The 57,671-nt window shown below is 43.1% G+C and carries 47 protein-coding genes, 1 other RNA gene and 1 pseudogene (1 of these 49 running past the window's edge); 28 read left to right on the plus strand and 21 right to left on the minus strand.

Going from position 1 to position 57,671, the window contains the following annotated elements:
• Window positions 1-68: 68 nt before the first annotated feature.
• Window positions 69-1,433, plus strand: a pseudogene (locus tag NXS07_RS08315) (glycoside hydrolase family 18 protein); the annotation flags it as partial.
• A gap of 123 nt (window positions 1,434-1,556) precedes the next feature.
• Here the strand turns inward: NXS07_RS08315 and NXS07_RS08320 are convergent.
• The 9 genes from NXS07_RS08320 to NXS07_RS08360 all read right to left on the minus strand — a co-directional run bounded on the left by NXS07_RS08320 (window position 1,557) and on the right by NXS07_RS08360 (window position 11,461).
• A complete protein-coding gene (locus NXS07_RS08320) occupies window positions 1,557-2,924 on the minus strand; it encodes an MFS transporter (protein WP_038201168.1) in 1,368 nt (455 codons plus the stop codon).
• Between the two features lie 197 nt (window positions 2,925-3,121).
• On the minus strand, window positions 3,122-4,006 hold the full coding sequence (cyoE, locus tag NXS07_RS08325) for a heme o synthase (protein WP_038191972.1): 885 nt from the start codon (window positions 4,004-4,006) through the stop codon (window positions 3,122-3,124).
• A 13-nt stretch (window positions 4,007-4,019) separates the two neighbouring features.
• Window positions 4,020-4,352: a cytochrome o ubiquinol oxidase subunit IV gene (locus NXS07_RS08330; protein WP_012988151.1), complete on the minus strand. Its 333-nt coding sequence runs from the start codon at window positions 4,350-4,352 to the stop codon at window positions 4,020-4,022.
• Window positions 4,352-4,963 (minus strand): cytochrome o ubiquinol oxidase subunit III, encoded by a 612-nt coding sequence (locus NXS07_RS08335; protein WP_012988150.1) that lies wholly within the window; start codon window positions 4,961-4,963, stop codon window positions 4,352-4,354. The genes NXS07_RS08330 and NXS07_RS08335 overlap by 1 nt, the downstream gene beginning before the upstream one ends.
• Entirely contained in the window at window positions 4,963-6,945 is a 1,983-nt protein-coding gene (gene cyoB, locus NXS07_RS08340) for a cytochrome o ubiquinol oxidase subunit I (RefSeq protein WP_046336046.1), read from the minus strand. Before cyoB ends, NXS07_RS08335 begins: the two co-directional genes overlap by 1 nt.
• Before the next feature lie 4 nt (window positions 6,946-6,949).
• Window positions 6,950-7,915 (minus strand): cytochrome o ubiquinol oxidase subunit II, encoded by a 966-nt coding sequence (gene cyoA / locus NXS07_RS08345; protein ID WP_038201163.1) that lies wholly within the window; start codon window positions 7,913-7,915, stop codon window positions 6,950-6,952.
• Window positions 7,916-8,265: 350 nt separating this feature from the next.
• Window positions 8,266-9,033, minus strand: coding sequence for a nucleoside-specific channel-forming Tsx family protein (locus NXS07_RS08350; protein ID WP_258086538.1), 768 nt, complete (start codon window positions 9,031-9,033; stop codon window positions 8,266-8,268).
• Window positions 9,034-9,298: 265 nt separating this feature from the next.
• Window positions 9,299-10,801 carry a muropeptide MFS transporter AmpG gene (gene ampG, locus NXS07_RS08355; protein ID WP_238125124.1) on the minus strand — a complete coding sequence of 501 codons (1,503 nt, stop codon included), beginning with the start codon at window positions 10,799-10,801 and terminating at the stop codon, window positions 9,299-9,301.
• Between the two features lie 72 nt (window positions 10,802-10,873).
• The gene (locus NXS07_RS08360) at window positions 10,874-11,461 is read right to left on the minus strand and encodes a lipoprotein (RefSeq protein WP_258086539.1); all 588 of its coding nucleotides are present in this window, start codon (window positions 11,459-11,461) and stop codon (window positions 10,874-10,876) included.
• Window positions 11,462-11,703: 242 nt separating this feature from the next.
• Here NXS07_RS08360 and bolA point away from each other — a divergent pair, with 242 nt between their 5' ends.
• On the plus strand, window positions 11,704-12,027 hold the full coding sequence (bolA, locus tag NXS07_RS08365) for a transcriptional regulator BolA (protein ID WP_038191957.1): 324 nt from the start codon (window positions 11,704-11,706) through the stop codon (window positions 12,025-12,027).
• 154 nt (window positions 12,028-12,181) lie between these two features.
• Here bolA and NXS07_RS08370 read toward each other — a convergent pair whose 3' ends face one another.
• Window positions 12,182-12,361: a hypothetical protein gene (locus NXS07_RS08370; RefSeq protein ID WP_038187533.1), complete on the minus strand. Its 180-nt coding sequence runs from the start codon at window positions 12,359-12,361 to the stop codon at window positions 12,182-12,184.
• A gap of 50 nt (window positions 12,362-12,411) precedes the next feature.
• Here NXS07_RS08370 and tig point away from each other — a divergent pair, with 50 nt between their 5' ends.
• The 8 genes from tig (at window position 12,412) to NXS07_RS08410 (ending at window position 22,241) form a co-directional block, all read left to right on the plus strand.
• Window positions 12,412-13,716 carry a trigger factor gene (gene tig / locus NXS07_RS08375; protein ID WP_038201157.1) on the plus strand — a complete coding sequence of 435 codons (1,305 nt, stop codon included), beginning with the start codon at window positions 12,412-12,414 and terminating at the stop codon, window positions 13,714-13,716.
• A gap of 258 nt (window positions 13,717-13,974) precedes the next feature.
• Window positions 13,975-14,598 carry an ATP-dependent Clp endopeptidase proteolytic subunit ClpP gene (gene clpP, locus NXS07_RS08380; RefSeq protein ID WP_038187539.1) on the plus strand — a complete coding sequence of 208 codons (624 nt, stop codon included), beginning with the start codon at window positions 13,975-13,977 and terminating at the stop codon, window positions 14,596-14,598.
• Between the two features lie 143 nt (window positions 14,599-14,741).
• Entirely contained in the window at window positions 14,742-16,013 is a 1,272-nt protein-coding gene (gene clpX / locus NXS07_RS08385) for an ATP-dependent protease ATP-binding subunit ClpX (protein ID WP_258086540.1), read from the plus strand.
• Window positions 16,014-16,222: 209 nt separating this feature from the next.
• Window positions 16,223-18,577: an endopeptidase La gene (gene lon / locus NXS07_RS08390; protein WP_038191952.1), complete on the plus strand. Its 2,355-nt coding sequence runs from the start codon at window positions 16,223-16,225 to the stop codon at window positions 18,575-18,577.
• Window positions 18,578-18,818: 241 nt separating this feature from the next.
• The gene (hupB, locus tag NXS07_RS08395; protein WP_049778807.1) at window positions 18,819-19,094 is read left to right on the plus strand and encodes a nucleoid-associated protein HU-beta; all 276 of its coding nucleotides are present in this window, start codon (window positions 18,819-18,821) and stop codon (window positions 19,092-19,094) included.
• A 181-nt stretch (window positions 19,095-19,275) separates the two neighbouring features.
• Window positions 19,276-21,147: a peptidylprolyl isomerase gene (gene ppiD / locus NXS07_RS08400; RefSeq protein ID WP_038191950.1), complete on the plus strand. Its 1,872-nt coding sequence runs from the start codon at window positions 19,276-19,278 to the stop codon at window positions 21,145-21,147.
• Entirely contained in the window at window positions 21,140-21,688 is a 549-nt protein-coding gene (locus NXS07_RS08405; RefSeq protein ID WP_413743130.1) for a ComEA family DNA-binding protein, read from the plus strand. The genes ppiD and NXS07_RS08405 overlap by 8 nt, the downstream gene beginning before the upstream one ends.
• A 154-nt stretch (window positions 21,689-21,842) precedes the next feature.
• Complete coding sequence (locus NXS07_RS08410; protein WP_038201152.1) at window positions 21,843-22,241, plus strand: acyl-CoA thioesterase; 399 nt, start codon at window positions 21,843-21,845, stop codon at window positions 22,239-22,241.
• A gap of 58 nt (window positions 22,242-22,299) precedes the next feature.
• Here NXS07_RS08410 and queC read toward each other — a convergent pair whose 3' ends face one another.
• Both queC and NXS07_RS08420 read right to left on the minus strand, forming a co-directional pair.
• On the minus strand, window positions 22,300-22,998 hold the full coding sequence (queC, locus tag NXS07_RS08415) for a 7-cyano-7-deazaguanine synthase QueC (protein ID WP_038191946.1): 699 nt from the start codon (window positions 22,996-22,998) through the stop codon (window positions 22,300-22,302).
• Between the two features lie 32 nt (window positions 22,999-23,030).
• Window positions 23,031-24,083 carry a PLP-dependent cysteine synthase family protein gene (locus NXS07_RS08420; RefSeq protein ID WP_038191944.1) on the minus strand — a complete coding sequence of 351 codons (1,053 nt, stop codon included), beginning with the start codon at window positions 24,081-24,083 and terminating at the stop codon, window positions 23,031-23,033.
• 122 nt (window positions 24,084-24,205) lie between these two features.
• Between NXS07_RS08420 and NXS07_RS08425 the strand changes: the two genes are divergently transcribed.
• From NXS07_RS08425 to amtB, 5 genes are all read left to right on the plus strand, one after another.
• On the plus strand, window positions 24,206-24,667 hold the full coding sequence (locus tag NXS07_RS08425) for an Lrp/AsnC family transcriptional regulator (protein WP_038187558.1): 462 nt from the start codon (window positions 24,206-24,208) through the stop codon (window positions 24,665-24,667).
• A 67-nt stretch (window positions 24,668-24,734) separates the two neighbouring features.
• Entirely contained in the window at window positions 24,735-26,483 is a 1,749-nt protein-coding gene (locus tag NXS07_RS08430; protein WP_038201146.1) for a SmdA family multidrug ABC transporter permease/ATP-binding protein, read from the plus strand.
• Window positions 26,476-28,260: a SmdB family multidrug efflux ABC transporter permease/ATP-binding protein gene (locus NXS07_RS08435; protein WP_308686598.1), complete on the plus strand. Its 1,785-nt coding sequence runs from the start codon at window positions 26,476-26,478 to the stop codon at window positions 28,258-28,260. The genes NXS07_RS08430 and NXS07_RS08435 overlap by 8 nt, the downstream gene beginning before the upstream one ends.
• Window positions 28,261-28,427: 167 nt before the next feature.
• Window positions 28,428-28,766, plus strand: coding sequence for a P-II family nitrogen regulator (glnK, locus tag NXS07_RS08440; RefSeq protein WP_038191938.1), 339 nt, complete (start codon window positions 28,428-28,430; stop codon window positions 28,764-28,766).
• 15 nt (window positions 28,767-28,781) lie between these two features.
• A complete protein-coding gene (gene amtB, locus NXS07_RS08445) occupies window positions 28,782-30,074 on the plus strand; it encodes an ammonium transporter AmtB (RefSeq protein ID WP_258086541.1) in 1,293 nt (430 codons plus the stop codon).
• A gap of 57 nt (window positions 30,075-30,131) precedes the next feature.
• On the opposite strand, the gene tesB is transcribed toward amtB, so the two are convergent.
• Complete coding sequence (tesB, locus tag NXS07_RS08450) at window positions 30,132-30,992, minus strand: acyl-CoA thioesterase II (protein ID WP_038221975.1); 861 nt, start codon at window positions 30,990-30,992, stop codon at window positions 30,132-30,134.
• Between the two features lie 667 nt (window positions 30,993-31,659).
• On the opposite strand from tesB, the gene ffs reads away from it, so the two are divergent.
• Window positions 31,660-31,756: signal recognition particle sRNA small type (gene ffs / locus NXS07_RS08455), an RNA gene on the plus strand.
• Window positions 31,757-31,845: 89 nt separating this feature from the next.
• Here the strand turns inward: ffs and hha are convergent.
• The 4 genes from hha to NXS07_RS08475 all read right to left on the minus strand — a co-directional run bounded on the left by hha (window position 31,846) and on the right by NXS07_RS08475 (window position 37,431).
• Complete coding sequence (gene hha, locus NXS07_RS08460; RefSeq protein ID WP_010845060.1) at window positions 31,846-32,049, minus strand: hemolysin expression-modulating protein Hha; 204 nt, start codon at window positions 32,047-32,049, stop codon at window positions 31,846-31,848.
• 47 nt (window positions 32,050-32,096) lie between these two features.
• The gene (gene tomB / locus NXS07_RS08465) at window positions 32,097-32,465 is read right to left on the minus strand and encodes an Hha toxicity modulator TomB (RefSeq protein ID WP_038191932.1); all 369 of its coding nucleotides are present in this window, start codon (window positions 32,463-32,465) and stop codon (window positions 32,097-32,099) included.
• A 601-nt stretch (window positions 32,466-33,066) separates the two neighbouring features.
• Complete coding sequence (locus NXS07_RS08470; RefSeq protein WP_258086542.1) at window positions 33,067-36,216, minus strand: efflux RND transporter permease subunit; 3,150 nt, start codon at window positions 36,214-36,216, stop codon at window positions 33,067-33,069.
• 15 nt (window positions 36,217-36,231) lie between these two features.
• On the minus strand, window positions 36,232-37,431 hold the full coding sequence (locus NXS07_RS08475; protein ID WP_038191927.1) for an efflux RND transporter periplasmic adaptor subunit: 1,200 nt from the start codon (window positions 37,429-37,431) through the stop codon (window positions 36,232-36,234).
• A 153-nt stretch (window positions 37,432-37,584) separates the two neighbouring features.
• Here NXS07_RS08475 and acrR point away from each other — a divergent pair, with 153 nt between their 5' ends.
• Together acrR and mscK are read left to right on the plus strand one after the other, a co-directional pair.
• The gene (gene acrR / locus NXS07_RS08480) at window positions 37,585-38,235 is read left to right on the plus strand and encodes a multidrug efflux transporter transcriptional repressor AcrR (protein WP_038201174.1); all 651 of its coding nucleotides are present in this window, start codon (window positions 37,585-37,587) and stop codon (window positions 38,233-38,235) included.
• Window positions 38,236-38,386: 151 nt separating this feature from the next.
• Complete coding sequence (mscK, locus tag NXS07_RS08485) at window positions 38,387-41,845, plus strand: mechanosensitive channel MscK (protein WP_038223864.1); 3,459 nt, start codon at window positions 38,387-38,389, stop codon at window positions 41,843-41,845.
• Window positions 41,846-41,879: 34 nt separating this feature from the next.
• Here the strand turns inward: mscK and rsmS are convergent, their stop codons facing one another.
• Together rsmS and priC are read right to left on the minus strand one after the other, a co-directional pair.
• Window positions 41,880-42,044, minus strand: a complete 165-nt coding sequence (gene rsmS / locus NXS07_RS08490; protein WP_065814046.1) for a pleiotropic regulatory protein RsmS — start codon at window positions 42,042-42,044, stop codon at window positions 41,880-41,882.
• 21 nt (window positions 42,045-42,065) lie between these two features.
• Window positions 42,066-42,608 (minus strand): primosomal replication protein PriC, encoded by a 543-nt coding sequence (priC, locus tag NXS07_RS08495; RefSeq protein WP_038201172.1) that lies wholly within the window; start codon window positions 42,606-42,608, stop codon window positions 42,066-42,068.
• Between the two features lie 206 nt (window positions 42,609-42,814).
• Between priC and apt the strand changes: the two genes are divergently transcribed.
• From apt to NXS07_RS08540, 9 genes are all read left to right on the plus strand, one after another.
• Window positions 42,815-43,366 (plus strand): adenine phosphoribosyltransferase, encoded by a 552-nt coding sequence (gene apt / locus NXS07_RS08500; RefSeq protein ID WP_038201134.1) that lies wholly within the window; start codon window positions 42,815-42,817, stop codon window positions 43,364-43,366.
• A gap of 97 nt (window positions 43,367-43,463) precedes the next feature.
• Window positions 43,464-45,440: a DNA polymerase III subunit gamma/tau gene (gene dnaX, locus NXS07_RS08505; protein WP_258086543.1), complete on the plus strand. Its 1,977-nt coding sequence runs from the start codon at window positions 43,464-43,466 to the stop codon at window positions 45,438-45,440.
• Window positions 45,441-45,488: 48 nt separating this feature from the next.
• Window positions 45,489-45,818 carry a YbaB/EbfC family nucleoid-associated protein gene (locus NXS07_RS08510; RefSeq protein WP_012988113.1) on the plus strand — a complete coding sequence of 110 codons (330 nt, stop codon included), beginning with the start codon at window positions 45,489-45,491 and terminating at the stop codon, window positions 45,816-45,818.
• Window positions 45,818-46,426 carry a recombination mediator RecR gene (gene recR, locus NXS07_RS08515; protein WP_038201128.1) on the plus strand — a complete coding sequence of 203 codons (609 nt, stop codon included), beginning with the start codon at window positions 45,818-45,820 and terminating at the stop codon, window positions 46,424-46,426. Before NXS07_RS08510 ends, recR begins: the two co-directional genes overlap by 1 nt.
• A 205-nt stretch (window positions 46,427-46,631) precedes the next feature.
• Window positions 46,632-48,509, plus strand: a complete 1,878-nt coding sequence (htpG, locus tag NXS07_RS08520; protein WP_038187632.1) for a molecular chaperone HtpG — start codon at window positions 46,632-46,634, stop codon at window positions 48,507-48,509.
• A 170-nt stretch (window positions 48,510-48,679) separates the two neighbouring features.
• Window positions 48,680-49,324 (plus strand): adenylate kinase, encoded by a 645-nt coding sequence (adk, locus tag NXS07_RS08525; protein WP_038191917.1) that lies wholly within the window; start codon window positions 48,680-48,682, stop codon window positions 49,322-49,324.
• A gap of 168 nt (window positions 49,325-49,492) precedes the next feature.
• A complete protein-coding gene (gene hemH / locus NXS07_RS08530; RefSeq protein WP_258086544.1) occupies window positions 49,493-50,458 on the plus strand; it encodes a ferrochelatase in 966 nt (321 codons plus the stop codon).
• A gap of 216 nt (window positions 50,459-50,674) precedes the next feature.
• Window positions 50,675-51,781 carry an LPS O-antigen length regulator Wzz(fepE) gene (gene wzz(fepE), locus NXS07_RS08535; protein WP_258086545.1) on the plus strand — a complete coding sequence of 369 codons (1,107 nt, stop codon included), beginning with the start codon at window positions 50,675-50,677 and terminating at the stop codon, window positions 51,779-51,781.
• Window positions 51,782-51,894: 113 nt separating this feature from the next.
• Window positions 51,895-53,205 carry an inosine/guanosine kinase gene (locus NXS07_RS08540; protein ID WP_038191911.1) on the plus strand — a complete coding sequence of 437 codons (1,311 nt, stop codon included), beginning with the start codon at window positions 51,895-51,897 and terminating at the stop codon, window positions 53,203-53,205.
• 132 nt (window positions 53,206-53,337) lie between these two features.
• Here the strand turns inward: NXS07_RS08540 and ybaL are convergent, their stop codons facing one another.
• Window positions 53,338-54,987 carry a YbaL family putative K(+) efflux transporter gene (ybaL, locus tag NXS07_RS08545; RefSeq protein WP_258086546.1) on the minus strand — a complete coding sequence of 550 codons (1,650 nt, stop codon included), beginning with the start codon at window positions 54,985-54,987 and terminating at the stop codon, window positions 53,338-53,340.
• A 229-nt stretch (window positions 54,988-55,216) separates the two neighbouring features.
• A complete protein-coding gene (locus tag NXS07_RS08550; RefSeq protein WP_038216780.1) occupies window positions 55,217-56,446 on the minus strand; it encodes an MFS transporter in 1,230 nt (409 codons plus the stop codon).
• A 369-nt stretch (window positions 56,447-56,815) separates the two neighbouring features.
• On the opposite strand from NXS07_RS08550, the gene ushA reads away from it, so the two are divergent.
• A protein-coding gene (gene ushA / locus NXS07_RS08555; protein ID WP_038201113.1) for a bifunctional UDP-sugar hydrolase/5'-nucleotidase UshA crosses the window boundary here: on the plus strand, window positions 56,816-57,671 show its 5' portion. 803 nt of this gene lie beyond the right edge of the window; the window shows 856 of its 1,659 coding nt (coding positions 1-856); its start codon is at window positions 56,816-56,818; its stop codon lies off the right edge, out of view.

Genomic DNA, 57,671 nt, shown 5'->3' on the forward strand with positions numbered 1-57,671 from the left:
GATTAATTTTCATGAGCGCGATCATGATCTGATACAAATGAAAAATCAAGCATCTTCAATGACGACGGATATATAATAAATATAACGTTAAAAATAAACCTAAGGTCATAGGTTATTATACTGACTGGTCACAATATGATAGCCGCCTGCAAGGTAATCAAACCCCTTCAGCACGGGGAAGAGGTATTGATCTACAACACTTGCTTGATAACCCTTTCGCCTATGATAAATTGATTATCGGTTTCTGTGGGATAGTAGGTGATCAAGGTGAGAAAAAAGCGTTAATTTCTCGGGCAGCACCGAAGTTTGGTCGTTACAATAATGGCGAAGTCACATTTACCGATGAATGGGGCGATTGTCAATCTTATGTAAACTGTACTTTCCCTAGGTGGCAAGACGTTCAGATGCCCAGAGATTTCAATCAGGACAAATCTATGGGAGTGCTAGGTGGGTTGGCAAAAATACAGGATGCAGCAAGGGCGCAAGGCCATGAACTGGTAATGTCATTCAGCGTCGGTGGTTGGACCATGAGTAATGGTTTTTACAATATGGTCAGGGACAGCCAATTGAAATCCAAATTTATTTCCAGTTTGATCGATATCTTTAAACGCTTCCCCATGTTCACTGAAGTAGATATTGATTGGGAATATCCTGGAGCGAAAGGAAATGATAACCCGCACGACTCGGAGGATGGTAAATATTATATTGACCTAATCCGTGATTTATCTTCTGCATTTAAGAACGCAGGACGTTCTGATATTAAAATCAGCATCGCTTGCTCTGCCGTACCAGATATTATGGAAAAATCCAAAATACCTGAATTATTAAAGGTTGGATTATATGGCATCAATGTCATGACCTATGATTTCTTTGGTACTCCGTGGGCTGATAAGTTAAGGCACCATACTAATTTGCGCCGTTATCCGGGCAGTGAAAATAGTGTGGAAAAAGCGGTTGAGTATCTACTCAGTGTTGGTGTGCCATCTCAAGCTATCAATATTGGTTATGCTGGATATTCTCGTAATGGCAAAAATACTAATATTACCAGTTATTCACCATTATCGGGCAGCTATAGTCCTGGAACGGGTACGACTACTGGGACATTTGAGTCCGGCTCAACAGAATGGTATGACACGATATATAATTATCTGAATCTAGAATCTCGTCAAGATAGAAATGGTTTTACCCTTTATACAGATGAAGTTGCGGATGCAGACTATCTTTATAATCAAAACAGTAAATTGTTTATATCACTGGATACACCGCGTACAGTGAAAGCCAAAGCAAAATATGCATTGGAAAAAAATCTAGGGGGAGTATTCACTTGGACAGCAGATCAGGACAGAGGGCCATTGGTGAATGCAGCTCGTGAAGGTCTGGGGTGCCCATTGTTGATTAAGAAAATTGACATGGAGCCTTTCTATTATAAAGGCAAAACCAACAAATAAAGTGTTATGTTTAAAGTATGATATTGGGTAAATTACCCAATACAGACATAGTACGGTGCTAGGGGATTATATCCATGCACCGTACTGTTTTATTACAAACGGCGGTGGTTATTTATGAGACAGCACAAGTTGTTCTAATTGTTCTCGATTGGTCTGTTTTGTATCAACTTTGACATACGCACTGAGTTCTTCTAATGCGATGACAATATCTTTCACACCCGCCTGTGACAATATTTTCTTTTCTAAGATGTCAGGATTATTCAATTGCTCAGGTAAGACAATCCTGATGCTGCTGACATAAGGTGGTTGACGTAGTGTCAGGCTGATAATAAACCAGAGTGCGGTTAGCACAATACCTCCCATAAATACCAATGATGCGCCTTGCTGTTCATAGAGCATTCCACCGAGGAAACCTCCCAATGCGACACCGAGGAATTGACTGGTAGAGTAAACCCCCATCGCCGTACCTTTGTAACCAGCGGGCGCTTCTTTGCTGATGAGTGATGGTAAAATGGCTTCCATGATATTAAAAGCGAGAAAGAACACCTGAATACCTGCAAAAATTCCCCAAAGGTGTGAACCCACTGACCATAAAACTAATTCGGCGATGAATAACAGTCCGATGCAAAGTAAAAATACCTGTTTCATACGGCGTTTTTTCTCTGCGTAGATAATGAAGGGTAAAACAGCAATAAAAGAAATGAGTGTGGTAATTAAGTAAACTTTCCAGTGTTTCTGTGGTGGAAAGCCGGCTTTTTCCATGATTAGGGGGAGGGCAATAAAACTCGACATTAATAAAGTATGCAGGCTGAGAATGCCAAAATTGAGTTTTAGTAGCTGAGGATCAGAGAGCACACGTCGAAAACTGCCACGGGCAATTCCAGACTCGCGATTCAGTATGTGTTTATGCGCAGACGGTACAGCGAACAAGGTGATCAAGATACCACAACTGGCCAAGATCGTTATTGCTCCAAACAGACCATTTAACCCTATTTGGTGCGTGATGATAGGGCCGACAACAATAGCAAAGGCGAAGGTAATACCAAAGCTAATGCCAATGAATGCCATAGCTTTTGTACGATTCTGTTCGCGGGTAAGATCAGAAAGTAATGCCATGATTGCAGCAGATATTGCACCAGCACCCTGTAAGGCTCTGCCGATGATAATACCCCAAATAGAGTCGCTCAAAGCCGCAATAATACTGCCTAGTACAAAGATGAGCAGCCCACCGATGATTAGGGGTTTTCTACCGATTCTGTCTGAAAGCAACCCGAATGGGATTTGAAATATTGCCTGTGTTAAACCGTAGATGCCAATAGCAATCCCGATCAAGGTTTCGCTGGATCCCCGTAACTCCAAGCCGTAGGTTGTTAAAACAGGTAAAACCATGAACATACCTAACATGCGCAGAGAAAAAACGGAACCTAAGCCCCACGTTGCTCGAAGTTCAAGCGGAGTCATTTTATTATCGTTCATGGATACCTCAAAAAATTCGATATGACATTTCACTTAAATAGGAACATGTCATTGTAAAATGCTAATTATCTCATTAGTAATCAATAGTAATTAAATTATATGGATAAAAAATAACGTTTATAAATAAACAAGTTGTAAATGAATAAAGAGATAAGGGAAAGGAAAAGAGGGCAGGGGAAGACCCAGCCCTCTTGATATTACCGAACGTAAGTCAGCAGCGTTTCTGGAGATGCTGTTGAATCGACAGACATCATGACGCTCAAAGACATGATAGCGACAATAGAAAACATAAATAACTTACGGGCCCAGATACGATCATTAGCAGTTTTATAACCTGATAATGCCATACCCAGCCACCAGATACTCACTGCTGCTGCTACGATGAGGTATTTGTAACCTGCGTAACCGCTGATTGTCAGCATCAAGGTGGCAACCATAAAGGCCAAGATATACAGGGTGATGTGGTTTTTCGCCACAGAAATACCCTTAATTACTGGCAATACTGGAATGTTGGCGGCCTGATAATCTTTGAACCGAAAAATAGCAATGGCGTAAGAGTGGGGCATTTGCCATAAACTGAAGATTAGCAACAGTATCAATGCCCCTGTGTCAAACTGCCCTGTTACTGCACAATAACCAATAACTGGAGGTGCCGCACCTGACAAACTACCAACCAGCGTGCCATAAACAGATTTTCTTTTCATGTAGAGGCTATAAACCCCAACATAAATCACAAACCCGATGAGGGCTAACTGCATTGCTAAGGCATTGGCTGCTACATAGAGCAGCACTATGCCAGCAATACCTAGCACTGAGGCGTAAATCAGGCTGATTTTCGGATCGATAAGCCCTTTAACAAGGACCCTGTTTTTTGTTCTCTCCATGATTCGGTCGATATCGCGGTCGATATAGTTGTTAAATACACAACCAGATGCAACTACCAGCGATACCCCGAGCATCGTAGCAAAGAACAATGGGTAATCTATTACGCCCTTGGAAGCGAGTAGAAAACCTCCAACCACAGAAATTAGATTTCCGAAAATAATTCCTGGTTTGGTCACTTGCAGGTATTGCTTAATCATTCAAGTCAACTCTTTAATCAACCATCATATTGATGTTCAGGTTGTACATAATCCACAGAGAGCCGACAACAACGATAGCGATGACAAGCAATGTGAATATCAAAGCGACGAGGTTCCAACGTTCTTCAGACGATGTGTTCATGTGCAGGAAACAGACGAAATGTACAAAGATCTGAATCACGGCCATGCCGATAACTGTAAGCAGGATTGTGCTCTGGGAAGCACTGCCATCCATCACCATCCAGAATGGAATTACGGTCAGTATGACTGACAGGATAAAACCAATCATGTAGGTTTTGAAACTGCCGTGGTCGGCACCGGAATGAGAAGTATTTGGATGACTCATTACATAGCTCCCATCAGATAAACGACAGTAAATACACAAATCCATACTACGTCGAGGAAGTGCCAGAACAGGCTCAGGCAACTCAGACGAGTACGATTCACTTCAGTCAGACCACGGCGTGCAACCTGAACCATCATGATAATAATCCAGATCAAGCCACAAGTTACGTGGATACCGTGAGTGGCAACCAAAGCAAAGAAGGATGACAGAAATGCACTGCGATCAGGGCCAAAACCTTCTGAAATCAGTTTATGGAATTCATAGATTTCCATCGAAACGAAGCCGAGGCCGAACAAGAAAGTAATGAACAGCCACAGGTTAACTTGGCCCGTTTTACCTTTGTTCATGCTCAGCATGGCGAAACCATAGGTGATACTGCTGAACAGTAGCAGGAAGGTTTCGACCAGAACAAATGGCAATTCAAAAATATCTTTACCGGATGGGCCACCTGCCGTGCCGTTGGCCAGTACTGCATAAGTGGCGAACAGGCTTGCAAACAGAACCAAGTCACTCATCAGGTAGATCCAGAAGCCAAATATCTTCATGGAGCCTACGTCATGGTGCCCATGATGCTCATGGGCGGCTGTGTTGTTAAGGGTTTGAGTCGACATTATTTCACACCTGCCTTTCTCAGTTCTTCGTAATGCTGATTTTCAGTTTTTTCGACTTCAGCTACAGGAACGTAGTAATCAACATCTTCGTCAAAGCTTTTCACGATCCAAGTGATGATAGTACCGGCGAAACTTGCGATAGCCAGCCACCAGATATCCCAGATCATGGCAAAGCCGAAGACCAGGAGGAACGCACTGATAATGATGCCCGCGCTTGTGTTTTTAGGCATATGAATTTCTCCATATTTAGCCGGACGTTTATGAGCAGTGTCTTTCTCCTTCATATCCCACCATGCGTCGCGAGTCTGGATATGAGGAACTTCAGCAAAGTTATAGAACGGAGGCGGAGATGAAGTTGACCATTCCAAAGTACGGCCACCCCATGGGTCACCAGTCAGATCACGGTTTTGTTCACGGTCACGGATACTGACGTAGAACTGGATAACCTGACACAGAATACCAAGAGCGATTAAGACAACTCCACCCGCTGCAACAACCAGCATAGTGTGGAATGCAGGGTCGATATCTTGACTCAGACGACGGGTCATGCCCATGAAGCCCAACGCGTACAGTGGCATAAAGGCTACGAAGAAACCGGTGATCCAGAACCAGAATGCACGGATACCCCATTTTTCGTTCAGTGTGAAACCAAACGCTTTCGGGAACCAGTAAGCGGTACCTGCAAAGCAGCCAAATACCACACCACCAATAATAACGTTATGGAAGTGAGCAATCAGGAACAAACTGTTATGCAGAACGAAGTTCGCGCCAGGTACGGCCAGCAGAACACCTGTCATACCACCAATGGAGAAAGTGACGAGGAAGCCAACAGTCCACAGCATTGGGGTTTTAAATTCGATACGACCACGGTACATGGTGAACAGCCAGTTGAAGATCTTAACCCCAGTTGGGATAGAGATAATCATTGTGGCGATACCAAAGAAGGCGTTGACGTTCGCACCAGAGCCCATCGTAAAGAAGTGGTGTAGCCATACAACGAACGACAGAATGGTAATAACAATCGTCGCCCATACCAGCGAGGTATAACCAAACAGGCGTTTTTTCGCGAAGGTCGCTGTGACTTCAGAGAAGATACCAAAGACAGGCAGAACCAGAATGTAAACTTCTGGATGACCCCAAGCCCAGATCAGGTTGATGTACATCATCATATTGCCGCCCATATCATTGGTGAAGAAATGGGTGCCCATATAACGATCCAGAGTTAACAGTGCAACAGTGACTGTCAGGATTGGGAATGCTGCAATAATCAGTACGTTGGTACACAGTACGGTCCATGAGAAAACCGGCATTTTCATCATAGACATGCCTGGCGCACGCATACGCAGGATAGTCACGAAGAAGTTAACGCCTGTCAGCAATGTACCAATACCGGAGAGCTGGAGACTCCATATCCAATAATCAACACCAACCCCGGGGTTGTATAGTTTACCTGATAGAGGAGGGTAGGCCAACCAGCCTGTCTGTGCGAACTCACCGACACCGAGGGAGAGGTTGATCAGTACGACACCGACAACAAATAACCAGAAGCTCAGTGAGTTCAGGAATGGGAAAGCAACGTCACGCGCCCCGATTTGCAGGGGAACTACGATGTTCATCAGACCGACAACGAACGGCATTGCCATGAAGAAGATCATGATAACGCCGTGGGCGGTAAAGACTTGATCATAATGGTGCGGGGGCAGGAAGCCGGCTTCACCTGCGGAAGCCAGAGCTTGCTGTCCACGCATCATGATGGCGTCAGCGAAACCGCGAACCATCATGACCATGGCAACGACGATATACATGATACCGATTTTTTTATGGTCAACGCTGGTTAACCATTCGCTCCAGAGCCATTTCCATTTACGGAAATAAGTTAAGGTACCGACAACCGCCAGTCCCCCGAGAAGGATTGCAATCAGAGTCACTACAATAATGGGTTCATGTAGTGGGATTGCATCCAGTGTTAATTTTCCCCACATGCCTTTATTCCTCAACACCTGCATGAGCCGGCTGACTCATATTCATATTATGATCCGCAGCTTCACCATGTTCTGTTTTGCCGTGACTTGCTGTACCAAACATACCACCATGTTTCATGTCACCCATGAATTTGGTGATCGTTTCTTGGAACAGCTTTGGTTTCACTCTTGAGAAGTATTCAACAGGGTTATTTTGGCTTTTTTCAGCTAAGTCATTAAACGCCTGCACAGTATCCAGGGTTTTAGGTGATGCCTTAACTTTCTGCACCCACTGTTCAAAACTTTCACGATCAGGTGTCGCTGTTGCAGTAAATTTCATGCCAGAGAAGCCTTCGCCGCTATAGCTTGCTGAGAACCCTTTATATGTATCCGGTGTATTAGCAATCAAGTGCAGTTTTGTCTGCATGCCTGCCATCGCATAAATCTGACCGCCTAACTGTGGGATGAAAAAGGAGTTCATCACAGAGTCTGACGTGATTTTGAAGTTCACGGGAACATTGGTAGGGAATGCAATTTCGTTTACTGTCGCAATGCCTTGTTCTGGGTAGATAAATAGCCATTTCCAGTCAAGGGAAATAACTTCAATCGTTACCGGTTTTTCTTCATAGTCCAATGGCTTATATGGATCGAGTTCCTGAGTCGTTTTCCATGTAATGGTTGCCAAGACGATGATAATCAGAATAGGCACAGTCCAAACGACAAGCTCAATTTTATTTGAGTGTGCCCAGTTTGGACGGTAAGTAGCGGATTTATTGGCTTCCCGGTAACGTAGAGCAAAAATGATTGCCATTACGATAGCCGGAATAACAACGATCAGCATCAGGCCAAACGCTGTCAGTATCAGCGTTTTTTGCTCAACGCCGATCGCCCCTTTGGGATTCATCAATACCATATCACAACCACTTAGTATTAAAGTGGCTGCGAGTAATGACGACAACCCAATAGTTTTTTTGTATTTCATAAGTCTCATTGAGCGACCCCAGATAACAAAAGCTTTATTGTCGTTTCATCAGTGCGGGCATTCTACGGTAAGGTCACCGGAGTGTAAACAATTGTAATGGAAGCAAGATAACTTGTAGGCTTTTTATGTTAGAGGGATCACATGTGATGTAAGATTTAACAAAAAGTTAATTTTAGATGGTTACTTTAACCAAGAGTTCAAAATAAGTATTTATTTTAAAATAACTTTCTATTTTTAAAAAGAAAAAACTGATGAAAACCAAAGGAAATAAGACTAAAACAAGCGTTTTTTACAATATGATAACCGTTGTTTATCGGTACTGATGAGCAGCTTGTTGCTGCTCATCAGTTAAATTTATTTTAGAAGTTATATTTTACACTATAAACAATACCATCCTGCAAGAAATCTTCGCCTAATTTGTTATCCGCATAGCGATATTGAATCCCAGTAGTAAAGGAAGGATGTGGAGTCCACCATAATCCGACAGCACCATTGATACCCTCTCGGCCACCATTGCCGTAGCGCTGATTACGGTTCAACTCAATTTCATTCCAGTTCGTAATACTGAATTTTTCTTGCCAGAGTTGGAAATCGTACCCTGCAACCCAGCCTACGACATAACCGTTATTACCTGAGTAGAAAGTTTGGTCAACATAGTGAAGTGCGACAAAAGGTTTGAACCAAACACCAGCAAGCGTGGTGTTATAGCCCAATCCATAGAGAGTATTTACTTCATGGAAATTGCCACCGTTGGCTTTACCTGGTAGTGAATAGGTGCCATAAACATGACCATAAAGGTTGAAACCAGTATCACCGAGATAGAAACGACCTGTGGTTTTGAAGGTGTAGCGCTGGTTATCACCGGGTTGTGCAGTTTTGTTGTTAAATGGATTTTCTAAATCAAGGAAACCATATAGCTCGCCCCAACTGAACCCAGCTCCACCTTCTAGTTCCAAATAAGCAAAGTCATCTTTATGTGAGGTCTGCCCTGTTTTTTGAGTGGTGTGTTTGGTCCAGTCAAGGTAGTTCATGCTGACATTGGCAAAACCCCACTGATATTCCGCGCTGGCTGATGCAGAAACCAAGGCAGTAGCAACTGCGGTGAGTGTCAAAATATGTCTTTTCATAAATTCCCTTTATATGGTTTTAGGATAAATAAAGATGTCTTGAATGGTTCGAAACAAAATACATTCGGATAATAATATTTGTTAGTGTGAATATAAATGTTCCACTCTTGAAAAAGACGTTTTCCAAGTCACATAATGGCTGTTTTTTATTTTTATTGTGAAGTTTATCACTAAAATAAGGCAGCCAAAGGTTGAACCTTACCAACCTTTGGCTTTTTCAGAAAGCGCATCTAAGATGCTGTAGTAGGAGTTCAGGGGGAACACACTAAGCGAATTTGGTTTTCCTCAAAGCTAAATAATCCAGCGCTCCTCCCAATAGAAGTCCTGCAGTACCCATTGCGATACTGAATGAGAATACGGGTGAGATTGCTTTTTGAAGTTCATCAAGGACGATAAAATGAGCCATACTACTGATGATAATTATCAGGCAGCTACAAATTAACCAAATTATAAATATGAAAGCGGCGAGCAGCATGATAATGAAAGCAATCCGATAATAGCCCTTGAATAATGTACGGGAAATGAAACTATCGTTTTTTTCAGTATAAGCCAGTGTCTTGCGGCAGATAAACAAAAGCCACAGACCCGGTAATCCGATGACAATGGAGAATAGATAAAACATGGACCAGCCGTGAGATTCAGCGAACCATCCCGCAACCGGGCCGACATAAACCCGTCCAATTGCTGCTAATGCAGAAAGCAGGGCAAATTGTGTCGCTGAAAATGATTTATTGCATAAGGTCATTAACAGGGCGACAAACGCTGCTGTTCCCATGCCACCACAGATATTTTCCAGAAAAACAGCGCCCCCCATCACGTAGATGTCTTTGGGAGTGACGGCAAGTATCCAATAACCCAAATTTGAAACGGTTTGGAGAATGCCAAATATCATCAGGGCGCGAAACAGGCTCCATTTATGCATCAAATAGCCGCCATATAGAGCACCTACAATGGTAGCAGCCAAGCCGAGTGTTTTATTGATCATACCGACTTCAGCAGCAGTAAAGCCAACACCACGTATAAGGAACGTTGTACTGAGAGAGAGCGCAAACGCATCAGCAAGCTTATACAGTACAATTAATAGCAGAATAATCCAGGCATTGTTTCGGCTAAAGAAATCAGATAAGGGTTCGAATACTGCCTGATGTAATGTTTTTGGTGGCGCTGTATTAATCTTTGGTTCTTTGGCATTGAGTGTGGCATAAACACCAATGAGCATCATGCCTGCCATTATCAAATACATATTCTGCCAGCCAATATAAGTGGTCAGCCACAACGCCAAACCACCGGAAACCAACATGGCTATCCGATATCCTAGAACGGAAATTGCAGCACCTGAACCGCGTTCTTCCTGTGAAAGTAAGTCGGTTTTATAGGCATCAAAGATAATATCTTGGGAAGCGGAAAAAAATGCGACAGAGACGGCTAATGCTGCGAGCCACCATAAATGTTCAGATGGCTTGAGGAAAGCCATTGTGGCAATACTGACGATAAGCAGGAGCTGAGTCACCAGCATCCATCCCCGCCGCCGCCCTAAAAATGAGGGCGAATATCTGTCCATTGCCGGAGCCCAGAGGAATTTAAAGACATAGGCTTGACCAACCAAAGTGAAAAAACCGATGGTTTTGATATCCAGATTTTCAACTGTCATCCATGCCTGTAATGTTCCTCCCGTGAGTGCTAGGGGTAGACCAGAGGCAAAACCTAGTAAAAGAAGGATGTAATAATTACGTAATCTGGACAGCTTATTGAGATAATGATTAGTCATGAGCCTCTCAAGAAAACTTTCTGCACATTAACTAACTGGGCAGAATTTGGCAGAAAGTTTTTTCATCTCCTGTTAGTGAACGTTTTGTTTGATGAAGGTGCTGACTGACGAATCTTGGGCCATGTCTGCGATCACGTCAGATAAAACCGTGTTTACGGCATCTGCAATTTTCGCATTTGTTGCACTTAATGGCCCTTGAACATTGTAGCTAGTGCGATAGTTTTTGATCTGCTGGCTGTCATCTTGGGCATAAACAATAATGGAGACTTCTGCTTTTGTAGAAATATCGTGGCGTAGACTCCCTTCCTTAACATTGGCATAAAGCTGATTCACAACGACTTGCAAGTTGGCATTGGCAGGAGAACCAATCATATAGCCGCGAGCTACCATTTGCTTTTCCAGTGCTTCTTGGAGTAAAAACCGTAAATCACGGGAAGGTGTCAGGGTAACCAGTCTGGCATCGCGATTAACTTGGGCCAGTGCTTGAGATTGACGATGATCGACCCCACTAATACTGATTGTGATCGCTTTCATTGTCGGATCTACGGGTGGCAGGGTAATTTTTGGTTGAATTGCCAATGTATTGCCGGAGTTTGCACAGCCAGATAAGCCAGCTAAAAAGAAAAGTGCAAGCAATGAAGTAAATATTTTTTTTAGCATGTAGGTTTTCTCATTCAGGATACGGATACCCGATATATTAATACAGGTAGTATAAACAGTCGCAATCATAGCATTGCTATTGATAGCGGCATATCCCTAATGAATGCTTGAAACATAGGGAGAAATACCCCAAGTAAATTCTGTTAAAGATATTTGGCTGCCCTGATGTTATAACTCACGGGAAATAAACTAGAATCAATTATATGGTTGATAAATAACCTTTGGTGATGAAGGAGAATGGGATGGTTCGTCAGGAAATAGAAATAAAGTTACAGGCGGCATTTAAGCCTTCTCATCTGGAAGTGATCGATGAAAGTTATCGTCATAATGTGCCAGCAGGTTCTGAAAGCCATTTTAAAATAATTGTGATCAGTAATGAATTTGTCGATCAGCGAGTGCTTAGCCGCCATCGCTCAGTATATAGTGTCTTAGCTAAAGAGTTGGAAGAAGGCGTACATGCTTTAGCGCTTCATACTTATACAGAAAAAGAGTGGGCAGAATTGGGAGACACTGTTCTAGCTTCGCCTGCATGCCGGGGAGGAAGTACGACGACGTCAGGTTTGTGATTTTTCCGGGTTAGACTATATATCCTACTTAATTTTTTATTTTATTAATCTGATTTTAATTTTAGACTTCAGCCTTCGGGCTGTATTTTTGTATATATTCACACCGGATAGACGATATCGTGATGCAGTCATTGAGCCATGTTTATCACAGAAGTCAACGAATATTGCCTGCTTTTGTCTGCAATTCTCGACTCATACTGTCTGCGTCGCTATAATGCTGCGTCTGAATTTTTAGAATGGTTTCGGGACGCTTCTGATCACAGGGATTCTCGGTTTTTAAATACGACCGCCCCGGTTCTTGATGAGTGTTGTAATCAGCCAGTTTTTCAGGCATTACGACACTCTGAAGTTGACCGAGCACTATGATTTTTTTGAGGTAACAAGATGCAAGTTTCTGTTGAAACCACTCAAGGCCTTGGGCGTCGTGTATCAATCACCGTTCCTGCTGCCGACATTGAAAAAGCAATTAGCAGTGAATTGGTTAATGTAGCGAAAAAAGTCCGTATCGACGGTTTCCGTAAAGGCAAAGTGCCTATGAATATCGTCAAACAGCGTTATGGCGCTTCCGTTCTGCAGGATGTTCTTGGTGATCTGATGCAACGCAATTTCGTCAATGCGATCATTGAGAATAAAATTAATCCAGCAGGCGCGCCAAGCTATAAACCAGAGCAGTTTAAAGATGGTGAAGACTTCATTTATGCTGTTGAGTTTGAAGTTTATCCAGAGATTGAACTGAAAGGTCTGGAAGAGATCGAAGTTGAAAAACCGGTTGTTGAAGTTAAAGATGCAGACGTTGACGCGATGCTGGAAACTTTGCGTAAACAGCAGGCAGATTGGAAAGAAACTGATGAAGCAGCGGCTGCGGAAGATCGCGTAACTGTTGACTTCACTGGTTCTGTTGATGGCGAAGAGTTCGAAGGCGGCAAATCAACTGATTTCGTTCTGGCAATGGGCCAGGGCCGTATGATCCCTGGTTTTGAAGAGGGCGTCGTTGGCCACAAAGCGGGTGAAGAATTTACCCTCGATGTGACTTTCCCAGAAGATTATCATGCAGAAAACCTGAAAGGGAAAGCTGCGACGTTTGCTATCAACCTGAAGAAAGTTGAACAGCGTGAACTGCCAGAACTGACCGAAGAGTTTATCAAGCGTTTTGGTATTGCTGACGGCACTGTTGATGGTTTGCGTGCTGAAGTGCGCAAAAATATGGAACGTGAGCTGAAGAACGCGGTTCGTAGCCATATCAAGACTCAGGTTCTTGATGGTCTGGTTAATGCGAACGAAGTTGAAGTTCCAGCAGCGGTTATCGATGGCGAAATTGATGTGTTGCGCCGTCAGGCTGCTCAGCGTTTCGGCGGCAATGAAAAACAAGCTCTGGAACTGCCACGTGAACTGTTCGAAGAGCAGGCAAAACGCCGCGTTGTTGTTGGTTTGCTGTTAGGTGAAGTCATTAGCAGCAATGAGCTGAAAGTTGACGAAGATCGCGTTAATGTGTTGATCGAAGAGATGGCTTCTGCTTATGAAGATCCAAAAGAAGTGATCGAATACTACAGCAAAAATAAAGAAATGCTGAACAACGTCCGCAACATTGCTCTGGAAGAGCAGGCTGTTGAATTTGTTCTGAATAAAGCAAAAGTTTCTGAAAAAGAAGCCGACTTTAATGATCTTATGAACCAAAATCAACTGGCATAAGTTTCATTTATTGATTACCTGAGATAATAAAATTTCTCTCAGTAATGCAAACCCGCAGGCTATGCTTGCGGGTTTTTTTATTGTCCTTGAAAAAAACAGATTTAACCTCATATCCTTTCTTACTATTATGTAAGGGCTTACTACTTTTTAGGGGGAGAAAGCCCTCTGTTAGTTAACTTTGAATCATGGTCATCATCGCTTATCTCAAGTAGAATCAGTTATGAATGGCACCAGCGTGAGTTCTATTAGGAGACGGAAATGTCATACAGTGGCAAGCAAGATCAATATGCACCTAACATGTCTTTGGTGCCGATGGTGGTTGAACAAACTGCACGTGGAGAACGTGCATTCGATATTTATTCCCGTTTATTAAAAGATCGAATTATTTTTCTGACTGGGCCAGTTGAAGATCATATGGCGAACTTAATTGTCGCCCAAATGTTATTCCTGGAAGCAGAAAACCCAGAAAAAGATATTAACTTATATATCAACTCTCCGGGTGGGGTTATTACAGCGGGTATGTCTATTTATGACACGATGCAATTTATCAAGCCGGATGTGAGTACTATCTGTATGGGGCAAGCCTGTTCAATGGGTGCATTCCTGTTGACAGCGGGAGCAAAAGGTAAGCGTTTCTGTCTGCCAAATTCTAGGGTCATGATTCACCAGCCATTAGGTGGTTTCCAAGGGCAGGCGACAGATATTGAAATTCATGCGCAGGAGATACTCAAGGTTAAAGCTCGCATGAACGAGTTGATGGCGAAACATACTGGCAAACCACTTGAGAAGATCGTCGAAGATACAGAACGCGACCGTTTCTTATCAGCTGCAGAATCCGTAGAATACGGTTTGGTTGATAGTATATTTACCCAGCGCAACTAATTTATTGATAATTACTTTATTACTCCGGCGCTATAATTTTAAGGGCGTTTTTTTGTTGGCGCCTTACTCGGCGGAGTAATGACAGCGTATTTTCTGTTATGCCAGATAAACTGGGATAACAGCTCATAAAGTGAGGTTGACTGATGACAGATAAGCGCAAAGACGGTTCAGGAAAGCTGCTGTATTGCTCTTTCTGCGGGAAAAGCCAACATGAAGTTCGGAAATTAATAGCTGGCCCGTCAGTGTATATCTGCGACGAATGTGTCGATTTATGTAACGATATCATTCGCGAAGAAATTAAAGAACTAGTACCACACCGTGAGCGTAGCGCTTTGCCTACCCCTCATGAAATTCGTCAACATCTGGATGATTATGTTATCGGTCAGGAAACGGCGAAGAAAGTGTTAGCAGTCGCTGTTTATAACCATTACAAGAGACTGCGTAATGATGACACTAATAACGGTGTGGAATTAGGAAAGAGTAATATTCTGCTGATTGGCCCAACAGGTAGTGGTAAAACCCTACTTGCTGAGACACTCGCTCGTTATTTAGATGTGCCTTTTACTATGGCCGATGCTACGACACTGACTGAAGCGGGTTATGTCGGTGAAGATGTAGAAAATATTATCCAGAAACTGCTGCAAAAGTGTGACTACGATGTGCAGAAAGCGCAGCGTGGGATTGTGTATATTGATGAAATAGATAAGATTTCTCGCAAATCTGATAATCCGTCAATTACTCGTGATGTCTCGGGAGAGGGCGTTCAGCAGGCACTTTTGAAGCTGATTGAAGGTACAGTGGCAGCGGTTCCACCTCAAGGTGGCCGTAAACATCCACAGCAGGAATTTCTTCAGGTTGATACCTCTAAGATCTTGTTTATCTGTGGTGGTGCATTTGCAGGATTGGACAAAGTTATTAGCCAGCGTTTGAATGTCAGCTCGGGTATCGGTTTTAGTGCTACAGTTAAAGGCGAGTCGGAGAAAGTAACAGAAGGCGAATTGCTTGCTCAGGCTGAACCGGAAGATTTGATCAAATTTGGGTTAATTCCTGAATTCATTGGCCGTCTGCCAGTTGTGGCAACATTGACTGAACTGAGTGAAGAAGCACTGATTCAGATCCTGCAAGAGCCGAAAAACGCGTTGACCAAACAGTATCAGGCTCTGTTTAATCTGGAAGGTGCTGAACTTGAGTTCAGAAAAGAAGCATTGACAGCGATTGCGAAGAAGGCTATGGCACGTAAGACTGGTGCACGTGGTCTTCGTTCAATCGTAGAAGGTGTTTTGCTGGATACGATGTATGACCTGCCATCAATGGAACATGTAGAAAAAGTTGTCGTTGATGAAGCGGTTGTTGAAGAGAAATCAGCGCCATTATTGATATATAGCAAGCCGGATGCCCAAGTTTCTGGTGAGTGATGAAAATAGGGTAGGAAGTACCGATTATCAATATGTATTGAAAAAATAAAAATGAGGGATTCTCCCTCATTTTGCTTTTTGCAGGCATAGGCTATTGAATGTGAGATTCCTGTCCCCATATATTTTGTATTCTTTGAAGTGAAACTCGTGAAAACCGTGTTTCACGAGATTCCTAAAAACTGGCGAAAGCTAAACGAAGAGAGAGCTCTATGAACCCTGAGCGTTCCGAACGCATAGAAATCCCTGTATTGCCTTTGCGCGATGTAGTGGTTTACCCACATATGGTGATCCCTCTGTTTGTTGGGCGTGAGAAGTCGATTCATTGCCTGGAAGCAGCAATGGATCATGACAAACAGGTCATGTTGGTCGCGCAAAAAGAAGCATCCACTGATGAGCCGGGAGTCAATGATCTTTTCTCCGTAGGTACAGTGGCTTCTGTGTTACAGATGTTGAAACTGCCAGACGGCACAGTGAAAGTTCTCGTTGAGGGTTTGCAGCGTGCCCGTATTACAACATTGACGGATAATGGTGAGTACTTCTATGCGCAGGTTGAATATCTTGAATCCCCTGTCGTTGATGAACGTGAGCAGGAAGTTCTGGTAAGAACCGCCATTAATCAGTTTGAAGGTTATGTCAAACTAAACAAGAAGATCCCGCCGGAAGTATTGACATCATTACACAGCATTGAAGATTTAGCAAAACTGGCAGATACCATTGCTGCCCATATGCCTTTAAAAATTAACGATAAACAGACTGTTTTAGAAATGTCTGATGTTGTTGAGCGTATTGAATATCTGATCGCAATGATGGAATCAGAAATCGATCTGTTACAGGTAGAAAAACGTATCCGCAATCGCGTCAAAAAACAGATGGAAAAAAGCCAGCGCGAGTACTACCTGAACGAGCAAATGAAAGCGATTCAGAAAGAATTAGGTGAGATGGATGATGCACCTGATGAATATGAAACGTTGAGACGTAAGATCGAAGACGCTAAAATGCCGAAAGAGGCACGCGAAAAGGCCGAAGCCGAGCTGCAGAAATTAAAAATGATGTCTCCAATGTCAGCGGAAGCGACGGTGGTACGTAGCTACATTGACTGGATGGTACAAGTTCCTTGGGTTGCTCGCAGCAAGGTGAAAAAAGATTTGGTCAAGGCGCAGGAAGTGCTGGATATAGATCATTATGGTCTGGAACGCGTCAAAGAGCGTATCCTTGAGTATCTGGCAGTACAAAGCCGTGTCAGCAAAATCAAAGGGCCGATTCTGTGCTTGGTAGGGCCTCCTGGCGTAGGTAAAACCTCACTGGGCCGTTCTATTGCGCGTGCAACTGGCCGTAAATATGTTCGCATGGCGCTGGGTGGCGTACGTGATGAAGCAGAAATCCGTGGTCATCGCCGTACTTATATTGGTTCCATGCCGGGTAAACTGGTTCAGAAGATGTCCAAAATTGGGGTCAAAAATCCACTGTTCCTGTTGGATGAAATTGACAAAATGTCATCTGACATGCGCGGCGATCCGGCTTCTGCATTGCTGGAGGTTCTTGATCCTGAACAAAACGTGGCATTTAATGATCACTACCTTGAAGTGGATTACGATCTGTCTGATGTTATGTTTGTGGCAACGTCCAATTCGATGAACATTCCGGCGCCACTGCTTGATCGTATGGAGGTTATTCGTCTGTCGGGTTATACCGAAGACGAAAAACTGAACATCGCCAAGCGGCATCTACTGCCAAAGCAGATTGAGCGCAATGCTTTGAAAAAAGGTGAATTGGCCATTGATGACGGTGCGATTCTCGGTATTATCCGTTACTACACCCGTGAAGCTGGTGTACGTAATCTGGAACGTGAAATTTCCAAACTGTGCCGTAAAGCTGTTAAGGCATTGTTGATGGATAAGCAGCTTAAGCACATCGAAATCAATGCGGATAATCTAAAAAATTATCTGGGTGTTCAACGTGTGGATTATGGTCGTGCGGATACTGAGAACCGTGTTGGTCAGGTGACTGGCCTTGCATGGACCGAAGTGGGTGGTGAACTGTTAACGATTGAAACAGCCAGCGTGCCAGGTAAAGGAAAACTGACCTATACGGGTTCGTTGGGTGAAGTGATGCAAGAATCCATTCAGGCAGCCTTGACTGTGGTTCGGGCTCGTGCTGATAAACTGGGCATTAGCTCTGATTTCCATGAAAAACGTGATATTCACGTCCACGTACCTGAAGGTGCAACACCAAAAGATGGCCCAAGCGCGGGTATTGCAATGTGTACTGCGTTGGTTTCCTGCCTGACAGGTAATCCGGTTCGTGCCGATGTTGCTATGACAGGCGAAATCACTCTGCGTGGTTTAGTACTGCCTATTGGTGGTTTGAAAGAAAAACTGCTGGCAGCTCATCGTGGAGGGATCAAAACCGTCTTGATTCCAGATGAAAATAAACGAGATCTGGAAGAGATCCCTCAGAATATTATTCAAGATTTGGAGATCCATCCTGTTAAGCGCATAGAAGATGTTTTGTCTATTGCTTTACAGTCTCCTGCGTTTGGAGCAGAAGCAGTATCACTAAAGTAGTACGAAAATAGTGAGCTAACTCAAGAAGTTTGTATAAAATTTAGGTTGGCGAGTATATTAAGACTTGCCAGCCTTTTTTTGTCTTATTAAGTTAGTTTAATCCAAATATCCGATTAAATATTTTGCTGTTCCATGATTTTTTGCTAATACTGGAAGGGATTGATATAACGGCATGGCTGTCGCGTTATCCGTTAGAGATCGGTATTTGTTACGATAGTGAAACTAAATGGGGATGATAAGAGTGAACAAGTCACAACTGATCGACAAAATTGCTGCTGATGTAAATATTTCCAAAGCAGCTGCCGGGCGTGTAGTAGATGCATTCATTTCTTCGGTATCTGATGCATTGAAAGACGGTGATGATGTCGTTTTGGTAGGGTTCGGTACTTTTACTGTACGTGAGCGTGCTGCTCGTACAGGGCGTAACCCCCAGACAGGCAAAGAAATCAAAATCGCAGCAGCAAAAGTACCCGCTTTCCGCGCAGGAAAGGGACTGAAAGATGCTGTTAATGAGTAATGAATATGAAACATCCTCCCTCGCTTTGGCCATTACAGTTAAACTTAAACTGACGGGGCGGGGTTGATAGGTTAGAATATAAGCGCATCAACCAATTGGTTGATGCGCTTTTTTTCTCTTAGCGTTTGAATTAGCGTAATATGGTAGTTTCTTTTTCACTAAAGCGGAGTTTTACGTCTTTATGATGGACAACCTACGCACGGCGGCAAACGGTCCTGTGCTTAAAATTGTATTGGCTCTAATTATCCTGACCTTTGTTTTGACTGGTGTAACAGGCTACCTGTCAAGTGAAGGTGGTAATTATGCTGCCAAAGTGAATGGTCAAACCATTAGTCGTGCTCAATTAGAGCAAGCATTTCAGCAAGACAAAATTGCGTTGCAGGATAGGCTGGGAGATCAATTCTCAACTCTGTTAAGTGATGAGCAGAAAGTACAACAAATTCGACGCAATTCACTGGATCGCCTCATCACTGTTGTTCTATCAGATCAATATGCGCGTAAGCTGGGCTTGTCAGCAAGCGATGAACAGGTTAAGGAAGAGATCCGTAACCTACCTTTTTTCCAGACAGACGGTAAATTTGATAACAATAAATATCTGACCTTGCTTACCGGTGCAAACAGAAGCCCAGATAGCTTTGCTGAACAGGTTCGTCAAGATCTGATTAACCGTCAATTGATGTCGATATTGACGGGGTCAGAAATTGCTTTGCCGACAGAGATCAAACAGGAAACAGCGCTGGCCTTTCAAGAAAGAACGGTTCGTTTCGCTACACTTGAGCTGAAATCCATTGAAGCACAGCAAAAAGTGACAGATAAAGAGCTGAAAAACTATTATGACGTTAATAGCAAGAGTTTCACCGTGCCAGAAAAGGTGAAAGTCAGCTACATCAAGATGGATGCTGCGGATGAATTGAAAAGTGTCACCGTATCTGATGCTGATATTGAAAAATATTATAAAAACAATCTGCCACAGTATACACAGATCGAGCAAAAAAAATACAGCCTGGTTCAATTGGTGTCTGATGCTGAAGCTAAATCAGTTTTGGATGAATTAAAGAAAGGTGCTGATTTCAGCAAATTGGCGGCAGAAAAATCGACAGATAAATTTTCTGCTCAAAAGGGAGGAGATCTCGGTTGGATGGAAGAAAGCTCCCTACCTGATGAGATTAAGTCAGCTAATTTGATAGAAAAAGGGCAGCTTTCTGGCGTCATCAAGCTATCTGGTGGATATGCTATTTTCCGTTTAGATGATATTAAACCTCAGATAATAAAATCACTGGTCGATGTGCGTTCGGAAATAGAAAAAATCGTTAAACAGGAAAAAGCGGTTGATGCATTCTATGCATTGCAGAGAAAAGTAAGTGATGCCGCTACCAATGATAACGAATCTTTGGCTGCGGCAGAAAAGGCAGCTGGTTATAAGGCCGTGACGACTGACTGGTTTGATCGTGACCATATTCCTACTGAAATAAATTTCGATTCGGTGGTTCAGACTATTTTCTCTGGAAATCTAATCGATGATAAAGGGGCATCAGGAACTAACTCCGATGTTATTTCTGTGGATGGTGACAGAGCCTTTATTGTTCGTGTTGATGATATCAAGCCAGAAACTATCCAGCCTTACGAGCAGGCCAAAACTCAGATTGCCGAATTAGTAAAACGCCAGAAAGCTGAAAAGCAGTTGCAGCTTGAAAGTGAAAAACTGCTGGCTGTTTTGAAAGAAGGTAAAGGTGAGCAGGCATTGAAAGCAGCTGGGATTCAGTTTGGTGTCTCCACTGTGATCAAACATTTATCACAAACTAATCAGGCTACTAATGTAGCATTTACTCTGCCTCATCCTAAAGATGGCAAGTCTGAGTATGGTTTAGCCCAAGATGGGCTTGGCAACGCTGTGCTTATCCAATTGGATAAAGTTGTCCCTGGTTCTGTTTCAGAAGAACAGGTTAAACAATACATAGCGGAGTATCAGTATCAAATCGGTACTTTCATGCTGGAATCATTGATGATTAATTTGCGTGATGATGCCGAGATTAAGATGGGGCAGATTGAATAAAATTGCGAAGCTTCTCGCAACTATTTTTGCAAAACAACAATTGAAAAAGGCCACTTTCGTGGCCTTTCGCATATTTGAACCTTTCCTCTTGTCCAGAAATTCTGTTATGGCAAGCTTTCCTCCGTCAACAAAACACGGAGGAATTTATATGAAATATTTAAGGACACTATTTAATTCACTTGTTATGGTTTTTTGTATCAGTATTCCGTTATCTCATGCAATTGCAGCGGATGAATCACCTGATAAAGCTGTGAAACAATCTACCAATCAACACAAAGCTGTTATTGAAACAAGTGACGTGAAGGAGGGGAAAGAATTAGTCTCAGAAAAGGAAATACAGGGAAAAGGAAGCATCAATATCAATACGGCGAATGCTGAACAATTAGTGAAGGAACTCAATGGCGTTGGCGCCAAAAAGGCTCAGGCGATTATTGAATACCGTGAAAAATATGGCCAATTTACGGCAATTGAGCAGTTGCAGGAAGTTCAGGGCATTGGCCCTGCTTTAATAGAAAAAAATCGGGATAAATTAACCTATTGATCATCAAGCCCTCTTGGTGAATACCATGCTAATCGCATCAAGAGTCAAGAGGGCTGTGATATTGATCAAGAATAATTCATTAAATACTATTGTAATTAAAATGTTTTGCTATTGTTAATTATCTGGTCGGATGAGTTGAAAGGGGAAAATAGCAATGCGTACAATTATTAAGGTCAGGGGCTATCATATTGATCTTTTCCAGCATGTGAATAATGCTCGTTATTTGGAATTCATGGAAGAAGCTCGCTGGGATTTACTGACAGAAAGTGACACACTGACGTGGTTAAAAACTAATAATGTTGGTTTTGCCGTAGTTAATATTAACATCAATTACCGCCTGCCGGCAGTGTTCGGAGATGAGTTGGAAGTGAGGTCTAGCCTCAAGGAATTACGTAATAAAAGTGGTGTATTTTTTCAGGAGATTATACGCAGAAGTGATAATAAAGTACTCACCGATGCTTTGACCACATTTGCCTGTATTGATTTGAAGACTCAGAAGGCATTAACTTTAGAGGGGGATATACAGGAAAGATTAGAAGCATTTAAAGTTTAAAATAGTGAGAGGCTTGGCAGCCTCTCAATGATAGCGATTATTGCGTAAAATTAATTGGTTAGCTCAGATGCGTTTTGGATTTCATATCTTCCATAGTGGATTGAGTATTATTTAAATAAAGGTTTAATCCATTAGCCCGAAGGTGGCAGGCTGCACACTCACTACAGCCATCGCCTTGGATACCGTTATAACATGTGAGAGTCTGGGTACGGACGAAGTTCAATTTTTGATAATAATCAGCCAATGCCCAAGTTTCCGCTTTGTTCAACCACATCAAGGGAGTCTCAAAACGGATATCACGGGCGATGCCAAGGCAAACTGCTTTATTCAGGGCTTTGACAAATTCATCGCGACAGTCTGGGTAGCCAGAAAAATCGGTTTCACAAACACCGGTGATAACGGCTTCAGCCTCAACTTGGTAGGCATAAATTGCCGCTAGAGTTAAAAACAAAATGTTGCGGCCAGGAACAAATGTATTTGGGAGGCCACTTTTTTCACTTTCACTGAAATCCGGCACGGGAATGTTGTCTCGGGTCAGGCTGCTGATTGCAAGCTCACTCAATAAAGTAACATCAAGTACTTTGTGGGCAGCGGCACCCAGTTCTTTGCTAATACGACAAGCCACGTCAATTTCAGCGCGGTGACGTTGACCATAATCAAAAGTGACACAGTGAACTTCATCGTATTGACGGAGTGCCTGAATTAAACAAGTGGTGGAATCTTGACCACCACTGAATACAACAACGGCTCGTTTCATAATACCTACCTATTTAAATTGAAGGAGATATGTTACTCATAACCGTCTAGCTTGGGTAGTTGCGTGAGATACAGTGTGATGTCACCGATATTATTGCGAACCCATTCTGGATTGTAATAGGTATCAAGATAGCGTTCGCCGCTATCACACAGCAATGTCACGATTGCACCCTGCTGGTTGTTCTCATGCATCTGTTTGGCTAGCTGTAAAGCTCCCCAAACGTTGGTTCCTGTTGATGCGCCAGTTTTTCTGCCAATTAATTTTTCAAGCCAATAAATGGTGGCGATAGTGGCACAATCAGGGACTTGCAGCATGTCATTGATAACAGTTGGGATAAAGGATGGCTCTGCACGTGGGCGGCCAATTCCTTCGATTTTACTGCTGGTGATTCCGCGGATATCACGGCGATTTTGGTGATAACAATCGTAGAAAACAGAGTTTTCAGGATCAACAACAATCAGTTTGGTGTTATATCCCTGATAACGGATATAGCGACCGAGCGTTGCTGATGTTCCGCCAGTTCCTGCGCTCATGACAATGTAATTTGGTTCAGGAAATGGCTCCAGTTGCATTTGACGGAAAATGCTTTCTGCGATGTTATTGTTTCCACGCCAGTCAGTAGCTCGTTCAGCGTAAGTAAATTGATCCATATAATGGCCATTCAGCTTTTTTGCCAGACGTTCTGACTCGTCATAAATAAGGGCTGAGTGTTCCACAAAGTGGCATTTACCACCGTAGAATTCGATTTCCTGAACCTTGCGTTTAGCTGTACAGGAGGGCATCACGGCGATAAAAGGTAAGCCAAGCAAGCGGGCAAAATAGGCTTCAGAAACGGCGGTACTGCCGGATGAGGCTTCAATGATTGGGGTTCCTTCCTTGATCCAGCCATTACTGAGTGCATAAAGGAACAAGGAACGAGCAAGCCGATGTTTCAGGCTACCTGTCGGATGAGTGCTTTCATCTTTGAGATAAAGGTGAATCCCTGAAAACACGGGGAGATTGAGGCGAATCAGGTGTGTATCAGCACTTCGTTGATAATCAGCTTGGATGGCTTTAATGGCATTTGTAGCCCATGAAGACGACATAAATTGATCCTGAATAACAATACTTTAATGATATATAGATTACTTTTATATTGGGGGAAATAGATTGTTATTTTTCTACATTTATTATTTGCTTTTGGGAAAATTTTCTACAGGATTTGGATATGCTAGATAAAATAGACCGCAAGCTACTGGATCTGCTCCAACAGGACTGTAGCCGATCCTTGAATGCACTGGCCGAAGCCGTTAATTTGACCTCTACACCTTGTTGGAAACGGCTAAAACGGCTTGAAGATGATGGGTACATTGTCGGAAAAGTTGCATTGCTAAATGGCACTAAACTTGGGCTTAGTCTGACCGTGATTGTGATGATCAAAACTCAACAGCACAGTAGTGAATGGTATGAACAGTTTGTGGCTTTTATAAAAGAGATGCCAGAGGTTTTAACATTTTATCGAATGGCTGGGGAATATGATTACTTGATGCATGTAGAAGTTGTTGATATGAAAAGTTATGATCGGTTCTACAAACGCATGGTTAATGGAGTTTCTGGTTTGATTGATGTCACCTCTAACTTTGCAATGGAAAAAATAAAATATACAACAGCGTTACCAATACCGGATTAGATAATGCAAAAATCTTTCTGATGGAGTTAATGCTAATTCTTTCATTTTTTACTTCGGGAATAGGTTTGTGAGATTATTTTCTCAATTAAGTTGGTATTTTCTCAGCGAATGGCGCCGTTATTTTGGTGCCATTATCTTCCTTGTTATGATTGCGATGCTGCAATTAATTCCTCCCCGTTTGGTCGGAATTATCGTTGATGGCATCAGTGCAAAAACGATGTCATCCAGTCAATTATTGATGTGGCTAGGCATCATGCTGCTCATTGCGCTGGCGATATACGGTCTGCGGTATGTTTGGCGCGTATGGCTATTTGGGGCATCTTATCGGCTGGCTGTTAAACTACGTAGTGATTTCTACCAGAAATTGAGCAGCCAGAACCCTGAATTTTATTTGCGCCATAGAACCGGTGACTTAATGGCTCGTGCAACCAATGATGTTGATAGGGTTGTTTTTGCTGCGGGTGAGGGGGTGCTAACTTTAGTCGATTCCTTAGTGATGGGGTGTGCTGTCCTTATCGTGATGAGTGTGGAAATTAGTTGGCAATTAACGTTGTTATCACTGTTACCCATGCCCATTATGGCGTTGGTGATTAAACGATATGGCGAACAGCTTCACCATCGTTTCAAGTCTGCACAAGGAGCATTCTCTGCTCTTAATAACCATGCTCAGGAAAGTCTTACCAGCATCCGTATGATCAAAGCATTTGGTCTGGAAGATCTGCAATCCAGTCAATTTGAAGAAGTCGCTACTGATGCTGGACGTAAAAATATGCACGTTGCGCGCGTAGATGCACGTTTTGACCCCACCATTTTCATTGCTATTGGCGTTGCAAACCTATTAGCGATTGGTGGAGGGAGTTGGATGGTCGTGCATGGCTCTATGACACTGGGTGAATTGACTAGCTTTGTTATGTATCTGGGATTGATGATCTGGCCAATGTTGGCATTGGCATGGATGTTTAACATTGTTGAGCGTGGCAGTGCGGCATATACACGGATCCGCAGCTTGTTACAGGAGCCACTGGTGATTGATGATGGTTCTCAGTCCTTATTAGTTGAGCGCGGTACATTACAGGCAAATATCAATACCTTCATTTATCCCGCAAATGATAGATCTGTTTTACATGATGTCCGTTTTCAATTATCACCAGGTCAGTTATTGGGGGTTTGTGGTCCAACTGGTGCAGGAAAAAGCACTTTGCTTGCCTTGTTACAGCGGCAATTTGATGTCACCGACGGTGAAATTCTTTTTCAGTCACGACACGTTTCTACACTTAGATTGGAAGAATGGCGATCACGATTGGCTATTGTTAATCAGACTCCTTTCCTGTTTTCGGATACAGTCGCTGGCAATATCGCGCTAGGCCGGCCTGATGCAACTCAAGAACAAATTGAAGAAGTTGCTCGTCTGGCGAATATGCATGATGATATTTTGCGGTTACCGCAGGGCTACCAAACGGAAGTGGGAGAACGTGGCGTAATGCTTTCTGGCGGGCAGAAGCAACGTATCTCCATTGCACGTGCTCTGTTATTGGATACGGAAATTTTGATTTTGGACGATGCACTTTCTGCCGTAGATGGTCAGACAGAACATCAAATTATGAAGAATCTCAGCCAGTGGCGGCAGCAGCGTACCGTTATTATCAGCGCCCATCGGCTGTCTGCTTTAACGGAAGCTGATAACATTTTGGTTATTCAGCATGGCACGGTTGCGCAGCAAGGCCCGCACAAACAACTTATTACACAATCCGGTTGGTATTCTGATATGTACCATTATCAGCAACTTGAAGCCGAATTGGATGGTGAACATGACTAATCATGATATGCATAAGCCCAGTGTGCGCAAGCTATGGCCATCATTAAAGCGCTTGTTGTCTTACAGTAAGAATTATCGCAAGCCAATTTTGCTGGCTGTACTGATGTCATGGGTTGCTGCGTTAGCAGAAGTCAGTGGGCCACTGCTTGTGAGCTATTTTATTGACAATATGGTAGCAACGGGCAATCTTCCGCTTGATGTTGTTAGTGGGCTTGCGGTTACTTTTTTGGTATTGCAGTTTGTTGCTGCTGCCTTGCACTACTTTCAGTTCCTATTATTCAATCAGGCATCTGTGGGGATAGTTCAGAAGCTTCGTACTGATGTCATGAATTCGGCATTGCGCCAGCCGTTGAGCACCTTCGATAGTCAGCCTGTTGGGCAGCTAATATCCCGCGTGACGAATGATACTGAAGCCATTAAAGATCTGTTTGTGAATGTGATCCCTACAGTGTTTCGCTGCATTTCGTTGATCGGGGCAATGCTGATAGCTATGTTTATTTTGGATTGGCGTATGGCATGTGTTGCTTTGACAATATTTCCAGCAGTTTTGCTGGTAATGATAATTTATCAGCATTTCAGTACTCCAATTATTAGACGGGTTCGTAGTTATCTGGCTGATATCAATGACGGCTTTAATGAAACCATTAATGGTATGACAGTGATTCAGCAATTTCGCCAGCAAGCTCGTTTTGGTGAGAAAATGCTGGCGACTAATCGTGAACATTATCAGTCTCGCATGCAAGCGTTGCGGTTGGATGGCATTTTGCTGAGGCCGTTACTGAGTTTGTTTTCTGCTGCCATACTGTGTGGCCTGCTATTGTTATTTGGCTTCAAAGGAACGGAAGTGATTGGCGTGGGTGTTTTATACGCATTCGTCAATTATCTTGGGCGCCTGAATGAACCTCTGATTGAACTGACAGCTCAACAATCTTTACTGCAACAGGCGGTAGTTTCAGGGGAGCGGGTTTTTGAGTTAATGGATAGCCCACAGCAGCAATATGGCACTGATCAGCAGGCGCTGACGAGTGGTAAAATTGATATTGAAAACTTAACTTTTGCCTATCGTAATGACAAAGTTGTGCTGAGTGACATCAATCTGCATGTTCCTACACATGGGTTTGTGGCTTTAGTTGGTCATACGGGAAGTGGTAAAAGTACTCTGACTAATTTGATTATGGGATATTATCCGTGGCAAGACGGTGAAATTTATCTTGATGGTCGTCCCGTATCTTCCCTTTCTCATGCGGTTCTGCGTAATGGCGTAGCAATGGTACAGCAAGATCCTGTAGTGCTTGCAGCCTCATTTTTCGACAATATCACATTGGGGCGGGATATCAGTGAAGATAAAATTTGGCAGGTGTTGGAGATGGTTCAATTGGCTGAATCTGTCCGCCGCTTACCAGATGGTCTGAATTCAGTACTGGGAGAGCAGGGGAATACCCTTTCCGCAGGGCAAAAACAGCTTTTGGCAATGGCTCGGGTTCTGGTACAAACGCCGCAGATTCTCATCTTGGATGAAGCAACGGCGAATATTGATTCGGGAACGGAGCAATCAGTACAGCAGGCATTGCGGATGATCCGTAAACAGACGACTTTGGTGGTCATCGCCCATCGTCTTTCAACTATTGTTGAAGCGGATTCCATATTAGTGCTACATCGCGGTGCAATAGTGGAGCAAGGGCAGCATCAACAGCTACTGGCTAAGCGTGGGCGCTATTATCAGATGTATCAACTCCAACAGGTCGGTGAGACTTTGAATGAATCTATGCACGCTTAGTGTGCATAAGAGGAGTGACTGCTCTAGTCACTCCTTTTTTACTTTCCTTTCCCAGCTATTTTCTCTGATAACAAATTGATTACAGATACTTTTTAACTCTTGGCATACCCCTTGCAACACTTCTCGCACGAATGTTCCTTGCAAACACAGCAAAAAGCGGGGGAAGTATGAAACTGATTACTACCATCATAAAGCCATTTAAGTTAGAAGAAGTACGTGAAGCGCTTTCCGATATTGGTATACAAGGGATGACGGTTACAGAAGTAAAGGGATTTGGACGCCAAAAGGGGCACTCAGAACTTTATCGGGGAGCCGAATACAGCGTTAATTTTTTACCCAAAGTTAAAATTGATATTGCTACCCATGATGAGCGAGTAGAAGAAGTCATCCATGTCATACAGCAGTCTGCATTCACTGGAAAAATGGGGGATGGCAAGATTTTTATCTTTGAGTTACAGCATGCTGTCCGTATCAGGACGGGTGAAACGAATGATGCAGCATTGTAAATAGGGAGATGGAAAATGAAAAAACAACTTTTATCCATAACCAGCATCATTGCGGGGATTATCGCTAGTGCACCTTCTTTTGTGTTTGCTGCGGGAAGTACTTTCGATAAAGCTGATACTGTATTCATGCTGGTAAATACGGTACTTGTGCTCTTTATGACTATACCTGGCATAGCCCTGTTTTATGGGGGATTGCTGCGTCGTAAGAATGTTTTGTCATTAATGTCACAGGTGATTGTTAGCTTTTCCTTAGTCTGTGTACTTTGGGTAGTTTACGGTTATAGCATGACTTTTGGAACGGGTAATCGTTTTTGGGGTGGGTTTGAGCAGGTCATGCTGAAAAATATATCGATAACTGATTTGAATGGCAGTTTTTATCAGCTGATTCATGTTGTTTTTCAGGGGGCATTTGCCTGTATCACCGTAGCTTTGGTTGTTGGGGCTTTATGCGAAAGAGTTCGTTTTTCTGCACTGTTAATTTTTAGTGTGTCATGGCTGACAGCTTCCTATATTCCTATGGCGCATATGGTGTGGGGAGGAGGCTGGCTTGCTCAGGATGGTGCATTGGATTTTGCTGGAGGAACTGTCGTTCATATTAACGCAGCGGTTGCAGGATTGGTCGGTGCTTATTTACTTGGAAGGCGCTCAGGATTTGGTAAGGAAGCTTTTAAACCTCATAACTTACCAATGACTTTTATTGGCACTGCGATCCTTTACATTGGCTGGTTTGGTTTTAATGTTGGTTCTGCTGGTGCTGTAAATGCCATCGCAGCACTAGCCCTTATAAATACGATGGCGGCAACAGCAGGCGCGGTATTGTCATGGGTTTTTTCTGAATGGCTATTCCGTGATAAGCCTTCTCTTTTGGGAGCATGTTCTGGTTGTATTGCGGGTTTGGTGGCAATTACACCCGCAGCGGCAACAGTTGGTATCGGTGGTGCGCTTATCATTGGACTGATTGCGGGGGTTGCCGGTTTATGGGGCGTGGTGGTATTAAAACGCTGGTTACGTGTTGATGATGTCTGTGATGTTTTTGGAGTACATGGCGTATGTGGCATTGTTGGGTGTTTATTAACGAGTATTTTCACTGCATCCGCTTTAGGGGGCACTGGATTTCCAGAAGATATGACAATGCTAAGACAGATCGGCGTGCAGATCATTAGTATATTGGTTTGTATTGTCTGGTCAGCTGTGGCTGCTTATCTGTCATTCAAGATTGCTGATCTGGTGGTTGGGTTGCGTATTAGCGTTGAATCTGAAAGGGAAGGCTTGGATATTACTTCTCATGGCGAAAGTGCTTATAACTGATCATATCTTCCATCTTTGAAACTGTCGTGTGCCGTAGATATAGTACGGCACACAATATTATTTTCGTTTGCGGATCACCCCTTCCTGAACGGCAGACGCGATGAGTACTCCTTCACGGGTATAGATATGCCCACGAACAAAACCACGCGCTCCTGATGCTGATGGGCTTTCTATGGAATAGAGTAGCCAGTCATCCATTTTGAATGGACGGTGATACCACATAGAGTGGTCAATTGTGGCGATCTGAATATCTTTTTCCATGAACCCAATACCATGAGGCTGTAATGACGTAGGCAGGAAATTAAGGTCTGAAGCATAGCCCAGTAGGCAATGATGAATGAACGGATCCTCCGGCATTTTTCCATTACTGCGGAACCAGACATAACGAACGGGCTCTTCTGGTGACTTATTGAAAGGACTATAAAATTTAATAGGTTTCACTTCCAGAGGAGGTAGAACTGAAAAAGCATCTTTTAGCTTACTGGGGAGTAGATGAAAGATATTTTTAGCAATTTCTTGCTGAGATGCTAACTCTTCAGGAGGAGGTACTTCAGGCATGGAACACTGGTGTTCAAAACTTTCTTCAGGAGTTTGAAAAGAGGCTGTCATGTAGAAAATAGGCTTACCATTCTGTATTGCACTGACTCGGCGAGCGCTGAAACTTCTCCCATCACGTAATATTTCAACATCATAAATAATCGGTTTATGGCTATCCCCTGGACGCAGAAAATAGCTGTGGAAGGAATTAAGCATTCGATCATCGGTAACAGTTTGTTTTGCTGCATATAGCGCCTGACCAATCACTTGTCCGCCGAAAACTTGAGGAAATCCTAAATCTTCACTCTGTCCTCGGTAAATTCCTTCTTCGATTTTTTCTAGATGTATCAGGTTAATTAAATTTTGTAATGCCTGACTCATAATGTGCCTTTGCTTTGGTAATAGCGGTTAAAAACGTATAAAACAACAACAGTACATTAAGGAACAATAATAAATTTTCATTTATTAGTAAATAAATAGATTGAATTGTAAATAAAATTTATCTTTATGTTTTTATTGTGAAATCGAATTATCACTATTAACTTTTTCAATGCTTATCAAATAATGCGAATTATATTGTCATTGTTTTTTATACTTATTTTTTGTTTTTGTGGTTCATGGAAGGACGAATTTATGATTTATATGTGTTTGTTTTTTAGATTTAATAAAAATTTATATCTGATTGAAGAATTATTTCTTTTGATTATTTAGTATATTTATTTATATTTTTGCCTATTGATGGTTCGTATGCTATGTGTCTGATTTGCCATAGTAGCAGGATTGTCGTGGGTTCTTAACGAGGTTGAAGAAATCGAACATAACACTGATAAGCAGAAAAACAACATTTTACTTAGAAAAGATATTTGATTGTGGGAAAATAAAAGGCTTTGAGTTTGTGTCAATTCTAGTTAGTCAGTGACATTTTGATGTTTTTTACATCTATATGGGCAATAAATCAGCATCTGAATGGCGCGGCCTTGCTATTTCGCGATATATGAAAGATAATGCCTATCGCTTTGAAGTTTGAAGCTAATTTCAATGGGGGCTCTGTTGGTTCTCCCGCAACGCTAACTTGTTAACTTGGTCAGATCTGGAAAGAAGCAGCCATAGCAGGGGATGTGTGTGCCGGGATGTCGCTGGCAGAGCCCTCACCCGTTTTGAATTCATAATCTGTTTATATAGTGAGCCGATAATGGTTACCGGCTTTAATTACTTCCTATCTGATCACGACAACTTAGCGGACAAATTTCCAAACAGATGATGGGATCTTATCATAAAGCTTATTCATAGTGAGTTCAGCTAAGCGGTGGTCAGCAGCGGAGTAGAACAATTCAAGTTCATCATCCGAAAGCTCATATTTATTTTTTTCAATTACACGTTCCAGTGTTTCAATAGAAGTGCATTTTCTCAAACGCATCAGATAGTCAGTTTTAGTCATGGTCGCCTTATCTTATTTGGTATAAAAAATAGTTAGGAATATATTTATCAGGTTTTGCTCAAACAGGCATTCAAATCATGCAACAGAATGTTAGTTAAGTGTTCGTTTGTTTTTTGCCATTTTGTAAGTTCAAAAAAGCTTATCTTATCACTCCCGAACAAATTATATGTTTCATCCAGATATTCATCAATTAAGGTACTGAGATTGTAGTTATCTGCGTATTTAATTTTAAAACTCCAGACGAATGCTGCAATGTGCTCGATCAATTCGTTTAGTTTTAAGCTTTTTTCGGAAGTCAGATCGTTAATCCAATGATTATCAGCGCGATTTAGCACTGAAAATGCCTCGTGAATTAAATTTTCACATAAGTATTTTAATTCAACAATATCATGTCTTCTTGGTGAATATTCATCCATAATCACCCCTGTAACAACGCACGGCTTATTTGGATTAAGGATTATACATAACAATTATTATAGCCATTCTTTTAGAATATGGCCTATCAAAACATGATTATTATTTATTAATATTAAAGACCTATTTCTAGCATCTGCCAAGTGAGTTTTTAACGATGACTAACTTACACTTAGTTCTGGCAAAAGGCTAGCACTCTACTAAAAAGGATAGCGATATTCACATATGTCATTAAACATATTGGATTATACTAATATAGTAGACGTTGTAGCAATAGCACTGGGATCATTATAGGTGATTGTATTGCGACTTTCAAAATCAATATAATGCTATTATTACATATGTCACCATCAAGATGGAACACTTTTTACCATTAAAGGTGTAATCAGAAGAAAAATATGGCAAGTTACTAATTTATCTTCTATTTATTATAAAAAACAGAAAGATATTACTTTTAAACGCAGGGTATCTTTCATAAGTATTTATTTTAATTAGATTATAAGGTTGTCGTTGTAGATATTGAGAGATTGATTATTTGTTGTCTGAAGAGATTTAGGCCCATTTAAAAGGCCACATCAGTGGCCTTTGGTTAAATTTTTGAATTTAGTGATGGGTCGAAATATGTTCGACATCCTCACTTTTTTTACTGAAACGGCGTTTGATGACAACGAAGAATACTGGGACAAAATAGATTGCTAACGATGTAGCTGCAATCATACCGCCCAATACGCCTGTCCCTACGGCGTTTTGTGCACCAGAGCCAGCACCATTGCTCAATACTAGAGGCATAACTCCAAGCATAAAGGCTAAAGAAGTCATCAGAATTGGGCGTAAACGCATTTTGACAGCATCTAGAGTTGCTTCTATCAGCCCTTTGCCTTCTTTCTCTATCAGATCCTTGGCGAATTCTACGATAAGTATGGCGTTTTTCGCTGACAGACCTATTGTTGTCAACAGACCAACTTTAAAGTAGACGTCATTGTCCAATCCACGAATTGACGTTGCCAGCAATGCACCAACAATTCCCAGCGGGACAACTAACATGACAGAGAATGGAATGGACCAGCTTTCATACAGAGCTGCCAGACAGAGGAACACGACAATCAATGACAGCGTATATAGGGCTGGAGCCTGATTGCCGGATAGACGCTCTTGATAAGACATGCCAGTCCAGTCATAGCCAATGCCGCTTGGTAGTTGTGACGCAAGTTGCTCCATGAAAGCCATTGCATCACCGGTACTTTTCCCTTTAGCAGCTTCACCCACGATTTCCATTGATGGCAAACCGTTATAGCGTTCCAAACGCGGTGAACCATAAACCCACGGATCTTTGGATATGTCTATGAATGCAGAGAATGGAACCATTTCACCATGGTGGTTACGGACATATAACTTACTGATATCGCCTGGCAACATACGGTGAAGTGCATCAGACTGAATATAGACTTTTTTGACGCGGCCACGGTCAATAAAGTCATTGACATAAGCTCCACCAAACATCGTACTTAGTGTTGAGTTGATGTTTTCGGTGGAAACGCCCAGTGCTTCCGCTTTTTCTTTATCGATATGGATACGGTATTGAGGCGTATCATTCTGACCATTAGGGCGGACACTCGTGAGCATATCAGGGTGGCTTTGAACCATGCCAAGCAACTGGTTACGTGCTTGGGTTAATGCTTCATGCCCAAGGTTCCCTTTATCAATCAACTGGAAGTCAAAACCACTGGCAGACCCTAACTCTACAATCGAAGGAATATTAAACGCAAATACGATACCTTCCTTGATTTGTGAGAAATGTGCATTCGCACGGCCAACAATGGCTGGCACCTTGTTTTTGTAGTCTTTGCGCTCATCCCAGTCTTTTAAGCTGACAAAGACTAAACCTGAATTCTGCCCCTGGCCACTGAAACTAAAACCGTTAATGGTGAATACAGATTTAACAATTTCCGTTTCTTTGGTATGGAAGTAATCATTGATTTCATCCAATACTTTTTGTGTTTGATCCTGAGTTGAACCAGGTGGTAGCTGAACCATCGCAAGCAATACACCCTGATCTTCTTCTGGCAGGAAGGAAGATGGCATACGGGTAAACATAAAGGCCATACCTGCGATCAATACAATATAGATCAACAAGTAGCGTCCAGTACCACGCAGCATGCGGCCTACACTATCGGTATAATGGTGGGTGCTCTTTTCAAACAGGCGGTTAAACCAGCCAAAGAAACCCGTTTGAATACCATGGCTACCTTTAGCAACGGGTTTGAGCATTGTGGCACACAGTGCGGGAGTCAAGATTAACGCCACCAGTACAGACAGTACCATCGCTGAGACAATGGTGATCGAGAACTGACGATAAATTGCGCCTGTTGCTCCACCGAAGAATGCCATTGGCACAAAAACCGCAGAAAGTACCAACGCGATACCGACCAGAGCGCTCTGAATCTGTCCCATTGATTTTCTGGTGGCTTCTTTTGGTGGTAACCCTTCCTCCTGCATGACGCGTTCGACGTTCTCCACGACAACAATGGCATCATCCACCAGCAGACCGATGGCAAGTACCATGGCAAACATGGTTAATGTATTGATGGAGTAACTAAATGCGGCAAGGATGGCAAATGTACCCAGCAATACAACCGGAACCGCGATAGTTGGGATTAAAGTGGCGCGGAAGTTTTGCAGGAACAGGTACATGACGACAAACACCAGCAGGATGGCTTCTGCTAACGTTTTCACCACTTCGAAAATAGAAATTTTAACGAATGGCGTAGTGTCGTACGGATACACGACAGTCAACCCATGTGGGAAGAATGGTGCCATCTCAGCCAGTGCTTTTTTGACGGCTTTTGAGGTATCTAACGCGTTGGCGCCGGTAGCCAGTTTGATACCGATCCCTGCTGCTGAGTTACCATTGAACCGACCAATGATGCTGTAGCTTTCAGCTCCAAGTTCAACGACAGCGACATCTTTCAGGCGAATGTGTGAACCATCGCGCTTCATGCGCAGCAGAATATTGCTGAATTCTTCAGGAGAGTTCAGACGGGTCTGAGCAATAATCGAGGCATTTAAACGCTGTCCAGGAACAGGTGGGGTTCCTCCTAACTGCCCGGCTGCAACTTGGTTGTTTTGAGCTTTAATGGCAGTGATGACATCCTGTGTGGTCATTTTATAGTTGAGCAGCTTGTCAGGATCGAGCCAAATACGCATAGCATACTGGTTACCAAACAACATCGTTTCACCCACACCACTGACGCGGCTCAATGGGTCTTTGACACTGGCTCCAACATAATCGGCGATATCATCCTGAGTCATGGAACCATCTTCAGAAATGAAACCTGCCACCATTAAGAATGAGTTGGTTGTTTTATCAACACTAATACCTTGTTGTTGAACTTCCCGAGGCAATAGGGGCATTGCCAATTGCAGTTTATTCTGTACCTGTACTTGGGCGATATCTGGATCTGTGTTCGCTTCAAAAGTTAACGTAATACTCATACGCCCAGCAGAATCACTGTTGGAAGCCATATATACCAGATTATCGATGCCGTTCATATTCTGTTCAATAACCTGGGTTACCGTATTCTGTACCGTTGTTGCGTCAGCTCCTGGATAAACCGCAGAAATGGAAATAGAAGGTGGTGCAATTGCAGGGTATTGCTCCACGGGTAATTTCATTATCGCCAATAGACCAGAAAGCATGGTGATAATCGCAATTACCCACGCAAAGATTGGTCGATCTATAAAAAACTTAGGCATGAATCACCAACTCCTTTATTGAGGCTTTTTAGCAGGCTCAGTTTGATTGGCTGTGAGCTTAGCATCCAGATCAGTTTCCGTTGGTTTAACGGTGACTCCCGGAGCAATTTTCTGCAATCCTGTGACTATTACTCTATCTCCGGCTTTCAAACCTTCTGTGACCAGCCACTTATTACCGATTGCCTGAACAGCATTGATATTGCGTAATTCTACTTTGTTATCCTTATCGACAATCAGCGTAGTTGCCTGGCCACGAGGTGTTCTGGTAATTGCTTGCTGAGGAACCAAAATCGCATTTTGTCGCACGCCTTCCTCCAGTTTGGTACGGACAAACATGCCAGGAAGCAGCTCTTCATTGGGGTTTGGGAAAACAGCACGCATAGTGATAGAGCCTGTTGTTTCATCAACTGTGATATCTGAAAACTCAAGGTAGCCTTCCTGACTGTACTCTTTACCTGTATCAGTGATTAGGCGAGTTTTGGTTTTACCACCTTCTTTATGAACTGTTCCTTTGGCTATTTCATTTTTAAGACGTAAATAGTCATCGCTTGACTGGGTAATATCAACATAGATAGGATCCAGTTGTTGAACCGTTGTCAGGGCGGTTGGCTGCCCGCCAGAAACCAAAGCTCCTTCAGTGACAGTGGATTTACCCGCACGCCCAGAAATAGGTGAGGTCACTTTGGTATACGCTAGATTGATTTTGGTACTTTCCAGCGCAGCTTTGGTAGACAGCACTTCTGCGGCTGCTTGAGCATGCTCAGAATTTGCTTTATCAAATTCCTGCTTACTCACATATTGTGTACCCAGTAATGATTTATAACGGTCAACGGTTGAACGAGACACTTTCTCATTGGCTTGTACCCTGGATAAATTTGCCAAGGCTTTGTTGTAGTCTGCCTGATAGGTTGCTGGATCTATCTGGTATAACGACTCACCTGCGGCAATATCACTGCCTTCTTTATAGTTACGTTTCAGAATGATGCCACTGACTTGGGGACGAACTTCCGCAACACGATAAGCAGAAGTCCGCCCAGGTAATTCTGTGATCACAGTCAGAGGTTCTGCTTTCAGCGTTACAATACCCACTTCAGAAGCATGCTCGCCAGCAGCCCCTTGCTGAGAATTTTTGTTGTCATTACATCCTGAGAGAATGAAGCTGCCTGAAAGTACCAGTAGTGTGGCCAGAGGCAAAACCCCTCTGTTTTTTCGCATAAGTAAACCTCAATTTTTCAATGTAGACGCTTTAAATCTAGCTAGTGCTAACGAGTGAAATTATTACTTTATTGATTGAGAGTGCTATAGTACAAACATACATGAATGTATGTAAATCAGCCTCAAGTCAAAAACAAAGTTTATGGCACGAAAATGGCACGAAAAACTAAACAACAAGCAAAAGAAACCCGCCAACAGATTATAGAAGCCGCGATAAAGGTATTTTCTGAACGTGGAGTTTCTGCAACTTCATTGTCAGATATCGCGATTGCAGCCGGTGTGACGCGTGGCGCAATTTATTGGCATTTCAAAAACAAAATCGATCTGCTTTCTGCTGTTTGTAAAATGCACGAAAATAAAATCGACGAGTTAGAGAAAGAGTATCAAGCAAAATATCCGAATAATCCACTCCTTGCATTGAGATCTCTGTTGATTTTTCTGTTAAAAATGATGATTGATGATTCTAGGAATCGACTACTGATGGAAATTTTTTTCCACAAATGTGAGTTTGTTGGAGAAATGATTTTATTGGCTGAGAAGCTTAGAGGATTATGTATTTCCGATTATAAAAAAATTGAAAATATTTTGGGGGCTTGCATTCAGTCGGGAGAATTGCCTCATGATCTTGATCTCAGGCGTTCTGCCATCATGCTGAAAGCGTTGATGACAGGAGTACTGGAAAACTGGTCATTCGCACCGGACAGTTTTAATATTCAGGAACAATCGACGTATCTGGTGGATGGTCTTATTGATACACTCAAATATAGCCACCACTTGCGATGTAACGAGGAAAATAAGTTTTAAATCACAGGAGCAAATGTCGATGGAATCTATTCTTAGTGTTATCATTTTAAAATTGACGCTATCAGGAAGGTCTGAACCATAAAATCGGTCATAACCTCCTGATATTCAGTGCTATCATTCCATTATCTGCAAATGATGAGTAGATGAATTCATGGTTCCATTTAACCGATACTTGGGTATTTTTCTCAATAAGCGGGTCTTATGCGATAAAAGGCCCGATACATTATATTTTCGTTTTGTTTTCACGGCGAGCCTGTTTTTCCTTCTGTTATTTTTCTTTTCTCCTGCAATGGCAGCATTTAGCAGTGAAACACCAACCCGCAATGATATTCAAAATCAGCTTAAGATCCTGACAGAGCGTAAGGAACACACAGTTGAGGAGAAAACATCGATAGCTGATTTGGAAAAGGCGCTCTATTTCTTTGACAAAATAGATCAAGTTAAGCTGGATTCCGATTTACTTAAAAAAAACTTACAGGACTCTCCGCAGAAATCACGTCAAATCACGGCCGGATTGGAAAATCTGAAAAATAACGCCCAGCAGGATGAGAATGATTATAAACAAACGCTGGAAACGTTGTCGCTGAAGCAACTTGAATCCAAACTGAACAGTACACTGAATAGCTTGCAACGAGCTCAGGAAAATCTTGCTAGCTACAATAGCCAGTTAATTGGGCTACAAACCCAGCCGGAGCGGGCGCAAAATCTACTGTTCCACAATGTACAAAGATTGCAGCAAATCCGTAATCAGCTCAACAATGAGCTGACAGAGCTGCCAGAATCGCGTTATCCCCAGCTTGATTTATTGCGTGTAGAACAATCTTTTCTGATGCAGCAAAATGAATTACAAAGGGCATCTCTACAGGCAAATACACAACTACAGACGCTTTTGCAGCAGCAACGTGATTACACTTCTTTCCAAATTGATCAATTAGAACGTTATGTTCAATTTATTCAAAATGTGGTGAGCGGAAAGCGTTTGATTGTTTCTGAAGAAACAGTAAAAGAAGCGCAGAATTCAGATGATACTAATTCTCATATTCAGTCTAACCCGTTGGTTAAGGAAGAAATCCAGACCAATCGCGAACTCAGTGAGCGGCTGATTGCTGAAACGCGGGAGAGTAACCAACTGGTACAAAAAAATATTCGCGTTAAGAACTTCTTGGATAGAGCCATCCAATCTGAACGTAATCTTAAAGAGCAGGTTAAAGTATTACGTGGCAGTTTATTGCTGTCGCGTATCCTGTTTCAGGAACAGCTCAAGGTACCGCAAAATGTTCTGACAAAGGATTTGCCGATAAAAATTGCTGATCTGCGTTTGGAGCAATTTGAAATTAACCAGCAACGCGATAAGCTTTACCAGCTTAATGATTATGCCAATCAGTTATTGAACCTACATTCAGATGAGATAAAACATGAATCTAAGGAAGCAGTAGGTGAAATTCGTAATGCTATCGAACAAATTCTGGAAATTCGCCGTGAGCTTTTGAATCAACTCAATAACCAGTTGGGAAATCAAATTACACACGCCATCAATTTACAGATGGATCAGCAACAATTGCTGGATGTCACCCAATCGCTGGAACAGACGCTTGTCCAACAGATCTTTTGGGTCAACAGCAATAAACCAATGAACCTGGCCTGGTTGAAATCTTTGCCTGATTTAATTCAGGAAGAGCTGAGCCATCTGAATATTCATTTGACTCTCAGTGGCCTTGCCACAGGATTAAAGAATTCCATTCACTTTGTCATTCCCCTTTTGCTGGTCGGCCTGTTTTTACGCTGGCAGACAAAAGGCATTAACGAGCAGTTAAAGAAAATTTCTGATGAGGTGGGGCAACTGCGTCGGGACAGCCAGTTGCACACCCCATTAGCATTAATTCTGACATTGGTAAAAACATTACCACTTGCTCTTTTAATTTTGGCGATAGGCTACTGGTATTCGAAATCAGGGGATGATTTAGGTGATTTAATATGGAGCTTTTCGCGACAATTGGCGCTTTTCTGGATTATGTATCGATGTAGTTACCAAATCCTCGCCAAAGATGGAATAGGAGAGCACCATTTTTCATTGAACAGAGCGGATTACACTCTGTTCCGCAAAAATCTTGTGCGGTTGTCGATTGTATTGCTGCCGATACTGTTTTGGATAACTTTGGGGGTCAAACACCCGTTACGTTTGTCTGATGATGTGATTGGTCAGTGCACGGTGTTAATTTGCCTGCTCTTCGTTTTCATTTTTATTTTTCCATTCTGTCGTCAGGTATGGCGTGTGAAAAGTTCACATATGATCCGAACCATGGTGGTGACGGCATTGACTTTTGCACCTCTTGTTCTGATGGTGCTTATGGTATCCGGTTATTTCTATACAACCCTGCGTTTGGCTGAACGTTGGCTCTACAGCCTTTACCTGCTGTTCCTCTGGCATATTTGTTATCAGGCTTGTTTACGGGGATTGGGAATTGCCGCCCGCCGCATTGCCTATCGCCGGGCAATTGCCCGGCGTCAGGCTCAGGCGAAAGAAGGGGCAGAAGGAGACGTAGTGGAAGAGCCGCCAATGGAGCTGGAGCGCATTAACCAGCAATCATTGCGTTTGACCACGATGGTGCTGTTTTTGATTTTTTTGGGCGCGTTTTACTGGGTTTGGTCTGATTTGGTGACAGTATTTTCCTACCTTGATGGGATTAATCTGTGGCAGTACAGCACGACAACAGAGCTGGGGAATGTCCTGCAACAGGTTACCTTGAAAGATTTGGGGATTTCTATGGCAATGCTGGTGATTTCATGGGTAATGATGAGAAACTTGCCGGGCTTATTAGAAGTGTTGGTATTGTCTCGTTTACAGCTACAGCAGGGTTCTTCTTATGCGATTAAGACGACTCTGACTTACTTGATCATTGGCGTCGGTGGGATCAGTGCATTGGGAACCTTGGGGCTTTCGTGGAATAAGTTACAGTGGCTGGCGGCGGCTCTTTCAGTCGGTTTAGGTTTTGGTTTACAGGAAATCTTTGCCAATTTCGTATCAGGTCTGATCATTTTGTTCGAACGTCCTGTTCGTATTGGGGATACTGTGACGATAGGCACTTACTCTGGCTCAGTCAGTAAGATCCGCATCAGGGCGACGACAATTACAGATTTTGACCGTAAAGAAGTGATTATCCCCAATCGTGCTTTTGTCACGGAGCGTCTGATTAACTGGACACTTTCTGACACTATCACACGTATTATCATTAAAGTTGGCGTTGCGTATGGCTCTGATCTGGATAAGGTAAAAGAAGTTCTGCTTAAAGCGGCCAAAGATAACCCTCGTGTTATGAATGAACCGATACCACAGGTTTATTTTATGAGTTTTGGCGCCAGTACATTGGATCATGAATTGAGGCTATATGTGAAAGAGTTGGGAGATCGTAGCCATACTGTGGATGAAGTTAACCGCAATATTGATAAGCTATGTCGGGAAAATAATATCAATATCGCATTCAATCAGTTGGAAGTGTATTTGCACAATGGGCAAGGCAATAGTCTGCAAGAGGTACAGAAGGCATTGAACGGTGGGAGCCACCATTCAGATGGGAAGGTATCTCCTGGCGATCAGCCACTTTTACCTTAAAAGACATGTCTGATGGGATAGGCATTAACTCTGCTTATTCCTTAGGCTGCTGAGCCTGTTTTTTCAGCTTTCCTTGAAAATCATCTTTGACGATCTCTAACGCAGCCAGTGCGATATCGGGAGAAATTTCATTGCATTCGAGTAGATAAATAAGGTCTACCGCGAGTTGCACTTCAGGTGGTGCTTGTTCGAGATCCATAATCGGTTATTCCCTTAGTGACTAATCTGAATTTTCTTGCTTCTCTATCGCTCTTTCGATACGCATCAATGCTTGGCGACAACGAGCGAGCCTTCCTGCCAGCGCTGCGATTTCTTTTTGTAGTTTATATTGGTTTGTCAGTATAACTTGTTTATTTAACTGTAATTCCCGATCATTAATCATTGCCATTAAACGGCGCTCATAATCCTGATGTTCGGCTAGACGATGGTAAAAATCCCGTTCTTGTGACTGATGTTCAAATTTCTCTTCTTGCTTTCTCAGTGGCTGTGTTGATATTTCGCGTTTCAGTGCTTCAATTTGCGTGACTAAACGTTCAGAAAGAAATCTGACCTGCTCGGTACGATTATCTTTCACACAGGTCTTTAATTGTGACATATTTTTTTTAATTTCATTAAGATATCCACCCAGTTTATTGCTGTGTTGGTGGAATAATGCTTGATCAAAACGGGCGACTGAAAAAGGTGTCTTGGGGAGTGACTCAAGCTCTGTTTCCAGCATACTGATCTGTTTTTCAAGTGCGCCTAATAAATTTTGTATGCTCATCAGCATCCCGTTATCGTTAATAATCTCTTCGTTAAAACCTACTTCATCATGCTTAACTATTTTGTAACAATAATGTTTGATGTGATAGGTGCCAAGCTTGACCAAAATCAACAAAAACAGGCTGCAATTTGCTTTGCAGTTGCTTTTTTCCGATAGTTTGAATAGATTTTAGCGTTTTCGTTTTTTATAACTGGCTGGCATCGATTATGACCGCTAATGCGCAAAAACTGCAATTTATTAAAGATAGTATCGAAACGATCCCTGATTACCCAAAAGTCGGGGTACTTTTTCGTGACATCACCACGCTGCTGGATAATCCCGTTGCCTACCAAGCTACGATTGATCTACTGGTAGAACATTACCAAGAAAAAGGCATCACCAAAATCGTTGGTACAGAAGCTCGTGGTTTCTTGTTTGGCGCCCCTGTTGCACTACGTTTGGGAGTTGGTTTCATTCCCGTTCGCAAGAAAGGCAAATTACCTCGCGCGACGTTAAGTGAAACTTACGATCTGGAATATGGTACTGATACCTTGGAAATCCATAAAAACAGTATCAAAGAAGGGGATAAGGTTCTGGTGGTTGATGATCTTCTCGCAACAGGTGGTACCATTGAGGCGACCGTAAGTTTGATTCGACGTCTGGGTGGAGAGGTTTCTGAAGCGGCATTCATCATTGGTCTGCCTGATTTAGGCGGTACCGAGCGTTTGAAAAAACAGGGTATTGAGAGCTACACGCTCATAGAGTTCCCTGGTCACTGATTACTCCCATTTTTGCATAATTGATACATCAGCCTCGCCGTTCATGGTGAGGCTGTGCTAGCATGATACACAGTCATGTTCAATTTCCTCGGTATTAATGAGCTATCAAGTACTCGCCCGTAAGTGGCGCCCACAAATATTTTCTGATGTGATTGGTCAGCAACATGTGCTGACTGCACTGGCGAATGGTCTTGAGCACCAGCGCCTCCATCATGCCTATCTTTTTTCTGGCACCCGTGGTGTGGGAAAAACCACCATCGCGCGTCTGTTGGCAAAGGGGCTGAACTGTGAAACGGGAATCACGAAGACCCCATGTGGTCAATGTGCGAACTGTCTTGAAATTGAGCAGGGGCGTTTTGTCGATCTGATCGAAATCGATGCCGCCTCTCGAACAAAAGTAGAAGATACCCGTGAATTACTGGACAACGTGCAGTATGCACCTGCCCGTGGCCGTTTCAAAGTTTATCTCATTGACGAAGTTCACATGCTTTCGCGCCATAGTTTCAATGCGTTACTCAAGACATTGGAAGAACCGCCAGAACATGTGAAATTCTTGCTGGCGACGACAGATCCACAAAAACTACCCGTGACGATCCTTTCACGTTGTTTACAATTCCATCTGAAGGCATTGAACGTCGATCAAATCAGTGGTCAGTTGGAACATGTCCTTAATGCAGAGCAAATAGAGAGCGACTCCCGTGCGCGCCATCTTCTGGCCCGTGCTGCGGATGGCAGTATGCGTGATGCTCTGAGCCTGACCGATCAGGCGATTGCCCTCGGTGGAGGTAAACTGACCGCCGATATCGTTAGCCAGATGTTGGGCACGCTGGATAATGATCAGCCTTTGGAAATGATTGAATGGCTGGTTCGGGCAGATGGGCAGCAGCTTATGGCACTGGTTGAGCAAATCGCATCCCGTGGCGTGGATTGGGAACATCTGTTGGTCGAAATCTTGTCATTGCTGCATCGCATTGCCATGCTCCAGTTATTGCCTCAGCAACCTGATAACGATCCCTCTTCAACGGAAGGGCGTTTGCGGTTGCTGGCAAGATCAATTTCTCCTGCCGATCTACAACTTTTTTATCAGGCATTGCTGGTCGGACGCAAAGATCTCCCTTATGCCCCAGAGCGCCGAATGGGCGTTGAAATGGCATTATTACGCGCTTTGGCGTTCCACCCCAAAACTATCATTGAAGAAACGCCAGCGTCCGGTGGAGAAATCCCGGTAGTACGGCAGGTATCTGCACCTGCACAGCGCCATCCGGTTTCACCTGTACAAAACCATGCGGCTGGTGAACGCTCTGAGAAAGGTTCTGAACACAGTTCTCCGCAATCAATGAGTACAGAGCCTGTAGTCAGCAGTCCAACGGCAAAATTGCTGCAAGCGAGGCATTCGCTTACTCGACAAGGGAATACGCCCCCAAAAAAGTCTGAGCCGGCAGAGCCTGTGAAGGCGAAGTCGGCAAGCTCGGCGCTGGAACGATTAGCAGCCGTGGCCGAACAGCGGCCACAATCTTATATTCCCAAAGCCCGGGAGCCAAAGCCCATAAAGCAAGAAGCTTACCGCTGGCGGACAACGAACACGAGTGTTGAGGAAAAGCAAGTTTGTGTCACGACGCCAAAAGCGATAAAAGCGGCACTTGAGCACGAGAAGACACCGGAACTGGCGGAAAAATTGGCGGTTGAATCGAAACAGAGAGATTCATGGTCAGCGGAAATTGATAAACTGAATATTCCAAAACTGGTTCAGCAGGTTGCATTGAATGCGTTTAAAGAACAGATTGATGAAAGTCGGCTTTGTCTTCATCTGCGTTCAAAACAACGTCACCTTAATTCAGCATCGGCACAGCAAATGTTGTCCGAAGCCTTAAGTGAATTGCATGGAAAACCGATTGATCTCCGTATTATTGAAGATGATAATCCTGCGGTAAAAACTCCGTTGGAGTGGCGGCAAGCCATTTATGAAGAAAAATTGGCACAAGCACGCCAATCCATTATTTCGGATAGAACGATTCAAACACTTCAGCAGCTGTTTGATGCAGAATTGGATGAAGAAAGTATCCGGCCTGTTTAACCGCTACAGTGTATATTTAAACTGTGGCTATAGCGAAGAGAGATAATTATGTTTGGTAAAGGTGGTTTGGGCAATTTGATGAAACAGGCTCAGCAGATGCAAGAAAAAATGCAGAAAGTGCAGGAAGAAATTGCAAATCTGGAAGTGACAGGTGAATCTGGTGCGGGTCTGGTGAAAGTGACTATTAATGGTGCACACAACTGTCGTCGTGTTGAAATCGATCCAAGCTTGATGGACGATGACAAAGATATGCTGGAAGACCTGATTGCCGCTGCGTTCAATGATGCAGCCCGTCGCATTGAAGAAACCCAGAAAGAAAAAATGTCCGGCGTTTCCAACGGCATGCAATTACCGCCTGGCTTTAAGATGCCATTCTGATGCAAACCAGCCCTCTTCTTGAATCCCTGATGGAGTCATTACGCTGTTTACCCGGCGTAGGCCCCAAATCAGCCCAGCGAATGGCATTTCATCTGTTACAACGGGATCGCAGTGGTGGCATGATGCTTGCTCAGGCATTGACTCGTGCCATGTCTGAAATTGGTCACTGTCAGGACTGCCGGACATTTACTGAACAGGAACAATGCACGATTTGTGGCAATCCCCGTCGTCAGCAGAATGGTCAGATCTGTGTGGTGGAAACGCCTGCGGATATTCACGCCATTGAACAGACCGGCCAGTTTGCCGGTCGTTATTTTGTCCTGATGGGGCGCTTATCGCCGCTGGATGGTATCGGGCCAATGGATATTGGTTTGGATCGTTTGGAAGAACGGCTATCTTCCGAAACCCTGTCAGAAATCATTCTGGCAACCAACCCGACTGTTGAAGGAGAGGCAACGGCAAACTATATCGCGGAAATATGTTCGCAGTATGGTGTGATAGCCAGTCGTATTGCTCATGGTGTTCCCGTGGGGGGTGAACTTGAAATGGTGGATGGCACAACGCTGTCCCATTCACTTGCGGGTCGCCAAAGAATCACTGATTTGTGATCGATTACCCAATTTCAAATGGGAAATTCCAATGGATGGTGCTGCGGATAACGCCACCATCCACAGCTGATCTGCACATTCATCAAACCAATTTTATATTCTTCTGATTGCCCTAACTTGAAATTGTTGGGAGTTATCCCCATTTGATTACCATCGTCCGATTTTACATATCTGAACTGGATTTAGATTGAGGTAATAAATGAGTATGAAAGGTCAGGAAACCCGTGGATTTCAGTCTGAAGTCAAACAATTATTGCAGTTGATGATCCATTCTCTCTATTCCAATAAAGAAATTTTTCTCCGTGAGTTGATTTCAAACGCATCAGATGCTGCGGATAAATTACGCTTCCGTGCATTGTCAAAACCTGAATTGTATGAAAATGATGGTGAGTTACGTGTTCGTCTTGCTTTTGATAACGAGCATAAAACCATCACTATTAGTGATAATGGTATCGGTATGTCCCGTGATGAAGTTATTGATAATCTAGGAACGATTGCAAAATCCGGTACTAAATCATTCCTTGAATCAGTTGGTTCTGATCAGGTAAAAGACAGCCAGTTGATTGGGCAATTCGGCGTTGGTTTTTACTCTGCCTTTATCGTGGCGGATAAAGTGACTGTGCGTACCCGTGCGGCAGGTACCGCGGCCGATCAAGGTGTTTTCTGGGAATCAACAGGTGAAGGTGATTACACCATTGCTGATCTTGAAAAAACTGAGCGTGGTACAGAAATCACTTTGCATCTGCGTGAAGGGGAAGATGAATTCCTTAACGACTGGCGTCTGCGTTCTATCATCGGCAAATATTCTGATCACATTGCGTTGCCAGTTGAAATTGAAACCAAAAACGAAGAAGACGATACCGTCACATGGGAAAAAATCAATAAAGCTCAAGCGCTGTGGACACGTGGTAAAGCCGAAATCAGTGATGAAGAGTACCAAGAGTTTTATAAACACATTTCCCATGATTTCGCTGATCCTCTAAGCTGGAGCCACAATCGCGTTGAAGGTAAACAGGAATACACCAGCTTGTTGTATATTCCTGCTCAGGCACCGTGGGATATGTGGAACCGTGAACATAAACATGGGCTGAAATTGTATGTACAACGCGTATTCATCATGGATGATGCCGAACAGTTCATGCCAAATTATCTGCGTTTTATGCGTGGTCTGATCGATTCCAATGACTTGCCGCTGAACGTTTCCCGTGAAATTCTGCAAGACAGTACTATCACCCGAAATTTACGTAATGCGTTGACCAAACGTGTATTGCAGATGCTGGATAAACTGGCAAAAGACGATGCGGAAAAATACCAGACCTTCTGGCAGCAGTTTGGCTTGGTATTGAAAGAAGGGCCTGCTGAAGACGGTTCAAACAAAGAAGCTATCGCTAAATTACTGCGATTCGCAACCACTCATAATGACGGCTCGGCACAAACTGTTTCTCTGGAAGATTACCTCAGCCGCATGACTGAAGGTCAGGAGAAGATTTACTACATCACTGCCGACAGCTATGCCGCAGCGAAAAATAGCCCACATCTGGAGCTGTTCCGCAAGAAAGGCATTGAGGTTCTGTTGCTGTCTGACCGTATCGATGAATGGATGATGAGCTACCTGACTGAGTTTGATGGCAAGTCATTCCAGTCTGTCAGCAAGACGGATGAATCTCTTGACAAACTGGCTGATGAAAACAAGGCCGAGCAGGAAGAAGAAGATAAAAAACTGGAGCCGTTTATTGAGCGTGTGAAAACGCTGCTTGGTGACCGCGTGAAAGAAGTTAAGCTGACCCACCGACTGACTGATACACCCGCGATAGTGACAACGAATGCCAATGAAATGAGCACCCAAATGGCGAAACTATTTGCGGCAGCAGGCCAGTCTGCACCAGAAGTGAGCTATAACTTTGAACTGAACCCAGAGCACAATCTAGTGAAAAAAGCGGCTGATATTCATGATGAAGCCCAGTTTGCGGATTGGATAGAACTGTTACTGGATCAGGCATTGTTTGCTGAACGCGGCACATTAGATGATCCAAACCAATTCATTCGCCGGATGAATCAATTATTATTGGCTGAAAAAGCTTAAGATCATTGAAATCATGATAATAGACCACGCTTCAACGGAAAATTGGGCGTGGTTTATTTTTAGGTCAATACGAAAACGTTTACCTGTTTTCTTGAGCCATACCCCATTCAAATGGTATGGTGGCCTGTTTTATTAAAATACGAAAAGCAAATAGTAAGGGGATTTACGCGATGCGTATTATTTTGCTGGGCGCGCCAGGCGCCGGTAAGGGGACTCAGGCGCAATTTATCATGGAGAAATATGGGATCCCTCAGATTTCGACAGGTGATATGTTGCGTGCCGCAGTAAAAGCAGGCAGCGAGTTGGGTTTGAAAGCAAAAGAACTGATGGATAACGGTAAGCTGGTGACTGATGAACTGGTCATTGCTTTGGTCAAAGAGCGTATCAAACAAGATGACTGCCGTAGTGGATTCTTGTTGGATGGGTTCCCACGCACCATTCCTCAGGCTGATGCGATGAAAGAAGCGGATATCAAGGTTGATTATGTTCTGGAATTCGCTGTTCCTGATGCAATCATTGTTGAACGCATTATTGGCCGTCGTGTACATGCGCCATCGGGTCGTGTTTATCACATCAAATTTAATCAGCCCAAAGTAGAAAACCGGGATGATGTGACTGGCGAAGAACTGAGTATTCGTAAAGATGATCAGGAAGATACAGTGCGTAAACGTCTGGTTGAATACCACGCACAGACTGCACCTTTGGTTTCTTACTATCAGAACGAAGCTCAGGCAGGGAACACAAAGTACTTCAAACTTGATGGTACACGTCAGGTAGCTGAAGTCAGCGAAGAATTGGTCGGCATTCTGGGCTAATGATTTGGTATGTTCTTGAATTATTAAAAATTATTAAATCTTGAACAGCTAGAGCAGGCGGTGTTAATAACCGCCTGACTTTTTTGAGTGTCACTCCATGAAATATTAGATGTGACTATAACTCATGTTTATACTAGGTTATTAGTTATTTTAGTGGAGTACTGAGGGATGAGTAGCAATAAGTATGGTGTCTTACTGGTGAATCTTGGGACGCCGGATGAGCCAACACCTGTAGCAATAAGGCGTTACCTGGCGAAATTTCTGAGTGACCGAAGAGTTGTGGATATCCCTCCGTTTATCTGGAAGCCGCTGTTGTACGGCATTATTCTTCCTTTCCGTTCTTCTCGTGTTGCTAAACTGTACCAAGGAATTTGGACAGAAGAGGGATCACCTTTGCTGGTTTATAGTCAGCGCCAGCAGACATTGCTAAATGAAAGACTGACGGATATCCCTGTCGTTTTGGGAATGAGTTACGGTTTCCCTTCCTTGCCTCAAGCTGTAGGTAATCTGCTGCAACAAGGTATTGATCACCTGATTGTGCTTCCTCTTTATCCTCAGTATTCCAGTACGACATCGGCCGCAGTATTTGATAGCATCAGCAAAATATTGAAGGGATATCGCACCATACCCCATCTGCATTTCATCCGTAGTTATGCTACACATCCTGCTTATATTGCTGCCTTAAAAGAAACAATCGAGCAGAGTTTTGAAAAACATGGTTTGCCTGATCGTTTGCTCCTTTCCTACCACGGTATTCCAGAACGGTTGGCAACGATAGGGGATATTTATCCGCAGGATTGCAGGGCAACTACGGAGCTTTTGATACAGGCATTGGATTATCCCGCAGATAAAATTATGATGACTTTTCAATCTCGTTTTGGTCGTTTGCCATGGTTAACGCCCTATACGGATAAGACAATGGCATTATTGCCAGAACAAGGTGTGGAACATGTTCAGGTATTGTGTCCGGGATTTTCATCAGACTGTTTGGAAACACTGGAAGAAATCCAACAGCAAAATCAAGCGATTTTCCTGCATGCGGGGGGTAAAAAGTTTGAATATATTTCTGCACTTAATGATAATGAGGCACACATTTCATTGCTTGAACAATTGGTAAACAACGCCATGAAATAATGGATTATTGCCTGTTATGAGATGTTATTTTACATTTTGACTGGCGAGTATTGGTAGCTACGGGTATTTTGGTGGTATATTTATCAGCATATGTTTTGGTTTTGGTGATCGTGTGATTTTTAAGGATATTGCTTTTAAATCAATGAGTACTATGAGTAAGAAAAACAACTTGAGTCTTAATGAAAAGCAAAATTATTTGGATTGGGCATAGAGATAATGAGTAATAAACCGATTAAACACCCCGATTTTTATGAAGAGAATTCAAACTATTATCATCCTAAGCAGGAAGATGAGATTGATTTATTTGAATTATTCTCCGTAATTTTCCGATCAAAATATTTAATTATCGCAATATCCTTTATTTTTGCGGTGATTGGCTTCGGTATTGCGTCATTTTTACCACAGAAATGGACAAGTACAGCAGCCGTAGTGAAGCCGACATTGGAACAATTTCAGCCATTGAAAAATGCACTAACGGATTTGCAAGTTTTGAGTCTTGATCCGAAAGTGACAGAAGCATCGTTATATCAGCGTTTTGTTGAAAACTATAACTCGCGTGTATTGCGTGAAGACTATTTGGTCAGCACTGACTACTTCAAGGCGTTGCTTGCTAAGATGGATGATGGCGCGATACAGGGAAAACGAAAGCTGATTGAGCAGGTTGTAAATAAAAATATCTCCATTTCTTTACCTAAAAAAGATAATGAAGGAGATGATGAAAGTGTACTTTCTTTCAGTGCGGGTACGGCGGAAGATTCTTACAACTTGTTGACTGGGTATATCAATTTTGTCTCTTCCGTTGTTCGTGATCAGGTGAAAGATGAATTGAATGATATGGTGCATCAGAAACTGGTCTTTTCACAAAAGTCGTATGAAATTGATCTGGCTCGTATTCGCAATATGCGTGGTGTTGATATCGAACGCTTGAAGTATGCGATCTCCATTGCTAACTCTGCGGGTGTTAAAAAACCTGTTTCCAATGGTGGCGCTATGATCAAGGATGACCCGGATTATTCGATTGCGCTGGGTGCGGATGCACTGCAACGTAAATTACAGATTACCGAAGAGATTACCGATCCAACTCAGATAGACGCAGATCTTCGTAATAGACTGTTATATATAGAAAATTTAAAATTAGTAAATATTGATAAGATTGATTTCGAGCCATTCAGGTATATGCAGCGACCTTATGAACCTACAGCGAAAGATTCACCTAAACGTCTGCTGATTCTGATTGGTGCTGGTTTTATCGGCTTTATTTTATCTGTTATGTTTGTTCTGGTTCGCCATATGGCGCGTAGCCGTCAGAAACAAGAAGCTTAAATTTTTTATCGTCAGCGCTTTACTCGTTAACGTTTTTTGTTTTGCTACGGTATTGCGCTACACCGTATTGTGCTAACATGCCGCATATTTTGGCTCTATAGCATCAATCAATTATGAAATTCCCTGGTAAACGTAAATCTAAACACTATTTTCCTGTCAGCCTGAGAGATCCTCTGCTCCAGCCCATCAAAGAAATGATAGATACTGAAAATAACCGAGCCTATATCGTTGGTATTGATCAAACACTGGTAGACATTGAAGCTAAGGTTGATGAGAGTTTTATCCAGCGTTATAACTTGAGCCAGGGGCATTCACTCGTCATTGAAGATGATGTCGCCGAGGCACTCTACAAAGAACTGACAGACAATAATTTGATTAGTCACGAATTTGCGGGTGGAACCATCGGTAATACTCTGCATAATTATTCTGTTTTGGCTGACGATAAGTCCGTATTGCTTGGCACTATGTGTAATAACATCCAGATAGGGAGTTATGCATATTGTTATCTTTGCAATACATCCAGCCGCATGGATTTGAATCATCTTCAGGGGGTTGATGGCCCAATTGGCCGTTGTTTTACCCTAGTGACTGAAAACGGTGAAAGGACATTCGCTATCAGTCCGGGATTAATGAACCAACTCCGTCCGGAAAATATCCCTGAACATATTATTGCGGAAGCATCAGCACTGGTGATTACCGCCTATCTGGTGCGTTGCAAATCGGGTGATCCAATGCCGGAAGCAACGATGAAAGCCATCGAATATGCGAAAAAGCATAATGTGCCTGTTGTACTGACATTGGGAACAAAATACGTCATCGCTGATGATCCGCAGTGGTGGCGCGATTTCTTGGCAGAAAATGTTTCTGTGGTCGCCATGAATGAAGATGAAGCCCAAGAGCTGACGGGCTTTAGTGATCCTCTGCTGGCAGCAGACATGGCCTTAAATTGGGTGGATTTAGTGTTATGTACCGCAGGGCCGGCGGGACTGTATATGGCAGGTTATACCGAAGAAGAACATAAACGTCAGACTTCACATCCATTATTGCCGGGTGCTATTGCTGAATTTAATCTCTATGAATTTAGTCGGGTGCTATGCAAAGCCGATTGCCAGAACCCAATGCGAGTCTACTCCCATATTGAGCCTTATATGGGGGGGCCTGAAAAAATCATGAATACTAATGGGGCTGGCGATGGTGCATTGTCTGCATTGCTACATGATATTACAGCCAATAGTTATCACCGAATGAATGTGCCTAACTCCAGTAAGCATATGCGCTCTTATTTGACGTACTCGTCATTGGCTCAGGTATGTAAATACGCGAATAGAGTGAGTTATCAGGTATTGAGCCAGCACTCACCTCGCCTGATGCGTGGGTTGCCAGAGAAAGAAGATAGTTTGGAAGAATCTTACTGGGAACGCTGATACTACGTTAACGATGCAACAACGTTGGTATGGTTTGTTCTGGAGTATCCCCCTGAAATCAGCGGGATACTCCATATCGATAACTAACTTGCTGTCGAAAATGACGGTGGTGGCTCTATCGGGCAAGTTGGCTCATACGTAGAGTGCATCAGCCATCGCTCTTGCTATTTCATGTTCACCAATAATGATGTGGTTAGTACCACGTTCCATAATATAGGTCACTTCATCATCATAGTGAGCACGCGCGATAATATTGATATCTGGTCGGATCTCTCTGGCATTCGCAACTATTTCACCTGCTTCGTAGCCATTGGGGATAGTCAGAAATAACGTGCAGGCGCAATCAAGCCGCGCCAGAGCCATGATATCTTTGCTGGCAGCATTGCCCATCACAGCACTGATGCCCATTTTCCCTAATTCCTCAAATCGGGCACGTGTATCTTCAAGGACAACCAACGGGAAATTTCTTTCTTGCAACCGCTGGCAGAGAAGACGGCCGACTCGGCCATAGCCCACGATAATGGCATGGCCGCAGATATCAACCGGGATCTGAGTTTCTTCTTCCAGCGTTTCTTCTAATAATTGTTCTTCAATAGTTTCTGTTTTTTCCAGATAACGATCCAGCAAACTGAATAGAATCGGATTCAACATGATTGAGACAATGGCACCGGCCAGCACAAGGTTACGTGCTTCTCCATCCAGCAATCCTAAAGTGACGCCAAGTCCTGCCAGAATAAAGGCAAATTCCCCGATTTGAGCGAGACTGACGGAAATCGTCAGGGCTGTACGTCGTGAATGACCAAACATTTTGACCAGAAGCATAGCTGCCAATGATTTGCCAATAATAATAATGACAAGGGTTCCCAGAATAGCAAGTGGCTGCTGGAACAATATCATTGGATCAAACAACATGCCGACAGAGACAAAGAACAGAACTGCGAAAGCATCTCTTAACGGTAAGGTATCCTGTGCTGCCCGATGGCTCAGTTCTGACTCATTCAGTACCATACCAGCGAAAAATGCACCCAGAGCAAATGAGGCATCAAACAGCTTCACGGCTCCGTAAGCGACACCTAAGGCAATGGCGAGTACCGCCAGAGTAAATAACTCGCGGGAACCTGTGCTGGCTGTTTTTGCCAAAATCCAGGGGATCAGACGCCGACCGACAAAAACCATCAATAAAATGAAGGCCACAACTTTGCCAATAGTCATAGCAAGTTCTAACAGCAATTGACCGATGTTGGCATTCTGGCTATCCAGTATACCTGCGGCTGCGGGCAGTAATACCAGCGCCAGTACCATAGCCAGGTCTTCAACGATCAACCAGCCAATAGCAATTTGCCCCCGCTGGCTATCAATGAGCTGCCGCTCTTCCAGCGCTCTGAGCAGAACGACTGTGCTTGCAGTAGATAGACAGAGTCCAAAGACGATCCCAGTAAACAGCCCCCAGCCAAGCAGCGTTGATAACCCCACGCCTAGTAAGGTTGCGACGGCAATTTGAGCGATGGCGCCCGGGATGGCAATTGATTTGACGGCTAACAAATCTTTAAGGGAAAAATGCAGACCGACACCAAACATCAGTAAGATCACGCCAATTTCTGAAAGTTCGGGTGCCAGAGAGGTATCGGCAACAAAACCTGGGGTAAAAGGCCCAGCAAGTACACCTGCCGTAAGGTATCCTACCAGAGGTGAGATTTTCAGGCGTTGGGCAAGCATGCCAAGCAGATAGGCGAGTACAAAACCGCCAACAATGGTCGTGATAAGAGGTGTCGAATGCTCCATCAAGGCTCCTTCTGGGTTAGGCAATAATATCGATTGTAGGGTTAGGTGAGGTAATAATGTATTGTATAAATCATTTAAAACAAAGCTGATAAAAAATATATTTATAGGTAAAAATGTAGATGATCTACATAAATGCTATTTTAATGGTATTTTATGTAGATCTTGTCATTATTTACGCTTGTTTACAAAGGAAAATGTTATTTAGATGATAAAGTTATTATGTTGTTTTTCATGGTTTTTCGTGTGGTTTTCTTTCTATATTTGGCAGGAATAGAGTGAAAATGCCAATAAGTGGTAGAAAAGCACAGATTTTGTAAACTAATTCTATACTGGTTTTATCCGCTACATAACCGAGCACGGCTGCACCGATACCTCCCATGCCGAACGCCAGCCCAAAGAACAAACCTGCAATCATTCCCGTTTTGCCAGGAATGAGTTCTTGAGCGTAGACCAGGATAGCAGAAAATGCAGATGCTAATATCAGGCCAATGACTACGGTAAGGGGCCCCGTCCAGAATAGTGATGTATAAGGTAAAAGCAGAGTAAAAGGCGCAACGCCAAGAATTGATCCCCATATGACATATTTCCGGCCTATTTTATCCCCGATAGGCCCCCCAATCATGGTGCCTGCAGCTACAGCAAATAAAAAAATGAACAGATGGATCTGGGCATTTTGTACTGAAAGGCCGAACTTCTGGATCAGATAAAAAGTGTAGTAGCTGCTGATACTGGTGAGATAGAAATATTTTGAGAAAATCAGGAGCAGCAGAATGGCAAAAGAACGCACAATCATTTTTCTGGGGAAATTCGGCTGAGAAATATGAGTGGATGATAGGGACTTAGAAGCTCGGTGCTGCATCTTATACCATTGGCTGACTTGCAACAGAATGACGATTGCCAGCAGTGCTGCCAGAGAAAACCACCCGATATTTCCCTTGCCATAAGGAGCGATGAAAATTGCAGCCAGCAGAGGCCCCAGTGAGCTTCCCAGATTGCCACCTACCTGAAACAGGGATTGTGCCAGTCCATGACGTCCTCCGGAGGCCATTCTCGCAACCCGTGATGACTCAGGATGAAAGACGGATGATCCTGTACCGACCAGTGCAGCGGCCAGTAAGATGATAGGGAAACTTTCGGCATAAGCCAGTAGAAGCAGTCCAGACAGGGTGAATCCCATCCCGATGGGCAGTGAGTAGGGCTGTGGATATTTATCCGTATACAGACCAATGAGGGGTTGTAGCAGGGATGCGGTTACCTGATAAACTAGTGTAATCATCCCAACTTGAATGAAACTTAGGGTAAATTCAGATTGCAATAATGGATAAATAGCCAAAATCAGCGATTGAATCATATCATTAAGCAGATGGGATAAGCTGATTGCACCGAGAATTGAAAAAACAGTCTGATGTGTTTTTCTTGATGAATCAGGCAATTGTTCTGTGTTGCTTTGTTCACTCATATTGGTTGTCTCATCAATCCATCCTGTGTTGTATGGCGTTGAATTGTTGTTTAATTGTTACACTTTAATACATATTAGACCGCTAATAAAATTTTTACTTACCTTGATATAATTTGATACTTATCCCATAAAAATGAAATAAAACCCTAATTAATGACACAATTCTGTAATCTTGATTGGAAAATATATCCTAGCACCTAGGTGCCATCATTCTATTCTGGTGTTGGATTCGAGCCTGTTCCGGCAGAGGCACTGTTGTATAAACATTGCTGTCGAAAAGTAGCATGGCTCAATGGGATAGGTTTATAATTTTCATAAAACTAATAATTGTTACATCACAGATAAAATTTAAGGAACATGGAGATACCCATGAAATTTTCGTTCAAAACACCAGCATGTGCCCTTGTCGTTTCTTTATCATTATTACCGATAAGTGCAACTGCTTGGGAAAAGAATAAAACTTACGATATTACAATCCTGCATACTAACGATCATCATGGCCACTTCTGGCAGAACGATCATGGTGAGTATGGCCTGGCAGCTCAGAAAACACTGGTAGATTCTATCCGTCAGGAAGTTGCCAAAAAAGGAGGCAGTGTGTTGTTGTTATCGGGAGGTGACATCAATACTGGCGTACCCGAATCGGACATGCAGGATGCTGAGCCAGATTTTAAGGGAATGAATTTAGTGGGTTATGACGCAATGGCGTTGGGGAATCATGAGTTTGATAAACCTTTAAACGTGTTGCATCAGCAGGAAAAATGGGCCAATTTCCCATTTCTGTCTGCTAACATTTATCAAACCAGTACTGGCAAGCGTTTATTTAAGCCGTATGTGATGTTTGATGAGCAAGGCGTGAAAATTGCGGTGATTGGTTTGACCACCGATGATACGGCAAAAGTAGGCAATCCAGCCAACTTCCCTGATGTCGAATTCCGAGTACCGGCCGAAGAAGCGAAAAAAGTTATTGATGAGCTGAAAAAGAACGAAAAACCGGATGTGATCATTGCCGCAACCCATATGGGGCATTATAACGATGGGCATCATGGCAGCAATGCGCCGGGGGATGTTGAAATGGCACGCAGTTTGCCTGCGGGTTATTTAAATATGATTGTAGGGGGGCATTCACAAGATCCAGTCTGCATGTCAACAGAAAACAAAAACTACAAACAAGTGGATTATGTACCAGGAACACCTTGCTCACCCGATCGCCAAAATGGAACAT

Source organism: Xenorhabdus bovienii (genome assembly GCF_024721015.1).
GTDB lineage: Bacteria > Pseudomonadota > Gammaproteobacteria > Enterobacterales > Enterobacteriaceae > Xenorhabdus > Xenorhabdus bovienii.

What these genes read in the sequence shown, in the direction of transcription:
- cyoA (WP_038201163.1), bottom strand. Translation starts at nt 7,915, where the DNA reads ATGAGACTTATGAAATACAAAAAAACTATTGGGTTGTCGTCATTACTC.
- NXS07_RS08470 (WP_258086542.1), bottom strand. Translation starts at nt 36,216, where the DNA reads ATGCCTAAGTTTTTTATAGATCGACCAATCTTTGCGTGGGTAATTGCG.
- acrR (WP_038201174.1), top strand. Translation starts at nt 37,585, where the DNA reads ATGGCACGAAAAACTAAACAACAAGCAAAAGAAACCCGCCAACAGATT.
- NXS07_RS08360 (WP_258086539.1), bottom strand. Translation starts at nt 11,461, where the DNA reads ATGCTAAAAAAAATATTTACTTCATTGCTTGCACTTTTCTTTTTAGCT.
- lon (WP_038191952.1), top strand. Translation starts at nt 16,223, where the DNA reads ATGAACCCTGAGCGTTCCGAACGCATAGAAATCCCTGTATTGCCTTTG.
- NXS07_RS08330 (WP_012988151.1), bottom strand. Translation starts at nt 4,352, where the DNA reads ATGAGTCATCCAAATACTTCTCATTCCGGTGCCGACCACGGCAGTTTC.
- recR (WP_038201128.1), top strand. Translation starts at nt 45,818, where the DNA reads ATGCAAACCAGCCCTCTTCTTGAATCCCTGATGGAGTCATTACGCTGT.
- queC (WP_038191946.1), bottom strand. Translation starts at nt 22,998, where the DNA reads ATGAAACGAGCCGTTGTTGTATTCAGTGGTGGTCAAGATTCCACCACT.
- priC (WP_038201172.1), bottom strand. Translation starts at nt 42,608, where the DNA reads ATGAGCATACAAAATTTATTAGGCGCACTTGAAAAACAGATCAGTATG.
- tomB (WP_038191932.1), bottom strand. Translation starts at nt 32,465, where the DNA reads ATGGATGAATATTCACCAAGAAGACATGATATTGTTGAATTAAAATAC.
- NXS07_RS08420 (WP_038191944.1), bottom strand. Translation starts at nt 24,083, where the DNA reads ATGTCGTCTTCATGGGCTACAAATGCCATTAAAGCCATCCAAGCTGAT.
- clpP (WP_038187539.1), top strand. Translation starts at nt 13,975, where the DNA reads ATGTCATACAGTGGCAAGCAAGATCAATATGCACCTAACATGTCTTTG.
- NXS07_RS08425 (WP_038187558.1), top strand. Translation starts at nt 24,206, where the DNA reads ATGCTAGATAAAATAGACCGCAAGCTACTGGATCTGCTCCAACAGGAC.
- amtB (WP_258086541.1), top strand. Translation starts at nt 28,782, where the DNA reads ATGAAAAAACAACTTTTATCCATAACCAGCATCATTGCGGGGATTATC.
- NXS07_RS08550 (WP_038216780.1), bottom strand. Translation starts at nt 56,446, where the DNA reads ATGAGTGAACAAAGCAACACAGAACAATTGCCTGATTCATCAAGAAAA.
- clpX (WP_258086540.1), top strand. Translation starts at nt 14,742, where the DNA reads ATGACAGATAAGCGCAAAGACGGTTCAGGAAAGCTGCTGTATTGCTCT.
- cyoB (WP_046336046.1), bottom strand. Translation starts at nt 6,945, where the DNA reads ATGTGGGGAAAATTAACACTGGATGCAATCCCACTACATGAACCCATT.
- hha (WP_010845060.1), bottom strand. Translation starts at nt 32,049, where the DNA reads ATGACTAAAACTGACTATCTGATGCGTTTGAGAAAATGCACTTCTATT.
- adk (WP_038191917.1), top strand. Translation starts at nt 48,680, where the DNA reads ATGCGTATTATTTTGCTGGGCGCGCCAGGCGCCGGTAAGGGGACTCAG.
- NXS07_RS08370 (WP_038187533.1), bottom strand. Translation starts at nt 12,361, where the DNA reads ATGCCTGAAAAACTGGCTGATTACAACACTCATCAAGAACCGGGGCGG.
- glnK (WP_038191938.1), top strand. Translation starts at nt 28,428, where the DNA reads ATGAAACTGATTACTACCATCATAAAGCCATTTAAGTTAGAAGAAGTA.
- ppiD (WP_038191950.1), top strand. Translation starts at nt 19,276, where the DNA reads ATGATGGACAACCTACGCACGGCGGCAAACGGTCCTGTGCTTAAAATT.
- mscK (WP_038223864.1), top strand. Translation starts at nt 38,387, where the DNA reads ATGGTTCCATTTAACCGATACTTGGGTATTTTTCTCAATAAGCGGGTC.
- ybaL (WP_258086546.1), bottom strand. Translation starts at nt 54,987, where the DNA reads ATGGAGCATTCGACACCTCTTATCACGACCATTGTTGGCGGTTTTGTA.
- htpG (WP_038187632.1), top strand. Translation starts at nt 46,632, where the DNA reads ATGAAAGGTCAGGAAACCCGTGGATTTCAGTCTGAAGTCAAACAATTA.
- NXS07_RS08410 (WP_038201152.1), top strand. Translation starts at nt 21,843, where the DNA reads ATGCGTACAATTATTAAGGTCAGGGGCTATCATATTGATCTTTTCCAG.
- NXS07_RS08320 (WP_038201168.1), bottom strand. Translation starts at nt 2,924, where the DNA reads ATGAACGATAATAAAATGACTCCGCTTGAACTTCGAGCAACGTGGGGC.
- tesB (WP_038221975.1), bottom strand. Translation starts at nt 30,992, where the DNA reads ATGAGTCAGGCATTACAAAATTTAATTAACCTGATACATCTAGAAAAA.
- rsmS (WP_065814046.1), bottom strand. Translation starts at nt 42,044, where the DNA reads ATGGATCTCGAACAAGCACCACCTGAAGTGCAACTCGCGGTAGACCTT.
- apt (WP_038201134.1), top strand. Translation starts at nt 42,815, where the DNA reads ATGACCGCTAATGCGCAAAAACTGCAATTTATTAAAGATAGTATCGAA.
- bolA (WP_038191957.1), top strand. Translation starts at nt 11,704, where the DNA reads ATGGTTCGTCAGGAAATAGAAATAAAGTTACAGGCGGCATTTAAGCCT.
- tig (WP_038201157.1), top strand. Translation starts at nt 12,412, where the DNA reads ATGCAAGTTTCTGTTGAAACCACTCAAGGCCTTGGGCGTCGTGTATCA.
- NXS07_RS08510 (WP_012988113.1), top strand. Translation starts at nt 45,489, where the DNA reads ATGTTTGGTAAAGGTGGTTTGGGCAATTTGATGAAACAGGCTCAGCAG.
- NXS07_RS08540 (WP_038191911.1), top strand. Translation starts at nt 51,895, where the DNA reads ATGAAATTCCCTGGTAAACGTAAATCTAAACACTATTTTCCTGTCAGC.
- dnaX (WP_258086543.1), top strand. Translation starts at nt 43,464, where the DNA reads ATGAGCTATCAAGTACTCGCCCGTAAGTGGCGCCCACAAATATTTTCT.
- NXS07_RS08475 (WP_038191927.1), bottom strand. Translation starts at nt 37,431, where the DNA reads ATGCGAAAAAACAGAGGGGTTTTGCCTCTGGCCACACTACTGGTACTT.
- cyoE (WP_038191972.1), bottom strand. Translation starts at nt 4,006, where the DNA reads ATGATTAAGCAATACCTGCAAGTGACCAAACCAGGAATTATTTTCGGA.
- NXS07_RS08350 (WP_258086538.1), bottom strand. Translation starts at nt 9,033, where the DNA reads ATGAAAAGACATATTTTGACACTCACCGCAGTTGCTACTGCCTTGGTT.
- NXS07_RS08335 (WP_012988150.1), bottom strand. Translation starts at nt 4,963, where the DNA reads ATGTCGACTCAAACCCTTAACAACACAGCCGCCCATGAGCATCATGGG.
- ampG (WP_238125124.1), bottom strand. Translation starts at nt 10,801, where the DNA reads ATGACTAATCATTATCTCAATAAGCTGTCCAGATTACGTAATTATTAC.
- hemH (WP_258086544.1), top strand. Translation starts at nt 49,493, where the DNA reads ATGAGTAGCAATAAGTATGGTGTCTTACTGGTGAATCTTGGGACGCCG.
- NXS07_RS08435 (WP_308686598.1), top strand. Translation starts at nt 26,476, where the DNA reads ATGACTAATCATGATATGCATAAGCCCAGTGTGCGCAAGCTATGGCCA.